Genomic DNA, 56,997 nt, shown 5'->3' on the forward strand with positions numbered 1-56,997 from the left:
GGGCCGCGCGCGCCCTCCGCGCGGCCCGGGCACGGGCCGCGGCACGCTCGGAACGGGCCGCCGCCTCCGCGCGCTCGGCCTTCGCGCGCTCCGCCTCCGCCCGCGCGGCGTCCTCGTCGGTGGTCGTGCCCCGCTCGATCGCCGGCACCTGCTCGACCGGCGCGGGCGCTGCGGTCGGCGTGGCGTCGTCGCCGCCGCCGAGGCCGATCCCCAGGACGACGAGCACGACCGCGAGGAGCCCTCCGGCGGCGACCACGCGCCCCGGCCGCGCGATCGCGGCCCCGAGCACCGCGGCCAGCGGCGCGAGGGCGGCCCGGGGTGCGCGCTCCGTCGTGGCGGCGGGCGCCGGTGGGGCGACGGCCTCGGCCGCGACGAGCGGCGCGGCGGCGGCGCCGGTCTCGCCGGTGAACCACGAGGTCACCATCGCGACCTCCGGATCGAGCGGCTCCTCGCCGGGCGACGGCGCGGCCGCTGCCGGCTCGCCGACGCGGACCGGCAGCGGCGCGGCGACGAACCCGACGGCGTCGGGCGCGGCGACGACGGCGAGGTCGCGCAGGGGCGCCGGCGGCTCGTGCGCGGCGAGCGCCCGCAGGGCCGTGCCCCGCGCGTGGCAGCTCGCGCACTCCCGCAGATGCGCGGTGGCGAGCCGGTGGCGCTCGCTCAGCGGCTCGAGCAGCCCGAGGGCGAAGTCCCGCACCAGCGGCCGCCGTGCCGGGCACGACGGGTCGGCGAGCGCGGCGCGCAGCTCCGGAGCCGCGCGCCGCTCGGTCCGCTTGAGCGCGCGCTGCAGCTCCCGCGGCGAGCGCCCGAGGCCTCGCGCCCCGGCCACCGGCGAGCGATCGTGCAACCGCACGAGCAGCAGCGCGGCGAGCTCGTCCTCGTCCGAGCGCTCGACGAGGTCGGTCGCGGCCTCCTCGACGTCGCGCTCGACCGCGAGGGTCGCCGGGTCCACGGAGGAGTCGTCGGTCGTCGCGCCCGTCCGCACGCCGGCGGTGCGGCGCGCGTGACGGTCGGCGACGGCGACCAGCAGCTGGCTCGGGGTCTCGTCGTCCTCGCCGGCCGCCCGGCGCGCGAGCAGCGCGTGCCACGCGAGCGCCCACGCCGCGTCGAGGTCCGCGCGCTCGGGGTCGATGCCGTCGCGGCGCAGGCGCACGCGCACGGCGCCGAGGACCTCGGGCCGCAGGTCGGCGTAGCCCTCCCGCGCGGCCTCGTCGGTCATCGCGGGCTCACCCGCACGCGGAGTCGCTGGCCGGTGACCGTCGACCAGGGCCAGCCGGACCGCTTCGCCACGACGGCGCGGAACGAGAACACCGTCGGCCGCGTGACCTTCGTGAACCGGTGCCGCCAGCGGAAGCGCCCGGCCCGGTCGGCCGTGACGTTCGCGATCGTCCGCCAGCGCTTCCCGATCACCGTCTGGATCGCGACGCGGGCGCCGGAGGCACGGTCGCCGATCCCCGTGACCCGACCCGACAGCGTCGTGCGGCCGCCACGGCGCAGCCGGCTCGGCGACGCCTTCGCGCCGAGGGCGAGCGTGCTGCGCACCCGCAGGGACGCGGCGGTCGTCGAGCCGCGCACCGTCGCGGTGACGACGTAGGCCCCCGCCGGTACGACCCGGCTCGTGAAGCGGCCGTCGGCGGCGCTGCGCGCGGTGCCCAGGCCGATCGTCGGCTGGCTGCCCGACGCGTCGCGCTTGGCCGAGAGCTCGACCGTCGCGTCCGCCAGCGGCGTGCCGGCGGCGGTGCGCACGGTGCCCGTCAGCCGCTGCCGGCCGCCGGCGACCGCCTGGGCCTGGACGTCGATCACGGGCGCGCCCGCGGTCGTTCCGCCGTCGGTCGCACCGGGCTTCGTGACCGTCAGCGGCCCGTGGGTCGTGATGTTCCCAGCGGCGTCGGCGACCGAGACGGAGACCTGATGGGCGCCGGCGGCGAGCGTCGCGGGATCGAGCGTGAAGTCGAACCGCGCGGTTCGCGGGCACGGCTGCGGCGCGGTGAACGGCTGGGCGCAGCCCGGCGCGGTCTGCACGGCGACCGGCGAGCCGTCGACGTTCAGCCCGGCGAGCGCGACGCCGGCTCCGCCGTCGGCGACCTGCAGGGTCAGCGACGCCGGGGCGTTGAGGGTGACGCCGGACTGGAGGCTGCCGCCGGCGGCCGTGACGGCCGGCGCGACGTCCTCGCGGAGGATGAGCTTCGCGCGGTGCAGGCGGGCCTCGGCGGCGGCGGTGCCGGCGCTGGCGCACGCCGCGCGGGCGCAGGCGGCGGTGAGCTGCACGCGCGAGAGCGAGACGTTGCTCGCGGTGATCCGGTTCCCGCCGCCGAGCGGGTCGCCGGCCGAGCCGATACCGCACCCGAGCAGGCCGCCGTCGCAGGTCTCGACGGTGCCGGCCGAGGTGCTGATCGACGCCTGGTAGCCGCTGAGCCCGAGCAGGCCGCTCGCCGACAGCGAGCGCCACAGCTCGTAGCCGACGATCGTCGCGCCCTCCGGGGCCTGGAAGACCTGGCTCGCGGTCCCCTGGGTGTGGGTCAGCGCGGCCGTGAGGCCGGCGACGAGCGGGCCGCCCGTCGCGCAGCCGTCGGCGAGCCGGTCGATGTCGGCCCCGTTGCGTCCGGGCGCCCAGCCGGTCGTGGCCGCGGGCGTCCCCGTCGGCGTGCGACAGGACCAGACGTCGTACGTCCCGGCCTGCGCCGGGGTCGCGGCGAGGACCGCCGGGCCGCCGAGCGCCGCCAGCACGGCCAGCAGGCGACCTGAACGGCGCGCGAGGCGCGAGAGCGGGATGCGACGGGCGCCGGGACGGACCACGGAGGCATGGTAGGGCGCCCGGCCGACGCCGCGCGACGGCGGTCGTCGGCCCGGGTCGAGAAGCAGGGCGGGACCCGGCCCCCTCAGCGGAGCGTGCGGAAGACGCCGAGCACCGGGCGGTCGCGGCCGTCGCGGGTCCGCAGGCCCGACGGGAAGATCGCCGGGGGGTCGCGGACCTGGAACCAGATGAAGGTCCGCACCCGCTCGCGCAGCGCGATCCTCCACGCCCGTCGCAGGTAGGTCGCCGCGCGCTGCTCGCTGATCTTCTGCTTGCCCTCGGCGAGGTAGGCGAACTCCGTGATGTAGAGCCGCTTGGCGGCGACCCGCGGCAGCCGCCCCGTCTTCGCGGCCCGGGCGAGCAGCCGGCGGGTCGTGCCGAGGTTGCGGATCGTCCACCGCGTGGTGCTGCGGCTCGTCGAGCTCGGGTTCTCGAGGTAGTCGTAGGAGTGCAGCGTCACCGCGTCGGCGCGCACCGCGTACTCGGCGTCCGAGGTCCCGGCGCGGCGCTTCCAGTCGCTCGTCAGCCCGAGCGCCTGGCGCCAGAACTGCCCCGGGTGGGTCGAGTTGCGGGTGTTGCGCGCGTAGGGCGCGAGCTCGCCGGCGACCACGAGCGCGGAGGGGTCGAGCGCCTTGACCTCGTCGTAGGCGAGGTTCTGCATCCGGCGCCAGGTCTCCGCGCCGTTGCGCTTCGGCATCTGGCTGGCGAAGTTCGCCTCGTTCAGGGGCGACCAGACGAGCCGCACCGGCAGCCCGCGGAGGGCCTCGACCGAGCGGCGGACCATCCGGCGGTACGCCTCGAGGTCGATCTGGCGGGCGTCGGCGTAGCGGCGGCCGAGCTCGCCGTTGATGCCGACGAAGAGCGTCGTGATCCCGTGGGCGGCGCCCTCCTGGGCCATCCGCCGGATCGAGTCGATCTCGTGCGGGAACGGGAAGTCGGTCGTCCCGTCCCAGTGCAGGTAGGTCCGGGCGACGGAGACGCCCGCCTGCCGGGCGACGCCGAAGAACTCCGCCCGCTGCGCGGGATCGTCGGAGCGCGGCAGCGTCTCGTCCATCAGGCCCTTGTCGAGCGCGACGGCGGACGAGGGCAGGGCGACCGCCGCGGCGGCGAGCGCGAGCAGGGCGAGCGCCAGGCGCGCGGCGCGGCGCGGCCCTGACCGGCGGATGAGGAGCGCGGACACGCCAGGCAGGGTACGCACGCGGCGCCGCTCGCACGCCGCTCCTCCCTCGTCCAGCCACCCGGACGGATGGTCGAGCGCTCCCGGTTCAGCGCCCGCCGGTCGCCGCGCGCAGGATCGGGTCCAGCCGTCGCGCGGCGCTGCCGTTGACGGTCAGGTGGATCGCCTCGGGCTCGCGGACCCAGGCGATGAGGTTCAGCGCCTGCATCCGCGTGAGCACCCACTGGAAGCGGCTCGCCTGCCCGTCGCTGCGGTAGCTCCGCCCGATGTCCATCGCCCACCCGGTCGTGTGCTGGGAGAGCGCGCGCGTCGCCTGCACGTTCTCGCGCCCGAGCAGCGCCTGGTAGCGCTCGTCGCGGACCGAGCTCGTGATCGTGAGCCGCTCGGTGCGAGCGGCGCGGCCCCCGAGCGCCTGGACCGCGGCGCCGATCGTGACGAGGCCCGCGAGCGCCGTCGGGCGCAGCGCGCGGTAGCGCGAGCGCGGCTCGGCGAAGCGGGACGCGAGCTCGCCCATCGCGCTGCTGATCTGGATCCCGTTGGCGCGGAGCGTCGGCGCCGGCAGCGCGCGGAGCTGACCGTCCCGCTCGGCCTGCTGCAGCGCGTCGGCGTCGGCGAACGTCGCCGTGCGTCCCGGCGGGTGCATGAGGTCCTCCGGCGAGGCCTTGCGCTGCTGCAGCTCGGCCTCGCGACGCAGCGCCGCCGGATCGCGCCGGAACTGGCGCATGAGCCGCTCGGCGGCGCCCACGCGCCAGAGGTAGGACGACGAGTCGTCGGCGAGCCGCGCGAGGATCGTCGTCGCGCGCGGCGAGCGCAGGGGGTCGGTGCCGAAGTAGAGCTCGACGTAGGGGACGTTGCCCCTGCCGTAGGCCGACAGGGCGTTCTGCAGGTTGCCGATGCCCATGTGGTAGCTCGCCACCGCGAGGTCGTCGCGACCGCCGAGGCGGTCGCGGGCGATGTCGAGGTAGCGGCAGGTCGCCTCGAGCGCCTGGCGCGGATCGAACCGGGGGTCGACCCGGATGCGCGCCGCCTTCAGGCGCGCGACCTCGCGCGCGTCGCGTCGCCGCTCCTCGCGCGCGATCCGGCGCGTGAGGCGGCCGGAGCGCTCGACGTCGATCTTCATGCCGAGGAGGTTCCGCCCCGTCTCGGCGACGATCTGCGTGAACCCGGCGGCGGCCTCCACGCTGTCGCCGGCCATCGCGTCGGGGCGTCCCGCGCTCTCCAGGTAGACGATCGCCTCGAGCAGGTTCGGGTCCTCGTCGTTGCGCTTCGCGACGTCCTCGACGAGCTTGCGGTAGGTGGCGACGCGCGAGGCGGTGAGCACGGGCCCGCCCGGCACGAGCCGGTAGAGCGGGTTCGCGAACCCGGCCTGCGCGCTGCGGGTGAGCGCCACCGCGTCGCGGACGGGATCGGGGCGCAGGGCGGCCAGCGCGTCCCGGCCGACCGCCGTCGTGCCGCGGGGCACGGTCGAGCGCGCCCCGGTCGCGGGGTCGTCGCGGTCGTCGCCCCCGCAGCCGCGCACGAGCAGGACGAGCAGGAGCAGGACGAGCACGCCGCCGCCGAGCAGCAGCAGGCGCCGGCGCTGCTCGGGCGTCAGCGGTCCCTCGGGTCGCAGGCGGGGACCGCGGGGCTCCCGCGGGCGGCGGGGCTCCCGCGGCGCCCGGCCGCCGGGACGGGGTCCGCCGGCCCCTGACGGGCGGCGGCGCGGCAGCGCGAACGGGCGGAGGGGCAGGTCGGCCACGGGGGCATCGTCCCATCCCGGCCGGGCGCCCGTGCCGGACCGTGGCGCTGGGCCGCGTCCCGGCGGCCCACGCCGCTCGGGGCCGGTCCTCAGCCGGCCGCCGGGTCGTCCCGTCGAGGCCCGCGGCGCCCGTGCCGGCACCAGTCCGCGTGCGCGGCGGCGTCCAGCAGCGACAGCAGGCGGTGCAGCTCGTCGCGGTCGGCCTCGTCGAGCACGGCGACGAGGTCGTCGGCCGCCTCGTGGCGGGCGCGCAGCATCGCGGCGCCGCGCTCGCGGCCCGCATCGGTCAGGTGCACGCGCGTGGAGCGCCGGTCGTCGGGGTCGGGGCGCCGCTCGACGAGGCCCTCGCGCTCGAGGTCGTCGACGAGCGTCGTCACCGACCGCGGCACGATCCGCAGGCGCTCGGCGAGGTCGCCCATCCGCTGCGACTCGCCGGTCCGCAGCAGCACGACGAGCGCCCGGGCGGCCGCCGGCGTCGTCCCGAACGGCGCCAGCCGGTCGCGGGAGCGCCCGTGGATCCAGCGCGAGATCCGCGCGATGAGCTCGCCGGTGCTCGGCGGTGCACCGTCGTCGCTTCGCGGGTAGGGGGGGCCGGCGTCCCGCGCGCCGCCGCTCGCGGCCGTCGGCGGTTCGGGGGCGGCGGGCTCCACCCGGACGACGATACCGGATGCGCCACATTATGAGGAATCCTCAGCATGTGCTACATTGCTGAGCATGACTCAGGATCCCGGGCGGCACGCCGGGCACGAGCCGGCCGGCTGACGCGACGTCGCCCCGGGTCGCGCCCGGCGTCCCGCGGGCCGGGACGCACCACGACCCGGAGGTCCGCCCATGGCGACGCCCTTCCCCCTCGAACGACCTCCCGGCTCCGGCCGGCCCGACGGCGCCCGCCCCGGGCGCGCCGAGGCCCGGCAGCGCGGCGACGAGCCCGTCGACCTGCGCCGGATCGCCGGCCTCTTCCGTCCCTACCGCGGCCGCGTCGCCGCGGTCGCGGGGCTCATCGTCCTCACCGCCGTCCTCGGACTGGCGCAGCCGTTCCTCATCCGCGAGGCGGTCGACGTCGCCCTGCCGCAGCAGGACACGTCGCTGCTGGCGCTGCTCGTCCTCGGCATGGTCGGCGCGGCGATCGTCGGCGCCGGGCTCGACGTCGGCCAGACGTGGCTCTCCAACGTCGTCGGCCAACGGGTCATGCACGACCTGCGGGCCGGGGTCTACGGCCACCTCCAGCGCCTGTCGCTCGCGTTCTTCACGCGCACCCGCAGCGGCGAGGTCCAGTCCCGGATCGCGAACGACATCGGCGGCATGCAGGGCGTCGTGACGTCGACGGTGACGAGCCTCGTCAGTTCGTTCACGACCGTCATCGCGACGCTCACCGCGATGATCGTGCTGGATTGGCGGCTGGCGCTGGCGACGCTCGTCGTCGTCCCGTTCTTCGTCTGGCTCGCCCGGACGGTCGGGCGCGCGCGGCGACGGATCGTGAGCGTCCGCCAGCGCAAGCTCGCCGACATGTCCGCCGTCGTCGAGGAGTCGCTGTCGATCTCGGGGATCGTGCTCACGCGCACGATGGGGCGCTCGGCCGACCTCGTGGGGCGCTTCGACGGCGCCTCGCGCGACGTCGCCGACCTCGAGGTCCGCTCCGCGATGGCGGGTCGGTGGCGGATGGCGAGCGTCCAGATCGCCTTCGCCGCGATGCCGGCCCTGGCGTACTGGATCGCCGGCTGGTCGGCGGCCAACGGCGAGGGGATCGTCACGATCGGCACCCTCGTCGCCTTCACCGCCCTGCAGACGCGGCTGCTCATGCCGATGGTCACGCTGCTGCGGCTGGCGGTCGAGGTCCAGTCCTCGCTGGCCCTGTTCACCCGCGTGTTCGAGTACCTCGACACGCCGGTCGACGTCGTGGAGCCGGCCGCACCGGTGCGGCCGCCCTCCCTGGCGGGCGGCACCCCGCCCCCGGGGGCCGACGACGGGCCCGCCCCCGCCGCGGCGGTGGGGGTCCCGGTCCGGTTCGAGGGGGTCTCGTTCGCCTACGACCCGCGCGCGGACCGGACGCTGGAGGACATCGACCTCGAGGTCCCGGCCGGGGCGACGGTCGCGATCGTCGGCGCGACGGGCTCGGGCAAGACGACGCTCGGCTACCTCGCCGCGCGGATGTACGACGTCGACGCGGGCCGCGTGACGATCGACGGGGTCGACGTGCGGGAGCTCTCCGCCGACGACCGCGCCGCGCTCGTCGGGGTCGTCGCGCAGGAGACGTACCTCCTGCACAGCTCGGTCGCCGAGAACCTCCGCTTCGCACGGCCCGACGCGACCGACGAGGAGCTCGTCGCCGCCGCGCGGGCGGCGCAGGTCCACGAGCTGATCGCCGGGCTGCCCGACGGCTACGACACGATCGTCGGCGAGCGCGGCTACCGGTTCTCCGGCGGCGAGAAGCAGCGCCTCGCGATCGCGCGGGCGATGCTGCGCAACCCGCCCGTGCTGATCCTCGACGAGGCGACGAGCGCGCTGGACACGCGCACGGAGCGGGCGGTGCAGGAGGCGCTGGAGCGGCTCGCGGAGGGCCGCACGACGATCGCGATCGCCCACCGGCTCTCGACCGTCCGCGACGCCGACCGGATCGTCGTCCTCGACCGCGGGCGGATCGTCGAGTCCGGCACGCACGCGGAGCTGCTGGCGCTCGGCGGCCACTACGCGGCGCTCGTGGCCCGCGACGACGCGGACGCGGTCCTGCCGCTCGCCGCCTGACCCCGTCGCTCGGTGCCGCGGTCGCGCGTGGCGGAGACGGGTTCCGGAGCGGGCCCTCGGCCGGGTGCCGGGACGGCGTCGTTCGCGGCGCCGGCGCGTCGTCCGCTCCGGTCCCGTGACGTTCGATCCGTCCCCGCTCCGGTGCCTCGACGGGCGGGGTGCCCCGTGGGAGGATCGGCCCGTGCCCGAGCAGCTGTTCTTCACCGACTCCGACGAGTCCAACCACCTCATCGCGGCGGACCCCTTCGCGCTGCTCGTCGGCTTCCTCCTCGATCAGCGGATCACGGTCCAGAAGGCGTTCGACGGACCGCGCGTCCTGCGGGAGCGCCTCGGCGCCTTCGACCCGCGGACCCTCGCGGAGGCCGACCTCGAGCCGGCGTTCCGGGAGGTCCCCGCGGTGCACCGCTTCCCCGGCTCGATGGCCCAGCGGGTCCACGAGCTCGCCGTGCACGTCCTCGAGCGCTACGACGGCGACGCCGCCCGCGTGTGGACCGACGCGCCGGACGCCGCCACGCTGAAGGCGAACATCCTCGCCCTGCCCGGGTTCGGCGAGATGAAGGTCAAGTCGCTCGCGGCCGTCCTGCACAAGCGCTTCGGCGTCGCCGTGGCCGAGGAGCTCGTGCCGTGGCACCCGACCCTCGGCGACGTCGCCTCCCCGCAGGACCTCCTCGACTACCAGGCGGCGAAGAAGGTCCACAAGCAGGAGTGGATGAAGGCCCAGCCACCGACCTCCGCCGCCGGCGCCTGAGCCGCCGGCCGGCGCGGACGACCGACGCGGCGGGGCCGGCGCCGGCCGGGGCCGCCGCCTCCGACGGTTCTCGCCGCCGACCGTGGGGTAGCGGCACCTCACGGGCCGCGCGCGGCACGGCGCGGCCGTTCCCGAGCGAGAGCGAGGCACGCATGAGCCAGGCCACCTCCCACCGCGGCATCCTCGAGGGCACGCCCCTGTACGTCGAGGACACCGGCGGCGATGGGCGACCCGTCGTCCTGATCCACGGCTGGCCGCTCTCGGGCGCGTCGTGGCAGGAGCAGTTCCGCCCGCTCGAGGAGGCCGGGCACCGGGTCGTCGTCTACGACCGGCGCGGGTTCGGCCGCAGCGACAAGCCGCAGGACGGCTACGACTACGACCGGCTCGCCGACGACCTCCACGACGTGCTCGAGCGGCTCGACGTCCGCGACGCGACGCTCGTCGGGTTCTCGATGGGCGGCGGCGAGGTCGCGCGCTACGTCGCCCGCCACGGCGAGGACCGGATCCGCGGCGTCGTCTTCGCCGCGGCGGTCCCGCCGTACCTCATGAAGACCGACGACAACCCCGACGGCCCGCTCACCGAGGAGGCGGCGGCCGAGCTCGAGCAGCACCTCCGCGCCGACCGCGACGCGTTCTTCGACGAGTTCCTCACCGGCTTCTTCTCCGCGGGCGAGGAGCTGCAGGTCACCGAGGCCCAGCGCCAGGACGCGCTCGCGCTCACCGCCCAGGCCGGCGACACCGCGGCGCTGCAGTGCATGCGGGCGTGGGCGACCACCGACTTCCGTCGGGACCTCGAGGCGATCACCGTCCCCGCCCTCGTGCTCCACGGCGACGGCGACGGTACCGTCCCGCTCGAGGGCTCCGGCCAGCGGACCCACGACGCCCTCCCCGACAGCCGCCTGCACGTCATCGCCGGCGGCCCGCACGGGATCAACACGAGCCACGCCGCGGAGTTCAACACGGCGCTGCTGGAGTTCCTCGCGGAGGCCTGAGGCGCCCGCCGGATCCCCGCCGCCGGCCCGGCGGGGACGGGCGCGGGTCCCCGACCGCTCGAGCGGGTCGGCGTCGCGCGCGCGGCTCCGCACGGACGCCGCCGAGCCCCGGGGATCCCTGTCACGCACGCCGTTTCGCGCGCTCGCTACGCTGTGGTCCTGCCGTCCATACCGACGGTAGGAAATTCTCCCCGGAGTCGGACCCATGACCACTGCACGCCGCGTCGCCATCCTCGGCGGCAACCGGATCCCGTTCGCGCGCTCCAACGCCCAGTACGCGAGCGCCAGCAACAGCGACATGCTCGCCGCCGCCCTCGACGGGCTCGTCGAGCGCTACGACCTCCAGGGCGAGCACCTCGGCGAGGTCGCCGCGGGCGCCGTGGTGAAGCTCGCCCGGGACATCAACCTCACGCGCGAGGTCGTCCTCGGCTCGAAGCTCGCCAACTCGACCCCGGCGGTCGACATCGGCCAGGCCTGCGGCACCGGCCTGCAGGCGGTCACCTACATCGCCAACAAGATCGCGCTGGGGCAGATCGACGCCGGCATCGCCGGCGGCACCGACACGACCTCCGACCCGCCGATCGCGCTCGGCGACAAGCTCCGCCACAAGCTCGTGAAGGTGAACAACGCCCGCACGACGCAGGACCGCATCAAGGCGCTGCTCGCCATCCGCCCCGGCGACATCACGCTCGACTTCCCGGCCAACCGCGAGCCGCGGACCGGCAAGTCGATGGGCGACCACCAGGCGATCACGGCCAAGGAGTGGGGCATCACCCGCGAGGCGCAGGACGAGCTGACGGTCGCCTCGCACAAGAACCTCGCCGCCGCCTACGAGCGCGGGTTCCTCGACGACCTCATCACGCCGTACCTCGGCCTCGAGCGCGACGGCAACCTGCGCCCGGACTCGAGCATGGAGAAGCTCGCGAAGCTCAAGCCGGTCTTCGGCGGTCCGCAGGGCACGATGACCGCCGGCAACTCGACGCCGCTCTCCGACGGCGCCTCGACCGTCCTGCTCGCCAGCGAGGACTGGGCGCAGGAGCACGGCATCGAGCCGCTCGCCTACCTCGTCGACGTCCAGACCTCCGCCGTCGGCTACGTCGAGGGCGAGGAGGGCCTGCTCATGGCTCCCGCCTACGCCGTGCCGACGCTCCTGGACCGCAACGGCCTGACCCTCCAGGACTTCGACTACTACGAGATCCACGAGGCGTTCGCCGCGCAGGTCCTCTCGACGCTCAAGGCGTGGGAGGACCCGACGTTCTGCAAGACGAAGCTCGGCCGCGAGAAGCCGCTCGGCTCGATCGACCGCAGCAAGCTCAACGTCAACGGCGGCTCGCTCGCCGCGGCGCACCCGTTCGCCGCCACCGGCGGCCGGATCGTGCCGGCGCTCGCCAAGCAGCTGAAGGAGAAGGGCTCGGGCCGCGGCCTCATCTCGATCTGCGCCGCCGGCGGCCAGGGCGTCGTCGCGATCGTGGAGCGGTGATCGAGATGCCGCGTCCCGACGCCCCGACCGCCCCGATGTCGCCCGCCCGCCCGATCGTCGTCGCGATCGTCGAGCGCTGAGCGCGGCTCGCCCGCACCGACAGGACAGGAATCCCATGGCTGATCGCTACCAGCAGTTCGTCAACAGCTTCGTCGGCAAGCAGATCGCCCCGAAGGTCGGGCTGCCGCAGCCGCCGTTCCTCAAGCGCCACCGTCCCGGCGCGCCGGTCGTCGCCGGCCCGGTCGTCTTCGGCCAGGCGCCGGGCGGCCTGCTCGCCGGCGACGTCGGCCGGGTGCTCGCGCTGATCGGCGCCGAGACCTGGACGACGGAGGAGGGCGACCTGCGGGCCGCCGTCACCGACGCGGGTCTCGCCCCGAAGATCTGGGCGCCGGGCGCCGGCGGGGACCAGCGGTTCCACGGCCTCGTCTTCGACGCGACCGGCATCTCCTCGCCGGCCGAGCTCGCCGCGCTGCACGCGTTCTTCCAGCCGCTCGCCCGCCGGATCACCGGCTCGGGCCGCGTGATCGTCCTCGGCACGACGCCGGAGCTCCTCGAGGGCTCCTCGCGGATCGCCCAGCGCGCGCTCGAGGGCTTCACCCGGTCGTTCGCCAAGGAGATCGGCGCCAAGGGCGCCACGGCGCAGCTCGTGTACGTCGCGCCGGGTGCGGGCGACCGGATCGAGTCGACGCTGCGGTTCCTCCTCTCCGCGAAGTCGGCGTTCGTCGACGGCCAGGCGATCCGGATCAGCGCGGGCGAGAAGGCCGAGCTGAACTGGACGGAGCCGCTGAAGGGCAAGGTCGCCCTCGTGACCGGCGCCTCGCGCGGGATCGGCGAGGCGATCGCCGAGACCCTCGCCCGCGACGGCGCGCACGTCGTCGGCCTCGACATCGAGCCGCTCGCGGAGGACCTGCAGAAGGTCACCGAGCGCATCGGCGGCTCGGCGATCACGTTCGACGTCACCGCCGAGGACGCGCCGAAGCAGCTCGCCGCGTACCTGAAGAAGGAGCACGGCGGCGTCGACATCGTCGTGCACAACGCCGGCATCACGCGCGACAAGCTGCTGGCGAACATGAAGCCCGAGGTCTGGGCGCAGGTCATCTCGGTCAACCTCGAGGCGCCCGAGCGGATCACCCGCGAGCTCCTCGACGCGAAGGCGATCAACCAGGGCGGCCGCGTCATCGGCGTCGCCTCGATCGCCGGCATCGCCGGCAACCGGGGCCAGACGAACTACGGCGCGTCGAAGGCCGGCGTCATCGGGTTCGTCGACGCGCTCGCCGACGAGGTCGCCGCGCAGGGCATCACGATCAACGCCGTCGCGCCGGGCTTCATCGAGACGAAGATGACCGCCGCGATCCCGCTCGGGATCCGCGAGGCCGGCCGGCGGATGTCCTCGCTCGGCCAGGGCGGCCTGCCGGTCGACGTCGCCGAGACGATCGCCTGGTACGCGAGCCCCGGCTCCGGCGGCGTGAACGGCAACACCGTCCGCGTCTGCGGCCAGAGCCTCATCGGCGCATGACCGAGAAGACCCTCGTCACCGCGTCCGTGCGCAAGCTCGCGGCGCCCCCCGGCACCCTCGGCCTCTACGGCCGGGCGGCGCTGCCGCTGATCCCCGGCGCGACGAAGCTGCCGTTCGTCGCCGGGGCGGCGCGCGAGCTGCCCGACCTCACCCTGACGCTCGAGGGCGTGCGGGTGAACGTCGAGAAGCTGCGCGCCTACGCCGACGTCTGCGGCTTCACGCTGCGCAACGACCTGCCGCCGACGTACCCGTTCATCCTCGGGTTCCCGCTGCACATGGCGCTCATGACCGACGGTCGCTTCCCGTTCCCCGCGATCGGGCTCGTGCACATGCACAACCGGATCGTCCAGCACCGGCCGATCTCGATCGCCGAGACGCTCGACGTGGCGGTCACGACGCGCAACCTGCAGCCGCACCCGAAGGGCCGCACCTTCGAGCTCGTCACCGAGGTCCGCTCCGGCGACGAGCTCGTCTGGGAGGACATCGCGACGATCTTCCGCCGTGGCGGAGGCTCCAAGGACGCCACGCCGGCCGAGGACCCCACCGCGGGCGTCGGCGACCTCGGCATCGCGACCCCGACGACCTGGAAGCTCCCGGCCAACCAGGGCCGCAAGTACGCCGCCGTCTCCGGCGACGTCAACCCGATCCACCTGCATCCGCTGAGCGCGAGGCTCCTCGGCTTCCCGCGCGCGATCGCGCACGGCATGTGGACGAAGGCCCGCTCGCTGGCGGCGATCGCCGACGAGCTCCCGGCGTCCTACGCGGTCGACGTCCGCTTCCAGCGGCCGGTCCTGCTGCCCGCGACGGTCGCCTTCGGCTCGGCCGGCGTCGGCGAGCAGCTCGCGTTCGTCCTGCAGGACGACCGCAAGGGCACCCCGCACCTGCGGGGCGCCGTCCAGGCGCGGTAGCTCGGGCCCGGTCGAGGACCGGCGAGCCCCGCTTGACCGGTGGCGAGCGGCGCGCGACGCTCCGCTCGTGCCGCCCGCCGGATGCGACGACGAGGACGACCTCGACGGGTCGCCGGACCCCGCCGCAGGCGGCGCCGGGGACGGTGGGAGGGGACTTGGGCGCCGCAGGTCGACGACGCCGGGTGACCCACGGCGGCGGATCGAAGGACGCCCGCTCGCCGGACCGCTCCCGCCGTCCTCCACGGTCGACGCCCAGGCGGGGTGGGCCCCGCGCTCCGACGGCACTGCGGGTCATCCGCGTCGGAGCGCGGACCGCGGATCGTTCGCGGTACGCCATCGCTGTGCGTACCATCGTTCGCATGCGTGACGCGCAAGCCACCGTGGTACGAGCGGATGGCCGTGGTCGGATCCTGCTGCCGCAGGAGCTGCGGGACCGCCTCGGCATCCAGCCGCACAGCGTCGTCGCCGTCGAGCTGCAGGACGACGGGTCGGTGGTCCTGCGCGATCGCGACGCGGACCGCCGCCGCCGCGTGCGCGCCGTTCGAGGGAGCTTTCGCGGGGCGGGCGAGTCGGTGGACGACCTGCTCGCCGCGCGGCGCGCCGACGCGCGCGCCGAGGCCGACGACGCGTGAGCTACGTCGTCGACGCCAGCGCCCTCATCGCGCTGCTGCGCGATGAGCCGGGGGCGGACCAGGTCGAGGCGGCCCTCGCCGACGCCGACGGGCCGGCGCACCTCTCGACCGTCAACCTCGCCGAGGTGCATCAGGCGCTCGGCCCGGACCTGCCGGTCGGCCTCGTCGGCGCGCCGGAGGGCGCGCCGCTGATCGTGGCGGTGTCCTTCTCCATCGAGCACGCGCGGATCGCCGCCGCTCTGCGGCCGGCCACGCGCGAGCTCGGACTCTCCCTCGCTGATCGGGCCTGCCTCGCGCTCGCACGCGCGGCCGCGCTCCCGGCGCTGACGGCCGACCGTGCGTGGGCTCGCGCCGACGTGGGGGTCGACGTGCGCGTCATCCGCTGATCGGGTCGACGTGCGCGTCGCCGGTCGCGGTCCGTTCCCGCGCGGAGCGACAGCCGGTCGCCGACGCGGCACGAGCCCGGGGCGGTCCGGACCCCGGATCGGTGGCGCCGCGCTCGGGGGTCAGCGGGCCGCGGGGCTCGGCAGCCCGTCGGCCTCGAGCCCCGCGGCGCCGAGCAGGCCCTCCTCGCGCTCGCGGAGCTCGAGGTCGCGGGGTCGCGGGCGGGCCTCGCCGGTCGGGCGGCCCGGCAGGATCCAGGCGAGGGCGGCGGCGACGAGGCCGAGCAGCGCGGCGACGAGGAACGTCCGGTGGTACGCCGTCGGGTCGCCGGGCCCGTCGCCGCCGAAGATCCGCAGGAACGTCACCGCCAGGCCGCTGCCGATCGAGAAGCCGACGTAGCGGACCACCTGGTAGAAGCTCAGCGCGCTCGAGGTCTCGCTCGCCGGGACCGCGGGGACGATGAGGCCCGGCATCGCGACGAACGTGCAGCCGAGGCCGAGGCCGACGAGGCCCATCGTCACCATCGCCTGCCACAGGTGGTCGCCGGTCAGGCCGAAGAACGTCGCCCCGATCGCGATCACCACCGACCCGATCGGGATCGTCGCCCGCGCGCCGAAGCGCCGCTCGAGCGCCGGGGCCACGCGGCTGGCCACCGCGCTCATGACCGACACGGGCACGAGCGTCAGGCCCGCGACGAACGCCGTCTCCGCGAGCCCGCGGTCGAGCTGCACGTACTGCGTCATGAGGCTCAGCAGCAGGTACATCGCCATCCCGAGCACGAGCGACGTGCCGTTCGCCGTCAGCACCGCGCGGTGGCGCAGCAGCCGCAGCTCGACGAGCGGTGCCGCGGTCCGCAGGGCCTGCTGCGACCACGCGGCCAGCAGCGCGGCGGCCGCGGCGAGCAGGCCGAGCGTGCGACCGTCCGCCCAGCCCCAGTCCGGCCCGCGCTCCACCCCGACGAGCAGCGCGAGCAGGCCGAGGGACACGAGCGCCGTGCCGACCGGGTCCAGCGACGTCGGGGCGCGGTCGGCGGGCGCCGCCGGGACCGTCCAGATCGCCAGCGCCAGCGCGATGCCCGACGCGCCCGCGCCGAACCAGTACGCCGTGGAGATCGTCCCGAACTCGGCGATCAGGCCCGTGATCGGATACCCGAGGCCGATGCCGATCGCGGCCGAGAGCGACAGCGCCGCGATCGTGCGGGCCCGCAGGCGCTCCTCGACGTGGTCGCGCGCGACCGCCATCGCCAGCGGCAGCAGCGCGAGGCCGAAGCCCTGCAGCGCGCGGCCGGCGATGAGGACCCCGAGGCTGGACGCGAGCGCCGCGAGCACGCCGCCCGCCACGACGACGCCGAGCGCGCCGAGCAGGACCGGCCGGCGGTGCGGCCCGTCGCCGAGCCGCCCGAGGATCGGGGCGGCGACGGCGCCGACGAGCATCGTCACCGTCAACGACCACTGCGCCGTGCTGAGCTCGGCGCCGTAGCGCTCGGCGATCACGGGGATCAGCGGCGCGCCCAGGCTGCTGACGACGGCGGCCATCAGGCCGACGATCACGAGCGCGGGGGCGAGGGCGGCGCGGCGGAGCGGCATGCGCCACGGGAACTCTAACACTTAGGAAGCAAACTAAGCCGCTCGGCTCGGCCCGCGCGGACGCGGCGGCGGCCGGCGCTCGCGCGGGCACCGGCTCGGGCGCTCCCGGGATCCCGACGGGGCGGGGCGCCGGCCGCGACGCGCTACCGTCGGGTGATGGCCGTCGACGCGACGATCCCCCTCCGCTTCGAGGGAACGCTCGTGCGGGACCTCGAGGGCCTCTACGCGCCCGCCGAGGCGCTCGAGCTCGCCGAGCCCCGCGTCGCGCTGCTCGACGCGTCGCTCGCGCGCGACCTCGGCTGGGACGCCGCGTGGCTCGCCGGACCCGCGGGCGCTCGCGTCCTCGCCGGCCAGGACGTCGCGCCCGGGTCGACGCCGGTCGCGCTGGCCTACGCCGGGCACCAGTTCGGCAACCCCGTGCCCCGCCTCGGCGACGGGCGCGCCCTGCTGCTCGGCGAGGTCGTCGACGGCGACGGGCACCGCCGCGACGTCCACCTGAAGGGCTCCGGGCGGACCGTCTTCTCCCGCGGTGGCGACGGACGCGCGGCGCTGGGGCCGATGCTCCGCGAGCACGTCGTCAGCACCGCGATGCACGCCCTCGGCATCCCGACGACCCGGTCGCTCGCCGTCGTCGCCACCGGCGACCAGGTCCTCCGGCAGGACGGCCCGCACCCCGGCGGGATCCTCGTCCGCGTCGCCGCCAGCCACCTGCGCGTCGGCACCTTCGAGTACGCCGCCCGGCTGCGCGACCCCGACGTCCTGCCGCGGCTGGCGGACTACGCGATCGCGCGCCACCACGCGCACGCCGCCGACGCCGAGCGCCCCGCGCTCGCGCTCTTCGAGGCGGTCCGCGACGCGCAGGCCCGGCTCGTCGCGCAGTGGCTGCACGTCGGCTTCGTCCACGGCGTGATGAACACCGACAACGTCGCGATCAGCGGCGAGACGATCGACTACGGGCCCTGCGCGTTCCTCGACGTCTTCGACCCCCGCACGGTGTTCAGCTCGATCGACGAGCAGGGTCGCTACGCCTACCAGCACCAGGCGCCGGCGATGCAGTGGAACCTCGCGCGGTTCGCCGAGACGCTGGTGCCGCTCGTCGACGACGACCAGGCGACCGCCGTCGGGCTCCTGACCGAGGCGCTCGGCGGGTTCTCCGACGTCTTCGACCGCGCGTGGCGCGACGGCCTGCGCGCGAAGCTCGCCCTCGACGGCGACCCCGCCGCCGACGTCGCGATCGGCGAGGAGCTGCTGCAGCTCCTCCACGAGCAGGGCGCCGACTACACCGGCACCTTCCGCGGCCTCGCCGGCGTCCTGCGCGGCGAGCCGCAGGCCGCGCGCGAGCAGGTCCTCGACCGCGACGCGCTCGACGCCTGGGCCGCCCGCTGGCTCGCCCTGCTCGACGAGCGCGGCGTGGATCGCGCCACGGCCGCCGACCGGCTGGACCGGATCAACCCGCGGTTCATCCCGCGCAACCACCGCGTCGAGGCGGCCCTGCAGGCCGCCGAGGCCGGCGACCTGGAGCCCGTCCGCGAGCTCGTCGACGTGGTGTCCCGCCCGTTCGACGAGCAGCCGGGCCGCGAGTCCTACGCCGGCCCGGGTCCGAACGAGCGCTACGTCACCTACTGCGGGACCTGAGGGCGGGCCCCAGGCCGCACGTCGGCGGTCACGACGCTGGGGCACGGCTCGGCCGGGTGCGGCCGTCTCGCCGTGACCGCTGTCGCTCCCGCGGGGGCGGGCACTTGCTCTCGAGGGACCTGGTGCCGTCGCCGCCCCCGCAGCGGGAGCGCGCGGGGCGGACGCCGGGACGTCGGGCCGCCGTCGCGGGCTGCCCGGCTCGGGACCTCGGCCCGAGGAGGAGGAGCCGGGCGGCGCGTCCCCCGACGCTCCGCCCGGCTCTCCCGATGCCACCGGTCCCTTCGGACCGTGCTCACGTCACCGCGCGGTCACGACGCGTGGGAGCGTCGCCGACCAGGAGCCGGCCCGAAGTCGCTAGATCAGCCCGCGACCGGCGGTCGGCGGACGCATGACGACCCGAAAGCGACCCCCGGGCGTCGCTGCGCGACCAGTACGCGAGATGACGCGTGTTGCCGATCCCGTCCCGGCTGGCGGAGACGTCGAAGAGCTTCCGGCCGGGCGTGGCGGTGTCGATCGGCTCCCCGGACGGCCGCGTGCCGCCGCAGGACGTGCCGTCGGCGCAGAAGTAGTCCGCCAGGACGACGTCGCCCTGGAAGTACGGGGTGTAGTCCGCCGGCGTGGTGACCACCGGGGTCGGTGCCGCGAGCGCCGAGCGCGCCCCGACGAGCGCCCCGCCGATCGCGACGAGGACGGCCACCGCGAGCAGGACGGCCCGCCGCCGACGGCGCCGACGGACGGCACGCGAGGAGTCCCGTCGATCGGCGATCGACAGGAAGACGGGGACCGCTGAGCGCTGCACCGGCGGCAGGCTCGCCCCGTGCGAGCGGTTCCTCATCGGGGGCTTCCCTCACGTCGTCCCTCACCGCGTCCCTCAGCTTCACCCTCACCCGGGTGGAGACGGCCGATAGGGTCGCGACGTGCTCGACGACGTCCCCCTCGTCGCACGCGAGCGGCAGCTCGCACGTGCCACCGGCGTCCTCGCCGACGAGGGACCCTGGGCCGTGCAGGTCGCCGGCCCGGCCGGGATGGGCAAGAGCCGCCTGCTGCGCGAGCTGCGCACGATCGCCGAGAGCCGGGGCCACCTCGTCCTGCCGGGGCGCGCGGCCGACTTCGACGCCGAGCCGGCGTTCGGGATCGTCCGCCACGCGCTGGAGGACTGGCTCCGTGCTCTGCCGGTCGCCGAGCGCGAGCGGCTCGTCGCCGACGACGCGCACGAGCTCGCCGCGGTGCTGCCGACCGCCGGCGGCCCCGGCTCCGACGATCCGCTCACCGCCCAGGAGCGCCACCGGGGCTACGACGCGCTGCGACGCCTCCTGCACCGCGCGGCGGAGCAGCGGCCGGTACTGCTCGTGCTCGACGACGTGCACTGGGCCGACGCCGCGTCGATCGAGCTGCTGGCCCACCTCCACGCGCGTCCGCCGCGCGGGGCCGTGGGCGTCGTGCTCGGGTTCCGGCCCGCGCAGCTGCCGGCCCAGCTCGGGCGGGCCGCGGCGGCGGCCGTCCGCGAGGAGGAGGCGGTGCGGATCGACCTCGAGCCGCTGGACCTGCCGGCGGCGCTGCGCCTGCTCGGCGACGGGGTCCCCGAGCCGGTCGCGCGCCAGCTGCACCAGGAGAGCGGCGGCACGCCGTTCTTCCTCCTCGCCCTGGCACGGGCGTACCTGCAGGGCGAGCGGCGCGCCGGCCCGGCGCCGGACGGGGGTCACGTCCCCGACGCCGTCCGCGTCGCGCTCGCCGGGGAGCTCGAGTCCCTGCCCCCCGACGCGCTGCGCCTGCTCCGCGGCGCCGCGGTCGCCGGCGACCCGTGGGACGTGCTGACGGCGGCGCGCGCCGCGGAGCTCGACCCCGAGGCGGTCCCGTGGGCCCTCGAGGCCCTGCTGGCGTCCGGTCTCGCGCTGGCGAGCGAGACGCCGCGCGCGCTCGTCTTCCGTCACCCGATCGTCCGCGACGCGGTGCTCGCCGATGCCGGCGTCGCGTGGGCGGCGCGCGCGCACGGTCAGGTCGCGCGGCACCTCGAGGCGCACGGCGCGCCGCCGACCGCGCGCGCTCCGCACCTCGAGCGGTCGGCCCTGCCCGGCGACGCGGCGGCGATCGCCACGCTGCGCGCCGCCGGGGACGCCCTCGTGCGCCGCGCCCCGTCGCTGGCCGCCCGGTGGTTCGCCGCGGCCGCGACGCTCGTGCCCGAGGACCCCGCGTCGGCGCCGGAGCGCATCGCGCTGCGACTCCAGGAGGCGGAGGCGGCGACGAGCGCCGGCGAGCTGGAGCGCGGCAGCGCGGCGCTCGGGGCCGTCCTCGAGCTCCTGCCCGCCGACGACCCGCAGCGACCGGTCGTCGTGGCCCAGCGCGCCGGGGTCGAGCACCTGCTCGGCCGCCACCGCGATGCGCACGCCCGCCTGTCGACCGCGCGTGCCGGTGCGGGCCCGGGCACCGCGGCGGCGGTGCTGCTCGACCTCGAGCTCGCGGCCTGTGCCGGCTTCGAGACCCGGCCGCCGGAGATGCTCGAGCGGGCCCGTGCCGCGCGCGACGCCGCCGACGCGCTCGGTCGGCCGGAGCTCGCCGCTGCCGCCGCCGGGCAGATGGGGATGGCGAGCTACTTCCTCGGCGTCCCCCTGGACGAGGTGCTCGACGACGGTGCCCGGCGCTTCGCGGCGCTCGACGACGCCGAGCTCGCCGATCGCCTCGACCTCGGCCTCTGGCTCGGCTGGACCGAGGCGGTGTGCGAGCGCCACGAGGCGTCGCTGGCGACGACCGATCGCGTCCTGCGCGTCGTGCGCGAGACCGGCCGGGGCTCGTCGCTGCTGCTCACCCGGACCGCGGCCGCGTGGTCGCTGCTGCGCCTCGGGCGGCTCGCCGAGGCCGAGCGGATGATCGACGCGGCGATCGAGACCGGGCGCGTGACGCGCAACCTCTTCCTCTCGGTCTCCCTCGGGCAGCGCGCGATCCTGCGCCTCGCCCAGGGGCGCGTCGTGGACGCGGTCGCCGACGGCGAGGAGTCGGTCCGGCTCGTCGCGCACGCCGATCCCGGGCTCATCCCGGGGATGAGCGGCTTCTACCTCGCCGCCCCGCTCCTCGCCGCCGGGCGCCACGGCGAGGCGCGCGCGGCGCTCCTGGCCCAGCTCGACGGCGATCACCTGCGGACCTCGCGGTCCGGCGAGGTGCCGGCGTGCGAGGTGCTCGTCCGCGCCGCGCTCGCCGACGGCGACCTCGCCGAGGCGCGGCGCTGGGCCGACCGGGCGGTGGCCGCGACCCACGGCGGCCACCTGCCGGCCGAGGACGCCCACGCTCAGCGCGCGGTGGCGGAGGTCGCGATCGTGGCCGGCGAGCCGGACGTCGCGGCGGAGCGCGCCATGGCCGCCGCCGCGCGCAGCGCCGCGGCGACCCTGCCGATCGAGGCGGGCCGGTGCGAGACCGTCGCCGGCCGCGCGCTCGCCGCTGCCGGCCGGCGCGACGAGGCGGCGGAGCTCCTGCGGCGCGCGGCGGATCGGCTCGGCGCGATCGGCGCCCTCGGGTGGAGCGACGCCGCGGACCTCGAGCTGCGCCGGCTGGGCCGCCGGCGTCGCACCGCCCCGCGCGGGACCAGCGCCGGCCTCGGCGCGCTGACCGAGCGCGAGCACCAGATCGCCCAGCTCGTCCGGGCCGGTCTGCGCAACCGCCAGATCGCGGACCGCCTGTACATCAGCGAGAAGACCGTCGAGCGGACGCTCTCGGCCGCGTTCGCGAAGCTCGGCGTCGGCAACCGCGCCGCGCTCGCCGCGGCGCTCGCCGACGCGCGCGTGCCGGCGGGCGACCACCGCGCGACCCGCTGACCGTCACGCGTGAGCGTTCCGCGCGCGCAGGATCGCCGCGGCGTCCTCGAGCCGGTCGTCGCCCCACAGGCGGAACGGCCCGACGCTCACGGTCGGGACGCCGTAGACGCCCTCGGCGAGCGCGCGGTCGGTCGCCGCGCGGAGCGCGTCCTTCACCGCCGGCTCGGCCGCCCCGGCGAGACCCGCCCGCGCGTCGAGGCCCGCCGCGCGCAGCGCCTCGCCGACGTCGCCGGGGTCGCTCAGCGGGCGCCCTGCGGCGAACTGCAGCTCCATCGCGGCCCGGGCGTAGGCGATGCCCTCGGCCGGCGATCGGCGCATCGCCCAGGTCGCCACCCGCATGGCGAGCAGGCCGTCGTTCGGCCACGGCTCCGGCCAGCGCACCGGCGGCAGGCCGAGCGCGGCGGCGCGCCGCTCGACCTCGGCGACGCCGCCGGCACGGTCGCCGGCCTGGGCCCACGACGCGCGACCGGTCGCCCGGAAGATCCCGCCGAGGAGCACCGGGACCCAGGTCACGGGGCCCAGCAGCGCCTCGACGCGGTGGGCGGCGAGGTACGCGTAGGGCGAGCCGACGTCGAAGTGGAAGCGGGGCACGGGCGGTCTCCGGTCGAACTTGTCGAGCAACAAGTTAGCGGACGCGCCGCGCCGTCAGCCGGAGGCGGGCAGGAGCCCGAGGACCGCGGAGGTGATGCGCGCGGCGTGCCGGTCCAGCGCCGCAGGATCGTCCGCGCGCACCCCGCGCGGCGCGAGGAACGTCTCCGCGTGGGCGAACCAGAACATCCCGAGCGCGAGGACCGTCAGCAGCACGTCGTCGACCGGGACCGGACGGCGCGCGGCCAGCCCGGCCAGCCCGTCCTCCATCGCCGTCGAGCGGTGCGGCGCGCGCCGCAGGCGCGCCGCACCGCCGACCGCCTCGCGCTCGACGATCGCCACGAACGCCGGACGGTCGCGCAGGAAGCCGAGGTAGGCGTCGACCGCCGACCGGATCGCGGCGGGCAGCGCCTCGTCGTCGACCGCGGCCAGCGCCGTCCACGTCGGGCGCAGCGCTGCCTCCCGGGCGTCGAAGAGGCGCTCGATCACCGCCGCGTACAGCGCGTCCTTGCCGCCGAAGAAGTACGCGGGCGCCTGTCGCGAGAGCCCCGCGGCGGCGCCGATCCGCGCGAGGCTCGCGGCGTCGTGCCCCTCCGCGGCGAAGAGCCGCTCCGCGGCCTCGAGGATCGCCGCGCGACTGCGGTCCGCGTCCCGCCCTCGCGCGGCGTGGTCCGCCATCGTCAGCCGCCGAGGATGTTGCGGACGAGATCCCCGAACCCGCCCTGCCCGCCCGTGATGGCGCCCTCCAGCAGCGAGATCGGGTCGCGCGGGTCGTGCCCGTAGCGTCGCTCGTAGGCGCGAGCGCGGTCCGGGTCCCCGATCGCGAGCGCCAGCTCCTCGCGGGAGGAGCCCCAGCGGCAGGCGGCGTTGTCCAGCCCGGAGAGCGCGGTGTCCTGCACGAAGCCCGACACTCCGCCGCTGCTCGGCAGCTGGCGGTCGGGGCACGGATCGGCGATGACGACCTCGGGCGGACGGGCCGACCGCGACATGAGCGCCTGGCCGCCGGCCACGGTGAGCCCGAGCACGACGACGAGCACGGCGAGCGTCGGGTGGCGCGCCGGCGCGGGCAGCACGAGCAGCGCGGCGAGCAGCGCGAGCGCGCCGGTGATGAGGAACGCCGGGACGAACGCCTCGTTGATCGCGCGCACGAGTGTCTCGTCGGCGCGCGTGGTGAGCGCCGCGTACGTGGCGGCCTGCTCGGGATCGGACGCGAACCGCGCCGCCTGCCCGTCGAGCGCGCCGCGCAGCGCGCCGCGCGGATCCTCGATCGACACCTCGCCGAGCGCGGGGGAGACGGCCTCGAGCTTCGGCTGCGGGGGGAGCTTCGCATCGAGGACGAGCGCGACGACCTGCAGCTCGGTCCGGTCGATCGTGCGGTCGAGCTGGGCCGCGGTCACGGGCGCCAGGATGAGCAGCGCGACGGTGATCCCGACGTGGCGCAGCGCGAGCAGCCGTCCCGCCTCGCGCGGCGTCCGCTCCGGGAGCAGCTCGCCGGCCATCGCGGGCAGCGCCATGCCCATCCCGACGCCGGCGAGGAGCTGCGGCAGGACGACCCACGCCGCGCCGACGGTCGGGAGGGTCGCGAGGGCGAGCACGCCGGCGCCGACGAGCCCCGATCCGGCGCACGCCCGCAGCCACGGGTCGCCGGGGATCCGCACGCCCGCGAGCGCGGCGAGCGGCAGGAGCGAGACGCCGACCGCCGCCTTCAGCGGCGACACCGCCCAGCCCGTGACGAGCAGGAGGACGAGGAGGAAGAGGACCGCGGTGAGCGCCGCCGCCAGCAGCGCGAGCGCGACGCCGACCCGCCACCGGTCCATGGTCGAGGCGACGGCCGCGGGCGCCTCGTCGCCGACCGTGACCGGCTCGCCGTCCCGCGTCGGGGCGGCCGGCACCCGCACGCGCGTCGCCGCGGTCGGGTCCTCGCCCGGGACGACGCGGGTCGGCGCGTCGTGACGCGCCGGGCGCGCGGTGGAGGCCCCGGGCCGCTCGGGCGGCAGGGGCCACGCGCGGTCGCGGGGTCCGGCGGGGCGCGTCGTCGGGGCCGGGTCGTCCGATCGACGCTCGCCCCGGCTCCCGACCGGCGTCGACGGGTCCAGCCGGGCCAGGCAGGCGAGCGCCGCCAGTGCCGCCACCGGCGCCTGGGCCAGGAAGATCGCCCGCCAGTCGAAGAGCTCGGTCAGCGCGCCGCCCAGCGGCGGGCCGATCGCGGTGCCGAAGACGGCGGCGGCGACCCACAGCGGATCCGGTCGCGTCGCGGGCCGCTCGCGGTGCAGCAGCCCGAACGCGCCGACGAGCGCCACGCCCGCGCCGATCGCCTGCGCCGCGCGCGCGGCGAGCAGGCCCGGCAGGGTGTCGGCGACCCCGCAGGCGAGGCACGCGAGCGCGAAGACCGTCATGCCGGCGGCCGCGAGCGGCCCCGACCCGAGCCGGCGCCGCAGCGGCACGGCGCCGAGCACGGCCGCGGCGAGGACGATCGTGTAGACGCCGATCACCGCGGCGACGCCGCTGACGTCGGTGTCCAGCCGCACGAGGATCTCGGGCAGCGCGAGCGTCACGATCGACGCGTCGGCGAGGGTCAGCGCGACGCCTGCGGCGATCACGAGCCGCGCGATCGATGCGAGGACGGAGCCGGCCCCGGGCCGGTTCGTGGTGCCGCCGAGGGCTGCCATCGTCCGTCAGTCTGACGGGACGCGGCGCGACCCGAACGGGGCCCACCAGTTCGCCCGGCCCAGCAGCACGACGAGCGCCGGCACGATGAGCGCCCGCACGACGGTCGCGTCGAGGATGATCCCCGCCGCGAGGCCGGTCGCGAGGATCCGCAGCTCCGTGCTCGGGGCAGCGCCGAGCGCGACGAACGCGAGGAAGAGGATGAGCGCGGCGACGGTCACGAGCCGCCCGGTCCGCCCCAGGCCGCCGATCACCGCCTGCTCCGTGGAGCCGGTCCGGTCGTGCTCCTCGCGCATCCGCGTGAGGATGAAGACCTCGTAGTCCATCGACAGGCCGTAGAGGAACGCGAAGATCGCCAGCGGGACCCAGGTCGTGATCGCGCCGGTGGCGGGCACGCCGCCGAGGAGCTCCGAGCCCACGCCCTCCTGCCAGACGAGGACCACGACGCCGAACGCCGCCGCGATCGAGAGGACGTTCAGGAGCACCGCCTTCAGCGGCAGCAGGATCGAGCGCAGCGCCCGCGCGAGCAGCGCGAACGTCAGCACCCCGATGAGCGCCACCATCCAGGGGAACGCCCCGTAGATGGCGTCGGTGAGGTCGCGGTCCTGGGCCGCGACGCCGCCGATCCGCACCGATCGCCCGTCGTCGAGCTCGCGCAGCGCGTCGAGCGTCGTCCGCCCGTCGTCCGACGCGCTGTCGGCCGCCGGCAGCACGAGGGCCAGCCGCTGCGGCCCGGAGCGCCACGGCGCGCCCGCGGGAGCGCGCACCGCGCGCACGCCGTCGACGGCGCGGGCCTGCCGAGCGAAGGCCGCGGCGCGGTCGTCGCCGACCACCGCCTCGACCGGCGTCAGCACGCCGTTGCCGATCCCCGCGCGCTCGAGCTGCACCAGCGCGGTGCGCGCCGATCCGGACGACGAGAGCGCGTCGACCGACGGCTGCCCGGGCCGCAGCCCGGTGGCCGTCCACGCGAGCGCCCCGACGAGCAGCAGGCCGGCGACGGCCGCCGGCCAGCGTCGCCGCACGACCCACGTGGACCATCGCGTCCACCCCCGACCGGCCTCGCGCTCGTGCCCGACGCGCCGGCGGTCCAGGCGCTGCCCGCTCCCGGCCAGGACACCCGGGAGCAGCGTCAGCACGACGAGGACGCTGACGAGCGGGATGAGGAGCCCGCCGTAGCCGATCGAGCGGATGAAGGGCACCGGGACGGCGAGGAGCGCCAGCAGCCCGATGGCGACCGTCGTCCCGCTCACGACGATCGCCCCACCGGCCGAGCGCATGGCGCGACGCACGGCCTCCTCGCCGTCGGCGCCCCGATCGCGCTCCTCCCGCCAGCGGACCACGAGCAGCAGCGAGTAGTCGATCGCCACCCCGAGGCCGATGAGGCCGACGAGGAACTGCACCACGAACGAGACCTCGGTCACGAGCACGAGCAGCCGCAGCAGCAGGAACGTCGTGAGGATGGAGGCCGCGGCCACGACGAGCGGCACGATCGCCAGCGGCGAGCCGAACACGAGGGCGAGCACGACGAGCGCCCCGAGGCCGCCGAGCAGCACCTCGACGAGCAGCCCGACGCCCTCTCCGCCGCCGTCGTCGTCGACCAGGGCCTCGAGGCCGGTGACGCGAACGGTCGTCCCGTCCCCGCTCGCGGCCGCCGCTGCGGCGCGCGCCTGCGCGAGCGCCCGCGGGTTCTCGTCGGGCGACGCGGATCCCGGAGGCGGCAGGACCACGGCGGCCGCGACGCGCCGGTCGGCGTCGCTCAGGCCGGGACCGCCGACGACCGACCGCCCTCCGTCGACCGCCGCGGCGACCCGTCCGAGCGCGCGCTCGGCGTCGGCCGCGGTCGCGTCGCCGGTGCGCTCGGCGACCAGGACGAGCGGCGGGACGAGGCCCCCGGAGCCGGCCTGCGCCACGATGGCGCGGTTGGCGTCGAACGCCGGGCGATCAGCGTCGAAGCTCGTCGAGAGGCGGTCGCCGAGGCTCGACGCCGCCCAGGCGCCCACGAGGGTCAGCACGACCCAGAGGGCGGCGATCGGCCGTCGGTGCGTCAGCACGAACGCGGTCCATCGGTCGCTCATCGAGTCCGCTCCTGCCCGCCGGGGCGCGTTGCCAACCACCTCGCGGGCTCGAACCGCGGGAACGGCGGCGAGGCCCCGGGAGACGCGCCCCGGCCGCGGTAGCGTGGACGGCGTGACGTCCTGGTCCCCCCGCCCGGCCGCCGCGGACGAGCTCGACGCGATGCTCGACGTCTGCGACGTCGCCTTCCATCGCGCGCAGACCCCGGCCGCGCGCGAGCGCAGCCGCTCGCGGGTCGAGCTGGACCGCACGCGGATCGTCGTCGAGGACGGCGCCGTCGTGGCGTCCTCCGGCGCGTGGACGCGGACGGTCTCGCTGCCCGGCGGCGGCACGCTGCCGATGGCGGGCATCACCCTCGTCTCGGTCCTGCCGACCCACCGTCGCCGGGGGCTCCTCAGCGCGATGATGGCCGCGCAGATCGAGGACGCGCGCGATCGCGGCGAGCCGCTCGCCGGGCTCTGGGCGTCGGAGGGCACGATCTACGGCCGGTTCGGGTTCGGCCCGGCGACGGCGACCCGGCGTACGGCGATCGCGCGCGGCGCCCCGCTGCGAACGCCGCCGACGGCGGCCGACGGCCCGATCCGGCTCGTCGCGACGGCCGACGCGCACCCGCTCCTCGCGCCGCTGCACGAGCGAGCGCGGGCCGACCGCGCGGGGATCGTCTCGCGCACCGCCGCCTGGTGGCGGCAGCGGATCCTGCTCGACGAGCCGCCCGGCGGCGAGCACAGCGCGCTGCACGTGGCCCTCCACGCGGACGGCTACGCGATCTACCGGGTCGTCGCGGCCGGCGATACCGGACCCGCCGCCGAGCCGACGGAGGTCGTCGTCCAGGCCGCCGAGCTCGTCGCGCTGACCCCGGGGGCCCGGCGGGCCCTGCTCGGCTTCCTCACGAGCATCGACCTCGCCACGCGCGTCGAGCTGCACGAGCGGCCCGTCGACGACGAGCTCGCCCTGCTCGTCGCGGCGCCGCAGGACCTGCGGGTCCTGCACGAGTCCGACGCCCTGTGGCTGCGGATCCTCGACCTGCCGGCGCTCGTGGCCGCCCGTGGCTGGGCCGCGGACGCCGCGCTCGTGGTCGAGATCAGGTCGGAGGACGCCGCCCTGGCCGGTCGCTGGCGGCTCGAGGTCGGACCGGACGGAGGAGCCGCGACCCGCACCGCCGGCGCCGCGGACGTCGTGCTGCGGGACCGCGATCTGGCCTCGATCGCGCTCGGGGGGACCTCGCCGATCGGCCTCCTCGCCGCCGGTCTCGCCGAGGAGCGTCGCGTCGGCGCGACGGCCGCGCTCGACCCCGCTGCGCGGACGCCGCGCGCGCCCTGGACGATCGACGTCTTCTGATCGGGGCGCGTGCGGTGGGCCCCCGCCCCTCGTCGAAGGACGCCGACGCCGGTATCATGCGCGCCCGACGCGTGGTGTCGCGAGGAAGCCGGTGCGAGTCCGGCGCGGTCGCGCCACTGTGAGGGCCCTCGGGCCCGGAGCCAGAGACTCCAGGCACCACGTGAATCCGAGGCCCGGGACGCGAGATCCCGAAGGAGACGACGACGTGAGCACCCCCACCGCCATCGAGCCAGCCGCCGAGCGCGCACCGATCCCGGTCGCCTCCCCGCGCGAGCTGCTCCCCTACTGGATCTTCGCCGGCATCGTCCTGATGTTCGCGATCTACTTCGTCGGGGCGGAGGAGGGCGCGACCGCCGTGTTCTCCGGCAGCGGCGTCCACGAGCTCGTGCACGACGCGCGACACCTGCTCGGCTTCCCCTGCCACTGAGCCCCCGCTGACATGGTCCGCACCCTGCTGGTGCGCGGGATGCTGGTCGGCCTCGTGGCCGGCCTGCTCGCGTTCGTCTGGGCGTATCTCGTCGGCGAGCCGCCGGTGAAGGCCGCGATCGCGGTCGAGGAGGCCGCCGCCGCGGCCGCCGGAGAGGTCGACAGCGCCCCGCCCGAGGTCAGCCGCGACGTGCAGAGCACGCTCGGCCTGCTGCTCGGCATCCTCATCTTCGCCACCGCCGTCGGGGGCTTCCTCGGCCTCGTCTTCGCGATGGTCTACGGCCGGATCGGCCAGCTGCGCGCCCGCGCCACCGCGCTCGTGCTCTGCTCGGCCGCGTTCGTCTGCATCGCGATCGTGCCGCTGACGAAGTACCCGGCCAACCCGCCGGCCGTCGGCAGCGGGGACACCATCGGCGAGCGGACGGGCTGGTTCTTCGTCCTCATCGTCATCGCGATCGTCGCCGCCGTCGCCGCGGGGCGCACGATCCGCGACCTGTCGCCCCGCTGGGGCGTCGGCAACGCCGTGGCCGCCGGCCTGACGCTCTTCGTCGGGCTGATCATCGTCGCCCACCTCGCGCTGCCGAACGAGAACGAGGTCGCCGCCCCGTTTCCGCCGCAGATCCTCTGGGACTTCCGGCTGGCGAACCTCGGGACCCAGGCGATCATCTGGGCCGCCCTGGCCTTCGGCTTCGGCCACGCCGCCGAGCGCGCGATCGCCGGTCAGCCGCTGCTCGGCCGTCGCGACCGAGCAGCCGCGACCTCCGCGGTCTGATCGCGCCCGTCGCCCGGCCAGTGGCCGGTCGACGGGACGCCGGGCGCGGCCGTCCTGGTCGCGCCGGGCTCGTCAGCTCCCGAACCGGCGCGAGCCGGCCACGCGCCACTGCCCGCCCTGACGCGCGAGCCGCACCGCGTAGCGGCGCCCGCCGGCCCGCACGAGCACGACCGCGCGGCGGTCGCGGTTCGTCAAGAGCGTCGTGAATCGCAGCCCGTGGCTGGACCGCGGCACGCCCGTCGCCGCGCTGCTGCGGACGTACCGCCCGTTCTTGCAGTTGGCCCGTCCGCCGAAGCGCTGCACGGTCCCGGTCGTCAGGAGCGAGCAGACGGCGGAGACGTCGCGCGAGCGCAGGGCGGCGTAGAAGTTCCGGACCGTCTTCTCGGCCGATGCCTCGAGCCGGCGCTGCGTCGCGGTGCGCGTCGGGCGCGTCGGCGCGGTCGCGACGGTCGGGACCGTGGGGCTCGGCACCTCGGCGGTGGCGACGGTCGGCGTCGTCGGGACCGTGGCGGTCGACGTCGGGGTGCTGGGGGTCGTCGCGGGTGGCGGCGTCGTCTGGACGACGACGACGGTCGTGGTCGTGCTGCCGCCGCACGCGGAGAGCGCGAGCGCCGCGCCTCCGGCGGCGAGCACCGCGCCGAGCGGGCGCAGGTGGCAGGGCAGCGACGATGGCCGGGGGGAGCCTGGGGTCTGCATCGGTCCTGACAGGCTCCCAGACGTCGCGGTCGCCCCACGAAACCTGCGGGTGCCCCTCCCGACGTGACGGCCGCGGCCGGTCGCGAGGCTGCCGGGGATGCCGGATCCGACGGTCACCGCCGCCTGGGGCTACGACGCGCGGCGCCGGCGGTGCCGCGTCGCCGGCGAGGTGACGCCGCGCGGGACCGGCGGGGTCGCGCTGCAGCGGCGCGCCGGCTCGCGGTGGCGCACGGTCACGACGTTCCCGATTCGCGGCACGACGTACGCCGGCTGGTTCTTGGGCCGCAAGCGGCAGCGCTACCGCGTCTCCTCCGCCGGCAGCGCGTCGCCCTGCCCGCCACGTCGCTCGAGCACCGCCTGACGCGTCGCTCCACGTGCGAGTGCTGATCAGCGCCGCGCCGCGAGCGCGGCGGCGGTGGCGACCGCGATGCCCGTGCCGGGGCGCCGGGGGATGGTGCGCGACAGGACGGCCGGTCGCAGTCCGGTCCCGTCGACGAGCCGCTCGACGACGGTCGCGAACGCGTCCATCCCCCGCCGGTTCGGGTGCAGGCTGCTGCCCAGGAACCCGAGGCCCTGGGCGACCGGCGCGCTGACCCACGCGTCCGGTCCGGCGCAGAGGTCGTGCCCGCGGCTGGGGCCGCGCAGGTCGACGTAGCGGACGGGGGCACCGGGGCGGTCGAGGTCGGCCACCGCGGCGCGCAGCGCTCCGTCGAGGGCGTCGAGCAGCGCGTTGACGTAGCGGACCTCGCCGGCCTCGAGGCTCCAGCCCAGGCCGAGCGGCCCGGCGCACCCCGCGCGGCCGCTCGTCGGCACGACCTGCGGGTACCCGACGAGCGCGATCGTCGCGTGCGGCGCGGCCTCGCGGATGGACGCCACCGCGGGGGCGAGCCGCGCGGTGGCACGGGCGGCGGTCACCTGCGCCGGGGTCGTCCAGCGGTCGTCCTCGCGCGCCCCGGCCAGCGGGGCGGCGAGCAGCTCCGCGACTCCGGTGGGCAGCAGCGCGGTCAGGCCCTCCGGCAGCAGCTGCGCGAGCGGTCCCACGCGGCGGCCGGGGCCGCAGGGCGGGCCCGACGCGACGCAGGCCGCGAGGATCGCCGAGAGCGCGTCGTGCGGGCGGCCGCTCCAGCTGTCGTTGCCGCCGGCGGTGAGGCTCACGGCCCGCGTCGCCGGCCCGAGGGCGCGCTCCTGCGTCGCCCAGCGAACCTGGTCCGGGATGCTGATCCCGGGCGCCTTCCCGCGGCGGACCGTCGCGCCCGCGCAGCTGTAGTCCGCCCAGTCTCCGCGACGCTCGGGGCCGAGCCCGAGGGCCGCCGCCAGGCGCGAGGCGTAGTTCACCGCCGAGCGTCCGCAGCCGGGCTCCCGGCTCGGCGCGAGACCGGGGCCCGAGGAGTACGAGTCGCCGAGCGCGACGTACCGCTTGCCGACCGGCGCGCCGGGGCCGGCCGCGCCGGCGGATCCGACGGCCGCCAGCACCGCGAGCAGCGCGGCGACGAGCACGAGCGCGGAACGGCCGGGAGCAGGGGCGACGCGGGACATCGGGGGACGCGGCCGGCGTGCGGGGGCCGCCGGACAGGTGCAGCCTAGGGCACGCGGGGCGACCCGTCCCCCGCGAAATACGAAAAGCGGATCAGGACCCCAACTTTGCGCGGGGTCCTCTAGAGTGCGCGGCGTCGATGGGCGCGCCACGCCACATCACCCGGGCCCTCGCCCTCCTCGCGCTCGTGACGCTAATAGTCGCGGTGGCCGCGGCGTCGCCCTCGGTGGCGCTCGTCCTCGCCCCGGCGCTCCTGCTCTTCGGCGCGCTCGTCGTCGGGGTCTTCCCCGGTGAGGAGGCGCTCGCCCGCGCCCGCTCGCGGCGCCGGCACCGCCGGGTGCGCGCGCCGCGACGGATCGCGCGTCCCGTCCTCGCGCGCCTCGTCCGGCCCGCCGGCCGGACCTTCGCGTTCGCGCTCGCGATGCGCCCGCCACCGGCGGCGCTCGCGCACCGCTGAGCCTGGATCGCCGTCGTGGTCCGGCGTCGCCGTTCGTCGCCCTGGGGCGGCGTCCGCTGCGCGCCGGCTCCTCGGTGAGGGCCGCTCCCGCCGGGTCTCGCGACCCGCGGCGAGCGGACCCATGCGGTCCGCGCCGGCCGTCCTAGTGACGCCGGTCGGCGGTGCGCCCGTCCCGGGCCGAGCCCGGGTCCCGTGGTCGTCGGTCCGTCGCGCCTGCGCGCGCCGGATCGGGGTCGCTGCGTCGCGCCGCCGTGCGCGCCCGGCCGCCGTGACCCCGTGACCCGTGACTCGCCGGCCGTGCGCGGTCGGCGCTGCTCGGCACGCCGACCGTGCCCGCGCTCCCGGAGGAGCGCCGTGCGCCGCGCGGCACCGACCGCGGCCGGGGGAGGCCTCTCCCCGCCGGCCGACGGACCGGTCGTCGCCGTGCGACGCAGGCGCTCCTCCGGCGTGGCAGGCCGCGACGGCCGGCCCGGGAGGACGACGACCGCCCCACCGACGACCCGAGGAGGGCCCCGTGCCCCCAGCCACCACCGGTCCGCCCGGACCGGACGTCCACCCGCCGGACGGCGCCCGCGCGCGCTCGCTCCCGGCGACCACCACGATCCTCGCGACCGGCGTCCTCGCCGCCCTCGCGCTCGCCGTGCCCGCGCAGGCGGCGCCGCCCGCCCCGTGCGGCGGCACCCCGCAGATCACCGACGCCCGCGGCGACGGCCACCACGCGAACACCGACGTCACGGCCGCCTGGCTGTCGGAGGACGCCGGCCGGCTGCAGGCCGTCGTCCAGGTCGCGCAGGGCGTCTGGGCGCCCGCCCACGACGACTCCGACGCGGCGGGCTTCGCGCTGCTGTTCCGGATCGGCGGCGCGGACCCGATCCGCTACGTCCGGGCCGAGGCGCTGCGCGACGGCACCCTGCGCTACGACCACGGCACGTGGACGAGCGCCGGCGGGTTCGCCTCCCAGGGCGCGACGACCGGCTCCGCGACGAGCGGCCCGGACGGCGCCGTGACGATCGACGTCCCCGCGGCCACCGGGGCGGTCGCCGGCGCACGCGTCACCGGGCCGTTCGCGCTGACCTACGACGGGATCACCGGTGCCGCCGCGCACTGGGTCGATCGCGCCCCCGGCGGCACGAGCCCGGACACGACCGAGACGGGAGCCGACGTCCTCGTCGGCTCCTGCACGCCCGGGGCGCCCGGACCCGGAGGCGATCCCGGCACGCCGGGCGGGACCGCCGGGCCGCCGGCGACCGCGGCGGTGGCCCTGACGGCGCCCTCCCGGATCACCGGGGAGCGCACGGTGAAGCTCACCGGCAAGGCGACGCCCGGCCGCGCCGGGGTCCCCGTCGCCGTGACGGTCACGCCGACGCGCGGCCGTGCGCGCACGGTCACCACGACGACGCGCGCCACCGGCGCCTGGGCGCTGCGCGTCCGGCTCGCCGAGACGAGCACCGTCCGGGCCGACGTCGAGGGCGTCGGGTCGCAGACGCGGACGGTCACCGTCCGCGCCCGCGTCCGGATCACCACCGTGACCCGGCGCAGCGGTCGGCGCGTCGTCGTGCGCGGCACCGTCTCGCCGCGGCTGCCCGGCCGCGTGCTCCTGCTCCCGGCCGACGACGTGCGTCCCGTGGCCACCGCCCGCCCTGCGACGGGCCGCTTCACCCTCCGCCTGCGGCGTCCCCCGCAGGGCCGCTACCAGGCCGTCTTCCTCCCGTCCGGCGAGCGCGCCGAGCGGGCCACCTCGAACACCCGAACGATCCGATGACCGCCATGACGCACCGCCGCACCCTGCTCGCCACCGCCGGCCTCCTCGGCCTCGGCGCCCTCGCCCTCCCGGCGGCGGCCGCCGCCCACCCGTCGGTCTACGAGACGAGCGCCCGCGTCGCCGTCACGCCGGCGACCGATCCGCCGACCTTCACCGACCAGGTCCGCTACGTCGTGGCGAACCACGGCTACACGTACGTGCTGCGCGAGAGCAACGGCACGACGACCGGGGGCGTCGTCAACTACGCGAAGGCCCCGAGCGCGCTGCGCAGCACCCCCGGCTACGACGTCCTGACCTACAGCACGCCGAGCGCGGTCACCGGCGCCCAGGCGCACGCGACCTGCGACGTCCCCGCGCTGACCGACCCGGCCGCGATCCGGGCCTGGCAGGGCACCGACCCCTTCTACGCCTACGTGCCGTTCCAACGGGGCAGCGCGGGCCTCGAGGACCACCCCGCCGACTGGCTGGCGGTCGTGCAGGCCCGCACCGGGGTCGACCTGACCCAGGTCGCCGACACGGACGCGGCCCGCGAGGCGGCGTGCGAGGCGCTGCCGGGCGCCACGGCCGGCTCCTACGTCCCGGCCGACGCCACCCAGACGACGATCGCCGCCTTCAACTCGGGTCTCGTCGCCGACACGATCGCCGCGACGGAGGGCCCGCTGAAGGCCCAGATCGCGACCTTCGAGCAGCGGGTCGCGGAGCTCGACGCGGCGCGCCGCGCGGCCGAGGCACGCGCGGCCGCGGCCGCGGCCCGGGCGCCGATCGCGAAGCCGATCGCGGCGACGCTCGCCGCCGCGACGGTCACGCCGACGCGCATCGCGACGCGCGGCCTGCCGGTGACCGTCACCGGTCCGGCCGGCCAGCACGTCCGCGTCCGCGCGACCGTCACGCGGGCCGTCGCGCGGAAGCTCCGGCTGCCGTCGACCGTCCTCGGCTCGAAGGCCGCCGTCCTCGGCGGCGCCGGCACCGCGACGGTGACGGTGAAGCCCGGCAGGGCCGCCGGCACGCGGCTGCGCAGGGCGACCACGAAGGTCCCCGTCCGCCTCGACGTCGTCACCGGCTCCGTCACCGCGACGGTCGCCCGCTGATCCCCCACCGACAGGAGCACCCCATGCGCACCACCACCCGCTGGTCGGCCGCCGCGCTGGCCACGATCGCGTCGCTCGCCCTCGCGACCGCCGCCCAGGCGCACACCGAGGTCGCGTCGACGAGCCCCCGGAGCGGCAGGACCGCCTCGACCGCGACCCGCTCGGTGACCGTGACGTTCACCGGGCAGATCCGGCGCGGCACGCTCTCCGTCACCCGCGCGGGCCGCAAGGTCTCGCGCGGGTCCGGCGGGGTCGACCCCCGCTCGGTGAAGCGCCTGCGCGTCGCGCTGGGCTCGCGGCTGAAGGCCGGGCGCTACGTCGCGCGCTGGTCGATCGTCGCCGCCGACGGCCACCGCCAGAGCGGCACGTTCCGCTTCCGGCTGGCGCGGCGATGAGCGGACGGACCCTCCGCCGGCTGCTGGTCGGGACGGCGAGCCTCGCGCTCGCCGTCCCGGCGGTCGCCGACGCCCACATCCAGGTCCGGCCGGCGACGGCCGCGCCCGACGACCCGGCCGAGTTCACCGTCCTCGTCCCGAGCGAGCGCGACGCGCACACGACGACGGTCGACCTGAAGCTCCCGCCGGGGCTGCTGCCGTTCGCCTACGGCGACGCGCCGGGCTGGAAGCGGCGCCTCGTCACCGCCCCGAACGGCGCCGTCGAGCGGATCGTCTGGACCGGCCGGCTCGCGACGGACGGGTACGCGACGCTCCGCTTCCTCGCGAGCACGCCCGAGCGGCCGACGACCCTCACCTGGAAGGCGCTCCAGCGCTACGACGACGGCACCGTCGCCCGCTGGATCGGCTCGCCCGACAGCGAGAGCCCCGCCCCGGTGACGCGCGTCCTGGCCGGCGCGGCACGGCAGAACGCGGGCGGTGAGGGGGAGGACGCGGACGCCGCGACGCCGACCGCGGCGCCCGCTGCCGCGCCCACCGCCGCCGCGGACGACGACGGCGGGGACGATCTCGCGCTGGTCCTCGCGATCGTCGCGCTCGTCGTCGCCCTCGGCGGGACCGCCCTCGCCCTCCGTCGTCGGAGCGCCTGAGCCGCCGTGCCCCGCCCCGTCCCGCCGTCGCCGCGCCGCCTCCTGCGGGCGCTGCTCCCGCTGCTCGTCGTCGCCCTGGCGCTCCCCGCGTCGGCATCGGCGCACGCCCAGCTCGAGGGCAGCGTCCCGGTCGGCGGCACCGTCGTCGCGCAGCCACCCGCGACGGTCGAGTTCCGCTTCAGCGAGCCGGTGCAGAGCACCGACGACGCGGTCCAGGTGCTCGCCCCGGACGGCGACCGGGTCGGCGCGGGCGCGCCGTTCCATCCCGATGGCGACCGGAAGCGCCTCGCCGTCCGGCTCGCCGGCGACCTGCCGCAGGGCAGCTACACCGCCACCTACCGCGTGACCTCGGCCGACGGGCACCCGATCGCCAACGGGATCGTCTTCTCGATCGGCCGGGCGTCGGCGACCGGCACGTCGGTCGCCGACGCGCTGAAGGGCGCCGAGTCGGGGCCGGTCACCCGCACGGCGTTCGCCGTCGTGCGCGCGCTGCAGTACCTCGCGATCGCGCTCGGCGTCGGGGCCCTGCTCGTCGTGCTGCTCGTGCTGCGACCGGTCGGCCTCGGCGGGGGCGGGCGCCGCGGCCGGCAGGTCGTCGTCGCGGGCGCGGTCGTCGGTGCCCTGAGCGCCGCCGCGGGAACGATCCTCCAGGGCGCGGAGATCGCCGGAACGTCGTTCTGGGGGGCGCTGTCACCCGGCACGATCGGCGACGCGCTCGGCACGCGGTTCGGCCTCGTGTGGGCGATCGCCGCGGGCGCCTGGGTGCTCGTCGGCGTCCTGTCGGGGCGCGTTCCCGCGCTGCGCGGGCCGGTCGTCGACCCGCCGGCCGTCGCGGACGAGGCGGCGTTCGCGACGTCGGCGTCGGGCGTGGCCGCCGCGGCGGTGCCCGCGTCCGCGGTGGTCCGGGCTCCGGCGGACTTCGTCGTCGACGCGCGCGCCGGGGGGCCCGGCGGTCGTCCTGCGGCGGTGGTCGTCGCGCTGGCCGGCGCCTGGATCCTGCTGCTGCCGAGCCTCGCCGGTCACGCCGCGACGATCTCGCCGCGCGGCGTCCTCTTCGCCTCCCTCCTGCTGCACGTCGTCGCGATGGCCGTCTGGGTCGGCGGCCTCGTGCTGCTGGCCGCCGCGGTGCCCGCGACGCTGCGCGACCTGCCGTCGGCGGCCCGCGCCGACCGGCTCGCGTCCGCGGCCGAGCGGTTCTCGCGGATCGCGATCTGGGCCGTGCTCGCCGTCGCGGTCAGCGGCGCCGTCCAGGGCTACGTGCTCGTCCGCGAGCCGTCGGCGCTGCTGGACACCGCGCACGGGCGGGCCGTGCTCATCAAGACGCTGCTGATCTGCGCGATCGCGGCCCTCGCCACGCGCAACCACCGCCGGACCGTTCCGGCCCTGCGCGCCGCGGCGCCCAGGCAGGCGTCCGTACCCGCGGCCGACGCCCCCGCGCTCGCCGACGCGCCGGCCGCGGCAACCGGCGGCACCACGACGGCCGGCGGCCGCGACGTGGCCGCCGGCGACGACGATCCGGCCGCGCCGGTCGTGGCCGGGCGCCTGCGCCGCCTCGTCCGCGCGGAGCTCGCGCTGCTGCTCGCGGTCTTCGCCGCGACCGGCGCGCTCTCCACCGAGCAGCCGGCGGTCGCGATCCCGCCCGGGCCCGTCACCGTCGAGCGCGACCTCGGCCCGCTGCGCGCCCGAGTCGAGATCGCGCCCGCGCGCGTCGGCACGAACCGCGTCCGGATCACGCTGCGCGACGCCGCCGGGCGCCCCTTCCCCGACGCGCGCAGCGTCGACCTGGCCGAGCGCCCGCCGGAGCGCGGCGCCGCCGCGCTGCAGCAGACCGCCAGCCCGACCGGCGCGCCGGGCGAGCTGGCCGTCGACGCGCTGCCCTTCCCGAGCCCCGGGCGCTGGAGCGTCGTGCTGACGGTCCGCGTGTCCGAGTTCGACCAGTACGACGCCCGCTTCGACCTCGAGGTCCGCCGATGAGCGACGCGACCTCCTCGCACCCGACCCGAAGGACCACGATGCCCTCCTCCGCCACCGCCCGCCGCGTCTCGACCACCGCCGCGTTCCTCGTCCTCGCCGCCGGCCTCGGCGCATGCGGCGACGACGCCGGCACGAGCGTCGAGGGCTCCGGCTCCGCGACGACGACCGCCGCGACCGGCGGCCACGACGGCCACGCGGGGTCGGGGCACGGGGGATCCGACACGACGGCGACGGGGGGCGACGCGCACGCGATGACGCGTTTGGGCGAGACCACCGCCGGCGACCGGAAGGTCGAGCTCGACGTCAGCGCCCCGGTGACGTTCGCCGTCTCCGAGGGCGAGCGGTTCGTCCGCCATGCGCCGCGCAAGGGCGAGAACGCGCACGTCATGCTCGTGCTGACCGACGCCCAGAGCGGGGACCGGCTGCCGGACGCGTCGATCACCCTGCGGATCGTCGACGCCGCCGGCAAGGTCGTCGCGTCCGGACCGCAGTACCCGATGACCGGGCTGGGGATGGGCATCCACTACGGCGACAACGTCGCGATCCCGAAGGCCGGGAAGTACGTGGCGCAGCTCGTGATCGGCCCGCCGCGGATCGGGCGCCACAGCGACGTCGTCGACCGCTGGAACGAGACGGTGCGGGCGAGCATCCCGTTCACGTGGAAGGGCAGCGCGCGTTGACCCGCGGACCCGACGCCGCGCGGCGCCCCCGGACTGGCCTGACGCGCCGCCGGCTCCTGCTCGGCGGCGGCGCGGCCGGCGTCGCGGGCGCGGGGGCGGCCGCGGCCGCGCTGACCGGCGGCGACGACGCCTCGCCGGTCGCGCTGCCGCCGCTGTCCGCCGGCGAGCCGCGCCAGCACGCGTGGGACGCGACGCTGCGGCGCGACGCGCACGACAACGTCCTGGCGCCCCGGTTCCACCGGCTCCTGCTCTGCGACCTCGTCGCCGACCCGACGCCCGCGCGGGCCCGGGCCGCCGAGGCGGGGCTGCGCCGGCTCGAGCGCGCGCTGCCGCGGAGCGCCGCGGGCGTGCTCGTCGTCGTCGGCTGGGGCCCGGCGTGGTTCCGCCGGATCGGCGTCGCGTCGCCGGTGCCGAGGGCGCGGGCGCTGAGCCCGACGGAGGCCCCGGCGATCGACGACCCCGTCGCGATCGTCCACCTGGCCGCCGATGACGAGGCGCGGCTGGACCGCGTCGAGCGCGCGCTGCTGCACGGCGGGACGCTGCGCGGGGCGCGCGGGTCGGTGTCCCTCACGGACCTGCTGCGGGTCCGCGCCCGCCGCACCGGCTTCGTCGGCGCGGGGCTGCCGCGGGCCCGCCAGCGCGACGTCGTCGGCCTCCCGGGCGACCGCGCCATCGACCGGGACGCGCCGCTGTACATGGGCTTCCAGTCCGGCCTGCGCCGCAACCAGGCGACGGAGGACGACGTGACGATCGCCGAGGGCCCGTGGCGCGGCGGCACGACGATGCACGTCTCCACGATCGAGCTGACGCTCGACACCTGGTACCACGGGGTCGACCAGGCCGGGCGGGTGCGGCGGATGTTCGCCGCCGACGCCACGCCGCAGGACCTGGAGCGGCGCCCGGACGGGATCGCGAACCCCGTCCGCGACCTGCGGGACGTCGCCCGCCGCCGGGGCGTCGTCGGGCACGCGGAGTCGATGGCGTCGGTCCGCCGCGACGACCGGCCGATCATCCTGCGGCGCGACTTCGACAGCCGGGACGGCGACGCGGCGCAGGTGCACTTCGTCGCCCTGCAGCGGTCGATCGAGGACTTCGAGCGCACGCGCCGGGCGATGAACGCCGCCCGCGCGATCGACGCCTCGGCCGGCGTGGGCGCCCAGGTCAACAACGGGATCAACGAGTGGCTCAACGTGACCGCCCGCGGCAACTACCTCGTCCCGCCGCGCGCGCGACGCACGTGCCCGGGCCTGCCGGGGTGGTCGGCGTGACCGCCCCGCGTGTCCCGCGAGCGACGCCCCTCCAAGGGCCTCCCCGGGCGGTCCCCCCGAGCGGGTGCCCCGCCCGCAGCGCCGCCCCCTTCGGGGAGACCCGTGCGCGCGGGGGGTCCCCCGTCGCTGCCGCCGGGGTCCGTCGCCACCGGACGGGGAGCGCGGCGGCGGTCCTGGCGGCGCTCTGCCTGCTGCTCGCGTGGCCCGCGGGCGTGGTCGCCCACGGCGGGACGTTGCTGGGCAGCGCCGTGACGGGCCCGTACCGGACCCAGCTCACCGGCCAGCTGCTCCCGGACGGGGCCCCGGGCGGCGGTCGGGCCTTCGACCTCACCGCCTACGTCACCGACGCGGCGTCGGGCGCCGACGCGACCGTCGACGTCCGCACGACGATCTGGCTCGACGGCCGCCCCGTCCGCGGCACGGTCCACCGGATCGCCGGCGGCTACGAGGCGGTCGTCCCCGTCCCCGACGGCGCGACGATCGGCCGCCAGCGGATCGTCGTCGACGTCTCCGGCGCCCGCGGCAGCGGCCGGCTGGAGATCGCCCCGATCGAGGACGGCGGCCCGCCGGCGGCGCTCCTCGCGATCACCGCCGTCGCGCTCGCCGCCCTCGTGGCGCTGGCGGTCGTCGCGCGTCGCCGGCGGCTCCCGGCCGACGAGGACCCGGACGACCGCGCGTAGGCCCCGGGCCGCCGAGGTCGGCCGCGCGTCGTCCCCCGACCCGTCGCTTCCGGTGGCCGACGGGTCGCGGTGCTGCCGCGCCGCGCCGGGGCTCGCGATCGGCCTCGTCGGGGCCGGGCGCAGGGAGCTTCCACCGGTGCGGCCTCGGTCTCCGGGGTCCGGCGCCCACCGCTCCTGAGAGACAGGCGGTGGCGTCATGCCGCACCCGGGTTCCGGGGCTCGCCGCACAGGGTTCCCGACCCTTCCGGCGGCGCTTGCGGACGGCGTCGGCCTCCGGACCCCGACGCACACGGCTTCCGTGCCCCAGGGGGTGCGTGCGTCCCGCCCCGACTCGTGGGGCTGGACGCACGTCGCTCCCGTGACGTCGGGTGGTCCGTGCGGCCGTCCCCGGTCCGACCGGCACGCCGGACCGACCCGGCGACGGTCCGCGACGCCGCGCCCGGAGGAGCGGATCAGGCTGGCGCGGGCAACGGCTCGCGCCGGTCGCGCCGGCTGCGCAGCAGCCCGCGCGGGCCGAGCAGGTACGCCAGGACGAACTGCAGGGTCAGGACGACGACGATCGCCCCGCCGGTCGACGCGTCGGCGTAGTAGCTCGCGTAGACGCCGACGACGCAGGCGGCGGCGCTGCCCGCCGCGGCGATGAGCAGCATCCGGTCGAACCGGTCCGTCAGCAGGTAGGCCGTGGCGCCCGGGGTGATGAGCATCGCCACGACGAGGACGATGCCCACGGCTTGGAGGGCGACGATCACCGTCAGCGCGAGCGCGCCGAGCAGCAGCGCCTCGAGCCGGCGCGGCGACAGGCCGATCGCGTGGGCGTGCGTCGGGTCGAAGGCGTAGAGGACGAGGTCCTTGCGGCGGTGGAGCAGCGCGCCGAGCGCCACGATCCCGATCCCGACCGCCTGCGCGATGTCGCCGTCGCTGACGCCGAGGACGTTGCCGAAGAGGATGTGGAAGAGGTCGATCTCCGACGGGATGACGCTCACGAGCACGAGCCCGAGCGCGAACAGGCCGGTGAAGACGATGCCGATCGCGGCGTCCTCCTTCACCCGGCTCGTCCGGTTCAGCCCGCCGATCAGCGCGACCGCGCCGGCGCCGAAGACGAACGCGCCGATCGCGAACGGCGCACCGGCGACGTAGCTCAGCACCACCCCGGGCAGCACGGCGTGGGAGACGGCGTCGCCCATGAGCGACCAGCCCAGCAGGGTGAGCCAGCACGAGAGGACCGCGCAGACGAGGCCGCAGGCGAGCGCGACGACCAACGCCCGCTGCATGAAGGCGTACTCGAGCGGGTCGATCAGCCAGTTGATGACGTCGCTCATCGGGCGCCTCCGGGCGTGTTCGGGGTCGGTGCGGGACCGGCGAGGCGGCTCATGCCGCGAGCTCCTCGGGACGCAGGGCCTCGGCCGGCACGAAGCCGCCGAAGGCCTCCGCCAGCGGGCCGGGGCGCAGGGTGTCGGCCGGCGCGCCCTGGGCGACGATCCGGCGGTTCAGCAGGGCGACGCGGTCGCACAGCGCGGGCACGGCGACGAGGTCGTGGGTCGACACGAGGACCGTGCGCCCCTCGGCGGCGAGGGCGCGCAGCAGCGCGGTGATCGTCGCCTCGCTGCGCTTGTCGACGCCGCCGAACGGCTCGTCGAGCAGCAGCAGCTCGGCGCCTTGCGCCAGGCCGCGGGCGACGAACGCGCGCTTGCGCTGACCTCCCGAGAGCGCCCCGATCTGCCGGTCGGCGAGGTCGGTCAGCTCGACGCGCTCGAGCGCCTGCTCGACGACGTCGCGATCCTCGGGGCGCAGCCGCCGCTGCATCCCCAGGCGTCCGTAGCGGCCCATCGCGACGACCTCGCGCACCGACACGGGGAACTGCCAGTCGACGTCCTCGCTCTGCGGGGCGTAGGCGACGCGGGCGCGCCGGCGCGCGTCGGCCGAGGTGCCGCCGAACAGCGCGACGGTCCCCGAGGTCGGCTTCACGAGCCCCATCAGCGCCTTGAAGAGCGTCGACTTGCCGGACCCGTTCATGCCGATGAGGCCGTGGACGAGACCCGGCTCGATCTCGAGGTCGACGCCCTCCAGCGCCGACGTGCGGCCGTAGCGGACGTGCAGCCCCTCGACGCGGACGGCGGGGACGATGGTGCTCATCGGAGCCTCCTGGTGGGTGCGGGACGGGGCGCCTGCGGCGTCGGGTCGGGATCGATCGGCCTCGCCCGAGGGACCGCGCGAGCGCCCTGGTGCAGCTCGGCCGCGCTCATCGGCGTGCGTCGCGGTCGGGGGCGAGGCCGGCGGCGATCGTCTCGGCGTCGTGGCGCAGCAGGTCGAGGTACGTCGGGACCGGGCCGTCGGGACCGGTGAGCGAGTCGACGTAGAGCGTCCCGGCGAGCCGCGATCCGCCCTCGCGGGCGACCTGCTCCATGCCCTCGGGGCTCTGGGTCGACTCGCAGAAGACGCCCGGGACCTTCGAGCGGCGGACGGTGCGGATCGTGCGCGCGATCTGCTGGGGCGTCGACTGGCGCTCCGCGTTCACCGGCCAGATGTACGCCTCGCGCAGGCCGAGGTCGCGGGCCATGTACGAGAACGCGCCCTCGCAGGTGACGAGCAGGCGCTGATCCGCGGGCACGCGCGCGAGCGCGGTCTTCACGCGGTCGCCGACCGCGCGGATCCGGGCGACGTAGCGCGCGGCGTTGCGGCGGTAGGCGGTCGCCCCGGCGGGGTCGAGCTCGGTCAGCGCGCGGCGGATGTTGTCGACGTAGATCGCGGCGTTGTCGATCGACGTCCACGCGTGCGGGTTCGGCTTGCCCGCGTACTCGTCGCTGGCGATGTTGATCGGCTCGATGCCCTCGCTGACGGTGACGCTCCGGGTCCGGGCGGGGCCGATGAACTGCTCGAACCAGCGCTCGAGGTTCAGCCCGTTCTCGAGCACGAGGTCGGCACCGGCGGCCTTGCGCAGGTCGCGCGGCGTCGGCTCGTAGCCGTGGATCTCGGCGCCGGGGCGCGTCAGCGACTCGACCTGGACGCGGTCGCCCGCGACCTCGCGGGTCATGTCGGCGATGACGGTGAAGGTCGTGAGGACCTTCAGCTCGCCGTCGTCGCGCGGGTCGCCGCAGCCGCTGACGACCAGCCCGGCCGCGAGCAGCCCGGCGAGCGCCACGGCCCGTGAACGAGCCCCTCGCGTCCGAAGTTGAAGCACGCCAAAAAATCTATCAGGCCGCCAAACTCTGAGTCTCACCGTGCGTCAACGCGTGCCGCGCACCGCCGCGCCGGCGGCCCGACGCTGCCCACCCGGCCCCGCGGACCGCAGCTGCGCGTCGCGCGGGGCGGGTGTGCGCCCGGCGTCGCGCGGCCGCGCACGACGCAGGGCGGCGCGGGTCGAGCCGGGCGCGGCGGAGGCCGTCGCGCGCCGCCTCAGCGGGCGTCGAGCGTCGCGCGCAGCGCGTCGTCGAGCACGCGGTAGGCGCGGTCGACGTCGATGATCCCGGCGAGCAGCGAGGGCGCCAGGCCGTCGATCACGGTGGTGAGGAAGAGGGACGCACGCCCGGGCTGCACCCGGCCGTCGATCGACCCGTCCGCCCGACCGGCGTCGACGAGTCGCGCGGCATGCTCGATCCAGGCCTGCTGCCGCGCGCGGACCGCCGCGTGCACGCCCGGCGAGAACGTCGCGTGGGTCCAGAGCTGGTGCCAGAGCTCGAGCCCGTCGCCGGGGCGCTCGTCGGCGGCGATACAGCCGCGGAGGAAGGCCTCGAGTCGCTGACGCCCGCTGCCGGCGCCGTCCGCGGCGGCGTCCAGCGCCTCGAGGGATCGCTCGTCGGCGCGCACGAACGCCTCGAGGATCAGCTCCTCGCGCGAGCGGAAGTGGGTGGAGACGAGCGGCTGCGAGACCCCCGCCTCGTCGGCGACGTCGCGTATGCGGAACGCGTGCAGGCCGCGCGCGACGATCACCCGGGCGGCGGCGTCCAGGATCTCGGCGCGCCGCTCCGCGTGGCTCAGGCGTTGTCGACCGGACTCTGGCACCGGCGGAGTATGGACCGGCGCGCGGCCCTTGACGACCCCTGCAGGAGATCTCACCCCCCGCTCACCCGATCGGCCTCCGCCGACCGGGGGAGCCGCCGGGCGATCGTGGGTACCGTGAGCCGAGGATGGCCGACGCGAAGGACCCCTCGAACGCCGCGATCGCCGACCTGCTCGACGAGCTCGGCGACCTCTACGAGCTCGACGGGGCGGTCGTGCACCGCGTGCTCGCCTACCGCAACGGGGCGAAGGCGGTCCGCGAGGCGCCGCGCGCCGTCGCCGCGATGGTCCGCGCCGGCACGGTGACCGAGCTGCCCGGGATCGGCGCGACCCTCGAGGAGAAGCTCCAGGCGCTGCTGACGACCGGCAGCATCCCGGCGCTCGAGAAGCTCCGCGGCAAGCTCCCGGCCGGGCTGCTGCAGATCACGCGCCTGCCGGGCCTGGGGCCGAAGCGCGCCCGCAAGCTCCACGACGCGCTCGGCGTCGACGGCCCGGTGGCGCTGCGCGACGCGATCGCCGCGCACCGGGTCCGCGAGCTGCCCGGCTTCGGCGCGAAGAGCGAGGAGCGGCTGCTCGCCGCCCTCGACGCCGCCGGCGACGACCTCGCGGGACCGGAGCGACACCGACTGGACCGCGCGCTGCAGGTCGGCGAGGCGCTCGTCGCCGCGCTGCGCGAGGTGCCGGGCGTGGACCGGGTCGAGCTGGCCGGCTCGGCGCGCCGCCGCGCGGACACGGTGAAGGACCTCGACGTCATCGCCACCGCGGAGGACCCGGCGGCGCTGCTGGCGGCGTTCCGCTCCTCCGACCTCATCGCGGACGTCGAGCGCGGGGGCGAGGCCGGCGCCCACGGCACGACCCAGACCGGCATCGGCGTCGACCTGCGCGTCGTGGCGCCCGACCAGTTCGGCAACCTCCTGCAGCACTTCACCGGCTCGAAGGCCCACAACGTGGCGATCCGCGAGGCGGCGGTGAAGCGCGGGCTGCACGTCTCGGAGTACGGAATCCTCGACGACGCGACCGGGGAGAGCGAGCGGTTCGCGCGCGAGGAGGACGTCTACGCGCGGCTCGGGCTGCCGTGGATCCCGCCCGAGCTGCGGGAGGATCGCGGCGAGCTGCGGCTCACGGAGGTGCCGCGGCTCGTCGAGCCCGGTGATCTGCGCGGCGACCTCCACATGCACACCACCGCCAGCGACGGCACGGCGAGCGTGCGCGAGATGGCGCTCGCCGCGCGCGACCGCGGCCTGGAGTACGTCGCGATCACCGACCACTCGGCGAGCCACGGCTTCGGCAACGCCGTCTCGGCCGACCGCCTGCGCGAGCTCATCGCCGAGGTCCGCGCGGTCGACGACGAGCTCGACGGCATCACCGTGCTCGCCGGCAGCGAGGTGAACATCGGGACCGACGGCGCGCTCGACTACCCCGACGAGCTGCTCGTCGAGCTCGACTGGGTCGTCGCATCCGTGCACACCGCCTTCACGAGCGACCCGACCCGCCGGATCGTCGCGGCGTGCGAGCACCCGCTCGTCGACGTCATCGGCCACCCGACGGGACGCAAGCTCGGCCAGCGCACCGGGTACGAGCTCGATCTCGACCGCGTCGTCGAGGCGGCGCGCGGCTCCGGCACGTTCCTCGAGATCAACGGCTCGCCGGCCCGGCGCGATCTGCACGACGTCCACGCGCGCGCGGCGCGCGACGCCGGCGTCCTGCTCTGCATCGACTCCGACGCGCACCGCACCGAGACGCTGGAGAACACGCTCTGGGGGGTGATGACCGCCCGGCGCGCGTGGCTCACGGCGCAGGACGTCGCGAACACCCGCCCGTGGCCGGAGCTCCGCGCGCTGCGCAAGGGCGGCCGCTGAGTCTGATCAGCCGGCCGACGACGACGGGTCGGCGGGCGGGAGGTGCCCCTGGGCCCGGGCGACCGCGACGGCCTCGGCCCGCGTGCGCACCCCGAGCCGGCGGTACAGGCGCCAGACGTGCGTCTTCACGGTGTTGCGGCTGAGGAACAGCTCGCCGCCGATCTCGCTCAGCGTCAGGTCGGTCCCGAGCAGGACGAGCACCCGCCGCTCGGCGTCGGTCGGCGCGGAGCCGCGGAGCTCGTCGAGGACCTCGTGCGTCCCGGCGGCGCGCGCCGCCGCGCGGGTGACCTCGGAGAGCAGCGCCTGAGCGCGCACGAGCAGGGCGGTCGCGCGCGCCGGCTCGCCCGTCCGCAGCGCGTCGCGCGCGTCCTCGAGGAGCGCCGTCGCCCGGTCGTAGCCCGGCGCGATCGGCCCGGGGGCCGCCGGCGCGGTCGGCCGGTCGAGCACCGTGCCCGAGGGGCTCGACGCCGACGGCCGCGCGTCCCGTCGGCGTCCGCTGGCCGGCGCGACGCGCGACCGGGGCGGTCCCGGTGCGCGGCGGTGGTGGACGACGGGTGGGACGCTGGGCATCGGGGAGACGGCTCGGGACTCGCCGTCGACGCAGCCTCCCGCCGCGACCGCGCCCGGTCGGGGTAACGAGCAGCGCCCGCGCACGAAACCGCGTTCCACGGGTCCCCGCCCACCGGGGCACTCTGGGAGACTCGGGACGACCCGCGTGCGCGTGCCGCCCGACCCACTCCCGGGGGAGCCGCTGCTCCCCGAGCCGGACGACGCGGCGCGCGAGACGCTCGGCCGGGTCGTCGCCGGCCTGCGCGAGCAGGCGCACGAGCACGGGAACCGCCTGCATGGGGTGGCGGGGCTGCTCGCGCTGGACGACGTCGCGGCGGCGCGCCGGGCGCTGGAGGAGCAGGCGCGCGAGCAGCACGAGCGCTTCGAGGCGATCACGTCCCGCGTGGCCGTGCCCGAGCTCGTGGGCGTCCTCGTGGCGACGAGCGTCGTGGCGGCGCGCCGCGGGATCCGCGTGACGCTCGAGGACGCCGTGGCGCTCGACGCGCTGCCCGACGGGCTCGACGCGCTGGCCGTCGCCACGGTCCTCGGCCGGCTCGTCGACGACGCGTGCGCGGCGGTCGCGTCCCTGGCCGAGGACCGGCGGTGGGTGCGGGTCGGCGTCGCGGTCGCCGACGACGCCGTCCGGCTCGTGGTCGTCGACGGGCGCCTGCCCGACCCCGCGCTCCGGCGCCGCTGGACGACCGACCGCCGGCGCCGCGGCCGTGGCGCGACCGTCCGCGTGCAGCACGACGTCGAGCCCAGCGCCACGACGACGACGGCCCTGGTGCGCCGATGACGGAGCCGTGGCGGACGCTCATCGTCGAGGACGACCCCGTCGTGGCCGACGTCCAGCGGCGGCTCGTGGACCGCAGCGCCGGCTTCGCGACGGTCGGCATCGCCCCGACGACGGCGGACGCCCGCAGGCTGCTCGCGCTGAAGCGGCCGCAGCTCGTCCTCCTGGACCTCGGCCTGCCCGACGGCGACGGCCTCGAGCTCCTGCGCGCGATGCGGCGCGCCGATCGGCCGGTCGAGGTCGTCGCGATCACCGCTGCCCGCGACCGCGCGACCGTGCGCGACTGCATGCACCTCGGCGTCGTCGACTACCTCGTGAAGCCCTTCGCGCCCGAGCGGCTGCAGGAGGCGCTCGTGCGGTTCCGCGACCGGATGGTCACGCTCCGCGCGACGGAGCTCGACCAGGACGGGATCGATGCGGTCGCCGGCACTCGGGGCATACCCGACCTCCTGCCGCGGGACCTCTCCGGGGACACGCTCGACGAGGTCCGCGGCCTGCTGCGGGGCCTGGCCCCGGAGGAGGCGCTCACCGCCGGTGACGTGGCCGCGGCGCTCGGACTGCACCGCGTCACGGCGCGGCGGTACCTCGAGTACCTCGTGACGCTCCAGGAGGTCGACGCGGAGGCGCTCGCCGTCGGCCCGGGGCGCCCGCGCAAGACGTACCGCCTGCGGGACCTCCCGGGCGCGGGCGGCGCCCCCGCCTGAGTCCGGCTGCGGTCCGGAGCACCTCGCGAGCAGGCCCGGGGTTCGACCTTCACGGCGCGGCCGTCCTTCGGGGAGGCGTTCCGCGTTGCGCGATCCGGAGCCGATGGCTCGGGATGCGGCCCGCCGTCGCTGTGGAGGCCTCGCCGGGCGCCCATGGCCCGGGAGGCCCGGCCCGTCTCCGGCGCCGTACCGCGCGCGGCTCCGGAGTACGGTTCGGGCATGAGCGATCCCGTCACCCTCGCCGTCGACGCGGGGGTCGCCCGCCTGACCCTCGCCCGCCCGGAGACCGGCAACGCGATCGACCCGCCGCTCGCCGCGTCGCTGCGCGCGCACGCCGAGGCCCTCGGTGACCGCGACGACGTCCGCGCCGTCCTGCTCACCGGCGAGGGCAAGCGCTTCTGCGTCGGCGGCGACCTCGGGTACTTCGTCGGAGCCGAGGACGTCGGCGCCGCGCTCCACGCGCTGGCGACCGAGCTGCACCAGGCGATCCTCGCGCTCCAGGCGCTCGACGCGCCGCTCGTCGTCGCGGTCCAGGGCGCGGCGGCCGGCGCGGGCCTGAGCCTCGTCGCGGGCGCCGACCTCGCGGTCGCCGGCCAGGGCGCGAAGCTCGCGATGGCCTACACCGCCGCCGGCCTCTCGCCGGACGGCGGCGCGACGTGGTTCCTGCCGCGGATCATCGGGACCCGTCGCACCGCCGAGCTCGCGCTGACGAACCGGCCGCTGAGCGCCGCGGAGGCGCTCGAGATCGGCCTGCTGACCCGCGTCGTCCCCGACGACGAGGTCGGCGCCGCCGGCGAGGAGCTGGCGACGCGGATCGCCGCCGGCCCGACCGCCGCGCTGGGCACCGTCAAGCGCCTGCTCGCGCGCTCGAGCGCGAACGACCTGGCGACGCACCTCGCCGCGGAGGCCGACGGCATCGCGGCCGCGGCCGCCGGCCCCGACGGGCGCGAGGGCGTCGCGGCGTTCCTCGAGAAGCGCCGCCCGGCCTTCACCGGCCGCCGCGACTGACCCGGGCGCATCCCGTCGCGGCGCGGGATGGTCGCGGTGCGGTTCGGGCACCTTCCCGGTCCGGCCGGGTGGTCGCCGCCGGGGCGCCCGTGACGCCCTGTCGGAGCGTCGCTACGCTTCGCGCCCTGGCCGCCTGGCCAGGATCGCGACCGGCGCCGCGCGACCGCGACGACGGGCCCCACGGACCGAGGATCAGACGTGAGCACCGACGCCCCCACGAACGCCCCGCTGGCCGGGGTCCGGATCATCGAGCTGGCCGGCATCGGCCCCGGCCCCTTCGCGGGCATGATGCTCGCCGACATGGGCGCGGAGGTCATCCGCATCGACCGTCCGGGTGGCAACCCGCTGGGCGAGTTCGGGCACAGCGCCATGTTCCGCAGCCGCCGGTCGATCGCCGTCGACCTGAAGAAGCCCGAGGGCGTCGAGACGATCCTCCGCCTCTGCGAGGGTGCCGACGCGATCTACGAGGGCTACCGCCCCGGCGTCGCGGAGCGCCTCGGCGTCGGCCCGGAGCAGTGCCAGGGCCGCAACCCGAAGCTCGTCTACGGCCGCATGACCGGCTGGGGCCAGGACGGCCCGTGGGCGCAGCGCGCCGGCCACGACATCAACTACATCGCGCTGACCGGCGCGCTGCACGCGATCGGCCGTCGCGGCGAGGGGCCCGTCGTCCCGCTGAACCTCGTCGGCGACTTCGGCGGGGGCGGCATGCTCCTGGCCTACGGCCTCGTGTGCGGGATCCTGCAGGCGCGCGTCAGCGGCAAGGGCCAGGTCGTCGACGCGGCGATGGTCGACGGTGCGGGTGCGCTCATGGCGATGTTCCACTCGCTTCGCGCGATCGGCGCCTTCTCGCCCGAGCGCGGGACCGGCATGCTCGACGGCGGCGCGCACTTCTACGACGTGTTCCGCACGAAGGACGACCGCTGGGTCTCGATCGGGGCGATCGAGCCCCAGTTCTACGCCGAGCTCTGCGACCGCCTCGAGCTCGACGACGACCTGCGCCAGAACGAGATGACCGCCGACCGCTGGCCGGAGCTCAAGGAGAAGGTCGCGGCCGTCGTGGCGACCCACACCCGCGACGAGCTCGACGCGATCTTCGCGGGGTCCGACGCCTGCTACGCCCCGGTGCTGGAGCTCGGCGAGGTCCACGAGCACGAGCACATGGCCGCGCGCGGGGCGCTCGTCGAGGTGAACGGCGAGCGCCAGCCCGCGCCCGCCCCGCGCTTCGACGGCGCGCCTCCGACGGTGCCCACGCCGATCGCCAAGCCCGGGACGCACACCCGCGACACGCTGCTCGACGCCGGGTTCAGCGCCGCGGAGGTCGACGCGCTGCGCGACGCCGGCGCGGTGACGCAGCTGGAGCCGGCGACGGCCTGACCCGTGGCACGGGCGTTCGATCGCTGGGCGTCGCTGGACCCGCTGGGCGTCATGCCGCGCGTCGTGCGCGCCGCGCGCGTGGTGCCGGGCGTCGAGCTCGCCGAGCGCGGGCTCGACGAGCTCGAGCGCCGCGCGCTGCTCGGCCTGCGCCGCCGGCTCGACCAGATCGCGCTGCCGGCCCCGACCGCCACCGCGCCGGAGCGCCGCGCCGAGGCTCCGCCCGCCCCGGACCCGGCGCCCGCTCGCGCGTCCGTCGTCCCGCCGCCGACGGGCGACGAGCTCGTCCGCTCCCGCCTGGACGAGCTGCTCGAGCACGCCGTCAACGACTCGACCGCGCAGAGCCGCGACCAGCTGCACGCCGCGATCGTGCGGGCGCTCGTGCCCGACGAGGCGCGGATCCTCTCGGCGCTCGCGGGCGGTCGCCGGTTCGCGCTGCTCCACGTCGCCGAGCCGAGCGGCCGGATCGTGCTCGAGAACGCGTCGTCGGTCGGGCGCGCCGCCGGCGTCGCGCTCGTCGACCGCGTGCCGCTCTACGTGACGCGGTTGCGGAACATGGACCTCGTCGTCGAGGGCCCCGAGGACCTCGCGCTGAAGGACGACTACCCGGTGATCCTCACCGAGGCGCCCGTCCAGGAGGCGCGGCGACGGGCGGCCGGTCGTCGCCCGGCGAAGATCCTCCGGCGCACGCTCGCGATCTCGCCGCTCGGGCGCGAGATCTGGCAGGCCGGGCGATGAGCGCCCTGCCGCTGGCCGTCTTCGATCACCCCTTCTGGGTCTACGTGGCCCTCCCGCTGATGGGCGCGCTCGTCGGCTGGGGGACGAAGATCGTCGCGCGGGAGATGATGTTCCGGCCGCTCGAGTTCCGCGGCCTGCGGGACCCGTGGCTCGGCTGGCAGGGGCAGGTCCCGCGGCGCGCGTCGAAGATGGCGGCGATCGCGACCGAGACGCTCGTCGGGAAGATCTTCACCGCGCGCGACCTCATCGACCAGGTCGACGCCGACGACCTGGCCCGGCAGCTCGAGGGCCCGCTGAACGAGGCCGTCGACGAGATCGTCCGCGAGGTCGTCGAGTCCTACCGCCCGGGCGCGTGGGACGCGCTGCCCCCCGCCGTGCGCCAGGCGACGCTGACCCGCGCCCACGGCCAGGCGAAGAGGCCCAGGTAGCGCTTGGGCTTCTGCGGCGAGAAGATCATACACGAAGGAGCGCAATGCCTTCGGGCAGTCCGTCGCGTCCTTTCAGGCGTCAAGGTTCGCCCTTGCGGAGATGGCCACGGAGGTGGAGATCGCGACCCATTACTGCGACCAGGCGGTCCTTGCCCTCAACCACGGGACGCTCACGCCGGTCGACGCCGCGATGGCGAAGTGGTGGACAACAGAACTTCAAGGTCGCGTCGTCGACCGTTGCCTGCAGCTGCACGGAGGGTACGGCTACATGTTGGAGTACCCGATCGCGCGGTTCTACACCGATTCGCGCATCTCGCGGATCTACGGCGGTACGACCGAGATCATGAAGGAGATCGTCGGTCGAGACATCGTCGGCCGCGAGCTTCGGGCGCTCTGAGGCCAGCGAGCGGATCTCGAACCACCGAACCGCATGGTGCGCAGAACGCAAGGGACGCGCGCGAGCAGTCCGACCAGTCCTGCTCGTTCGGACGTTCACGACCTGGGGAGCCAAGAGAGATACAACGAACGGTGGCGTCCGCCCGTGGATGACCGGCCTGCCAGGGCCCGCGCGATGCGCGAGTGCCTGCGTCCGGCCACCTACGCCGAGATCGCCGCAGCGATCGGTGTGTCGGAGACCACCGCGCACCGATGGGCCGTCGCGCCGGTCACGCCATCGACGCGTCAACCGCGCCGCGTACTGATGTGCGCCCGGTGCGCCGGTCCCGGATCGAGGGTCTATGTCCGTTGTCGCCTCTGCCGGTCGGTCCTCCGGCACGCGGCGAGCGCGCGCAGGATTACGGCCCTGATCGCCGACGGTACCGAGCCGCGCGCTGCCGCGCTGCGTCGGGCCGACCGTGGGCTCGGCGAGATCAAGGTCGAGCTCCTTCTCCGGCAGATGCGCGCGACGGGCGTGCTGCCCGCTGGCCGCACCGGCCCACGAGACCTCGCGCACCCGACGATCGTCCGGGCACTCGTCGAGGGCCGCCGTCCGAACACCGACGGAACGACGGCGGCGCAGCGCGAGGCCGCCACCATGGCCGCCGGCTGCATCCTCGCCGCGCGGGACTGATTTCGAGCGGCCCGACAGCACGGGCACGGACCGCCTTTCAGGCATAACACGGACCGAACCGTGACAGACCGTTGACAGTGCGTAGAATCGCGCCTCGTCGTGCGGAGGTTCGTCACACGAATCGTCCACAGTGCGCCCGGTGCCGGGTGCCGCGAGTAGGAGAATCATGGTCGTCCAACCCCCTAGCGCGGCACCTAAGCCGCCGTCGAGCCCGTCCGCGCCACCCTTCGGCAGCCTGCGGCGCCCGGTCCCGAGCTCGTGACGAGTGCAGGTGCGGTACTCCGCGCTCCGATCGCGCGGCTGGGCCTCGCGGTGCTCGTGATCGCGGTCGTCGTCGTGGTGCTGGTGACGTCCAAGGGGTCGGGGGAGTATCGGGTGGTGATGGTGGTGCCTGATGCGGGGCAGATGGTGTCGGGCAACCTCGTCAAGGTCGGTGGTGCGTCGATCGGGACGGTGTCGAAGGTGCAGTTGGCCGATGACGGTCAGGCGGAGATCGTGCTGAAGATCACCGACGATGCGTACAAGCCGTTGCATCAGGGGACGCAGGCGATCATTCGCAACAGCTCGTTGTCGAGCATCGCCAACCGCTTTGTGTCGTTGGAGGTCGGGCCGCAGAGCGCGGCGACGATCGCCGACGGTGGCCGGATCGAGGCGCAGGACACGCGCGCGGCGACGGACATCGATCAGGTCCTGACGCTGTTTGCGGCGCAGGGGCAGCGGGGTCTGCAGACGTTGATCCGTGGGGGCGCGAAGGCGTTCTCGGGGCTCGGTCCGCAGACGCGCGAGTTGATCTCGACGCTCAGTCCGGCGTTGGCGCAGACGGCCAAGACCGTCGAGCAGGTCAGCTCCGACGATGCGGATCTCGAGCGGTTCGTCGTCAAGGGGTCCGCGCTGGCGTCGGTGTTCGCGGCACAGCGTGGTGATCTCGAGCAGGGGCTCGTCGCGACGGCCGGCACCGTCCGGGCGGCGTCGGCGGAGCGCCGCGCGCTGAGCGACGCGCTGCGGCGGACCCCGGAAACCTTGCGGCAGGCAAGGACCACGCTGGCGGACGCGCGAGGGCTATTGCAGGACACAGGCCCGGTCGTGCGTGACGCGCGGCCCGTCGCTTCGCGGCTGGCCAGGACGCTGCGGCTGGTGCGGCCGTTCGCCGCGGAGACCCGTCCGTTGCTGAGCGACGTCAAGGGCACGTTGCCGGTCCTGAACGAGAGCCTGCGGCGCCTGCCGCCGTTGGAGCGCTCCGCCGATCCGGCGTTGCGCGACACGGCCCGGGCGTTGCGCTCCGCGGACGGAATCGTCGATGAGGCGCTGCCGTACGTGCCCGATGTGGTGTCCGGCCTGTTGACGTCGTTCGGTGGCAGGGCTTCCGGTCTCTACGACGCCAACGGCCACTCCACCCGCGTAGCGCTGCAGTTCAGCAGCCAGACGCTGCCGCCGATCCTGCGTGGGCTGAGCGGCCCGCTGGACGCACTGGCACCACTTCTGGGTTCGGGATTCTCGACGTTTGCGACCAAGCACTCCAACCGCTGCCCCGGCGGGACCGGCGGCATCGCCCAAGACGGCTCCGCGCCATGGGCGATCGGGTTTGCCGGGACCTGTAACCCCACCCACACCGCCCCCGGAGCACACCCATGAAAGCGCCCATGCGGTTCGCCCCGATCCTCACAACTCTCGTCGTCGCGGGCACGCTCGCCGGCTGCGGCGGAGGGTCGGAGGGCGCGGCCGGCCAGGTGCGCATCGACGCGCTGTTCGACAACGCCTCATTCGTCAACAGCGGCCAAGAGGTCCGCATCGCCGGTGCCCGCGTCGGCACCGTTCAAGGGGTCAAGTTGACGAGCGACCGCAGGGCCCGGGTCAAGATGTCGATCGACTCGAAGTTCGCGCCGTTTCGCACCGATGCGGAGTGCTCGATCCTGCCGCAGTCGCTGATCGGCGAGAAGTTCGTCGAATGCGACGGCGGCACGAACACCGCGCCGGTGCTCGCCGCCGACGGTGACGACGTTCCGACGGTGCCGCTGAAGAACAACCACAGCCCCGTCGACCTCGACCTGGTCGTCGCGATGCTCGGCGAGCCTACCAACGTGCGTCTTCAGCTGCTGTTCAACGAGCTCGGGATTACGACGGCGACGCGTGGTGCGGACATCTCCGCGGCCATCCGCCGAGCGAACCCGGCGCTCCGCGCGATCCGGGACACCCTCGACGTCGTCTCCACCGACCGGGCTAGCCTCGGTCGCGTGGTCGACGCGGCCGACACCGTCTCCGCCGAACTGGACCGTCGCAAGAACGACCTGGCAGGAGTCTTTGACTCCGGTTCGCAGGTCCTGACGGCCACCTCCGACGAGCGGCAGGCCCTGGACCGTGCGCTAGCGACGCTCCCGTCGTCGCTCGCCGCTCTGCGCCCGGCGCTGACGGAGCTGCGATCGCTGGCCCGCGACGGCACCCCGACCGTCCGCGCCCTGCGAGTGGCGGCACCGCCGCTCCGCGCGCTGGCCGTCAACGTCAAGCCGCTGTCGAGCAGCGCACGTCCCACGCTCAGGACGCTTGCCTCCGCCGCACGGACCGGCATTCCGGTGATCAAGAGGACGGCGCCGCAGATGGCCCGACTGCGCCGCACGACCGCTGCGCTGGTCCCGAATGTGCCGCTGGCCGCGGACCTCGGCACGAGCCTGGTCGACAACGCGTTCCCGGAGAACTTCTTCGGCGGCTTCTTCTACAACGCCGCGCTGGCCACGTCCCGCTTCGACGACCTCTCCCACATCCTGCCCGCACACGTGAACCTCGGACCGTGCATGACGCCCGCCACCGCCGTGCAGAGCGGGTGCTCGGCCCGGTTCGCTGACGACGGCACGGGCAAAGACATCACCTCCCAGCAGCCCAACGCCGAACAGCTCGCCGACCTCAACGGCGAGCTGACCAGAATGCTCGGCCGGCCGGCCGGCGCGAAGACCAGCCCCGCCGACCGAAAGGCCGGGCGATGAACCGCCGTCGCTCCTCGATCGCCGCAAACCCGGTTCTCTTGGGCGCGGCGGCGATCCTCATCGGCGTCGTCGCGGTCGTGCTCTCGTACAACGCGAACAAGGGTCTGCCATTCATCACGACCTACGACCTCGAGATGAACGTCAAGAACGCGAAGAAGCTGACGACCGGCGTCGACGTCCGGATCGGCGGCAAGCGGGTCGGACAGGTCAACGGCATCGAAGCGGTCAAGGCCCGCGACGGACACGTCTTCGCTCGCCTGGCACTCAAGCTCGACCAGAACATCGCGGAGCTGCCGGTCGACACCACCGCGCGAATCCGCCCGCGAA

General features: G+C 76.3%; 51 protein-coding genes, 2 pseudogenes and 1 riboswitch (1 of these 54 only partly in view). Of the genes and pseudogenes, 35 read left to right on the forward strand and 18 right to left on the reverse strand.

Features of this window, described 5'->3' with window-relative positions:
* The 5 genes and pseudogenes from SK069_RS18570 to SK069_RS18590 all read right to left on the reverse strand — a co-directional run.
* Positions 1-1,219, reverse strand: a pseudogene (locus tag SK069_RS18570) (hypothetical protein); the annotation flags it as partial.
* Positions 1,216-2,796, reverse strand: a complete 1,581-nt coding sequence (locus SK069_RS18575) for a carboxypeptidase regulatory-like domain-containing protein (protein WP_319955757.1) — start codon at positions 2,794-2,796, stop codon at positions 1,216-1,218. The gene SK069_RS18575 and the pseudogene SK069_RS18570, both read right to left, overlap by 4 nt.
* 83 nt (positions 2,797-2,879) lie before the next feature.
* Positions 2,880-3,974 carry a hypothetical protein gene (locus tag SK069_RS18580; protein WP_319955758.1) on the reverse strand — a complete coding sequence of 365 codons (1,095 nt, stop codon included), beginning with the start codon at positions 3,972-3,974 and terminating at the stop codon, positions 2,880-2,882.
* Positions 3,975-4,059: 85 nt separating this feature from the next.
* Positions 4,060-5,709, reverse strand: a complete 1,650-nt coding sequence (locus SK069_RS18585) for a transglycosylase SLT domain-containing protein (RefSeq protein WP_319955759.1) — start codon at positions 5,707-5,709, stop codon at positions 4,060-4,062.
* Between the two features lie 89 nt (positions 5,710-5,798).
* Positions 5,799-6,359: a MarR family winged helix-turn-helix transcriptional regulator gene (locus SK069_RS18590; RefSeq protein ID WP_319955760.1), complete on the reverse strand. Its 561-nt coding sequence runs from the start codon at positions 6,357-6,359 to the stop codon at positions 5,799-5,801.
* A gap of 181 nt (positions 6,360-6,540) precedes the next feature.
* Here SK069_RS18590 and SK069_RS18595 point away from each other — a divergent pair, with 181 nt between their 5' ends.
* The 8 genes from SK069_RS18595 to SK069_RS18630 all read left to right on the forward strand — a co-directional run bounded on the left by SK069_RS18595 (position 6,541) and on the right by SK069_RS18630 (position 15,113).
* Positions 6,541-8,451, forward strand: a complete 1,911-nt coding sequence (locus tag SK069_RS18595; RefSeq protein ID WP_319955761.1) for an ABC transporter ATP-binding protein — start codon at positions 6,541-6,543, stop codon at positions 8,449-8,451.
* A 181-nt stretch (positions 8,452-8,632) separates the two neighbouring features.
* Positions 8,633-9,199 (forward strand): HhH-GPD-type base excision DNA repair protein, encoded by a 567-nt coding sequence (locus SK069_RS18600; protein ID WP_319955762.1) that lies wholly within the window; start codon positions 8,633-8,635, stop codon positions 9,197-9,199.
* 152 nt (positions 9,200-9,351) lie between these two features.
* Positions 9,352-10,191 carry an alpha/beta fold hydrolase gene (locus tag SK069_RS18605; protein WP_319955763.1) on the forward strand — a complete coding sequence of 280 codons (840 nt, stop codon included), beginning with the start codon at positions 9,352-9,354 and terminating at the stop codon, positions 10,189-10,191.
* 205 nt (positions 10,192-10,396) lie between these two features.
* The gene (locus SK069_RS18610) at positions 10,397-11,671 is read left to right on the forward strand and encodes an acetyl-CoA C-acetyltransferase (protein WP_319955764.1); all 1,275 of its coding nucleotides are present in this window, start codon (positions 10,397-10,399) and stop codon (positions 11,669-11,671) included.
* A 115-nt stretch (positions 11,672-11,786) separates the two neighbouring features.
* A complete protein-coding gene (locus tag SK069_RS18615) occupies positions 11,787-13,187 on the forward strand; it encodes a 3-oxoacyl-ACP reductase (protein ID WP_319955765.1) in 1,401 nt (466 codons plus the stop codon).
* On the forward strand, positions 13,184-14,095 hold the full coding sequence (locus SK069_RS18620; RefSeq protein WP_319955766.1) for a MaoC family dehydratase: 912 nt from the start codon (positions 13,184-13,186) through the stop codon (positions 14,093-14,095). Before SK069_RS18615 ends, SK069_RS18620 begins: the two co-directional genes overlap by 4 nt.
* 359 nt (positions 14,096-14,454) lie before the next feature.
* Entirely contained in the window at positions 14,455-14,727 is a 273-nt protein-coding gene (locus SK069_RS18625) for an AbrB/MazE/SpoVT family DNA-binding domain-containing protein (protein WP_319955767.1), read from the forward strand.
* Positions 14,724-15,113 carry a PIN domain-containing protein gene (locus tag SK069_RS18630; protein WP_319955768.1) on the forward strand — a complete coding sequence of 130 codons (390 nt, stop codon included), beginning with the start codon at positions 14,724-14,726 and terminating at the stop codon, positions 15,111-15,113. The genes SK069_RS18625 and SK069_RS18630 overlap by 4 nt, the downstream gene beginning before the upstream one ends.
* A 120-nt stretch (positions 15,114-15,233) precedes the next feature.
* Here SK069_RS18630 and SK069_RS18635 read toward each other — a convergent pair whose 3' ends face one another.
* On the reverse strand, positions 15,234-16,697 hold the full coding sequence (locus tag SK069_RS18635) for an MFS transporter (protein WP_319955769.1): 1,464 nt from the start codon (positions 16,695-16,697) through the stop codon (positions 15,234-15,236).
* A 156-nt stretch (positions 16,698-16,853) separates the two neighbouring features.
* On the opposite strand from SK069_RS18635, the gene SK069_RS18640 reads away from it, so the two are divergent.
* Positions 16,854-18,332, forward strand: a complete 1,479-nt coding sequence (locus tag SK069_RS18640; RefSeq protein ID WP_319955770.1) for a protein adenylyltransferase SelO — start codon at positions 16,854-16,856, stop codon at positions 18,330-18,332.
* A gap of 292 nt (positions 18,333-18,624) precedes the next feature.
* Here the strand turns inward: SK069_RS18640 and SK069_RS18645 are convergent, their stop codons facing one another.
* Positions 18,625-19,167: a hypothetical protein gene (locus tag SK069_RS18645; RefSeq protein ID WP_319955771.1), complete on the reverse strand. Its 543-nt coding sequence runs from the start codon at positions 19,165-19,167 to the stop codon at positions 18,625-18,627.
* An 82-nt stretch (positions 19,168-19,249) separates the two neighbouring features.
* On the opposite strand from SK069_RS18645, the gene SK069_RS18650 reads away from it, so the two are divergent.
* Positions 19,250-22,135 (forward strand): ATP-binding protein, encoded by a 2,886-nt coding sequence (locus SK069_RS18650; protein WP_319955772.1) that lies wholly within the window; start codon positions 19,250-19,252, stop codon positions 22,133-22,135.
* A gap of 3 nt (positions 22,136-22,138) precedes the next feature.
* On the opposite strand, the gene SK069_RS18655 is transcribed toward SK069_RS18650, so the two are convergent.
* Genes SK069_RS18655 through SK069_RS18670 form a run of 4 tightly spaced genes read right to left on the reverse strand, consistent with a single transcriptional unit; the run spans position 22,139 to position 27,465 of the window.
* Positions 22,139-22,726, reverse strand: coding sequence for a 2-hydroxychromene-2-carboxylate isomerase (locus SK069_RS18655; RefSeq protein WP_319955773.1), 588 nt, complete (start codon positions 22,724-22,726; stop codon positions 22,139-22,141).
* 54 nt (positions 22,727-22,780) lie between these two features.
* Complete coding sequence (locus tag SK069_RS18660; protein ID WP_319955774.1) at positions 22,781-23,401, reverse strand: TetR/AcrR family transcriptional regulator; 621 nt, start codon at positions 23,399-23,401, stop codon at positions 22,781-22,783.
* Positions 23,402-23,403: 2 nt separating this feature from the next.
* On the reverse strand, positions 23,404-25,392 hold the full coding sequence (locus tag SK069_RS18665) for an MFS transporter (RefSeq protein WP_319955775.1): 1,989 nt from the start codon (positions 25,390-25,392) through the stop codon (positions 23,404-23,406).
* A 6-nt stretch (positions 25,393-25,398) separates the two neighbouring features.
* The gene (locus tag SK069_RS18670; protein WP_319955776.1) at positions 25,399-27,465 is read right to left on the reverse strand and encodes an MMPL family transporter; all 2,067 of its coding nucleotides are present in this window, start codon (positions 27,463-27,465) and stop codon (positions 25,399-25,401) included.
* A 112-nt stretch (positions 27,466-27,577) separates the two neighbouring features.
* Between SK069_RS18670 and SK069_RS18675 the strand changes: the two genes are divergently transcribed.
* The 3 genes from SK069_RS18675 to SK069_RS18685 all read left to right on the forward strand — a co-directional run bounded on the left by SK069_RS18675 (position 27,578) and on the right by SK069_RS18685 (position 29,999).
* Positions 27,578-28,801: a GNAT family N-acetyltransferase gene (locus tag SK069_RS18675; RefSeq protein WP_319955777.1), complete on the forward strand. Its 1,224-nt coding sequence runs from the start codon at positions 27,578-27,580 to the stop codon at positions 28,799-28,801.
* 81 nt (positions 28,802-28,882) lie between these two features.
* Positions 28,883-28,951: riboswitch (cobalamin riboswitch) on the forward strand.
* Between the two features lie 55 nt (positions 28,952-29,006).
* Positions 29,007-29,228: a CbtB domain-containing protein gene (locus SK069_RS18680; protein ID WP_319955778.1), complete on the forward strand. Its 222-nt coding sequence runs from the start codon at positions 29,007-29,009 to the stop codon at positions 29,226-29,228.
* Between the two features lie 12 nt (positions 29,229-29,240).
* The gene (locus SK069_RS18685; RefSeq protein ID WP_319955779.1) at positions 29,241-29,999 is read left to right on the forward strand and encodes a CbtA family protein; all 759 of its coding nucleotides are present in this window, start codon (positions 29,241-29,243) and stop codon (positions 29,997-29,999) included.
* A gap of 72 nt (positions 30,000-30,071) precedes the next feature.
* Here the strand turns inward: SK069_RS18685 and SK069_RS18690 are convergent, their stop codons facing one another.
* A complete protein-coding gene (locus SK069_RS18690) occupies positions 30,072-30,695 on the reverse strand; it encodes a hypothetical protein (RefSeq protein ID WP_319955780.1) in 624 nt (207 codons plus the stop codon).
* A 97-nt stretch (positions 30,696-30,792) separates the two neighbouring features.
* Between SK069_RS18690 and SK069_RS18695 the strand changes: the two genes are divergently transcribed.
* Entirely contained in the window at positions 30,793-31,056 is a 264-nt protein-coding gene (locus tag SK069_RS18695; protein WP_319955781.1) for a hypothetical protein, read from the forward strand.
* A gap of 26 nt (positions 31,057-31,082) precedes the next feature.
* Here the strand turns inward: SK069_RS18695 and SK069_RS18700 are convergent, their stop codons facing one another.
* Positions 31,083-32,231, reverse strand: a complete 1,149-nt coding sequence (locus SK069_RS18700) for an SGNH/GDSL hydrolase family protein (RefSeq protein ID WP_319955782.1) — start codon at positions 32,229-32,231, stop codon at positions 31,083-31,085.
* Between the two features lie 137 nt (positions 32,232-32,368).
* Between SK069_RS18700 and SK069_RS18705 the strand changes: the two genes are divergently transcribed.
* The 9 genes from SK069_RS18705 (at position 32,369) to SK069_RS18745 (ending at position 41,180) form a co-directional block, all read left to right on the forward strand.
* The gene (locus SK069_RS18705) at positions 32,369-32,686 is read left to right on the forward strand and encodes a hypothetical protein (RefSeq protein ID WP_319955783.1); all 318 of its coding nucleotides are present in this window, start codon (positions 32,369-32,371) and stop codon (positions 32,684-32,686) included.
* A gap of 514 nt (positions 32,687-33,200) precedes the next feature.
* Positions 33,201-34,448, forward strand: a complete 1,248-nt coding sequence (locus SK069_RS18710) for a hypothetical protein (protein WP_319955784.1) — start codon at positions 33,201-33,203, stop codon at positions 34,446-34,448.
* A gap of 5 nt (positions 34,449-34,453) precedes the next feature.
* Entirely contained in the window at positions 34,454-35,536 is a 1,083-nt protein-coding gene (locus SK069_RS18715; RefSeq protein ID WP_319955785.1) for a hypothetical protein, read from the forward strand.
* 23 nt (positions 35,537-35,559) lie between these two features.
* Positions 35,560-35,931 carry a copper resistance CopC family protein gene (locus tag SK069_RS18720; protein ID WP_319955786.1) on the forward strand — a complete coding sequence of 124 codons (372 nt, stop codon included), beginning with the start codon at positions 35,560-35,562 and terminating at the stop codon, positions 35,929-35,931.
* On the forward strand, positions 35,928-36,578 hold the full coding sequence (locus SK069_RS18725; RefSeq protein WP_319955787.1) for a DUF1775 domain-containing protein: 651 nt from the start codon (positions 35,928-35,930) through the stop codon (positions 36,576-36,578). The genes SK069_RS18720 and SK069_RS18725 overlap by 4 nt, the downstream gene beginning before the upstream one ends.
* Positions 36,579-36,584: 6 nt before the next feature.
* The gene (locus tag SK069_RS18730) at positions 36,585-38,552 is read left to right on the forward strand and encodes a copper resistance CopC/CopD family protein (protein ID WP_319955788.1); all 1,968 of its coding nucleotides are present in this window, start codon (positions 36,585-36,587) and stop codon (positions 38,550-38,552) included.
* A gap of 38 nt (positions 38,553-38,590) precedes the next feature.
* Positions 38,591-39,232 carry an iron transporter gene (locus SK069_RS18735; protein WP_319955789.1) on the forward strand — a complete coding sequence of 214 codons (642 nt, stop codon included), beginning with the start codon at positions 38,591-38,593 and terminating at the stop codon, positions 39,230-39,232.
* Positions 39,211-40,500, forward strand: a complete 1,290-nt coding sequence (locus SK069_RS18740) for a DUF7405 family protein (protein WP_319955790.1) — start codon at positions 39,211-39,213, stop codon at positions 40,498-40,500. Before SK069_RS18735 ends, SK069_RS18740 begins: the two co-directional genes overlap by 22 nt.
* 248 nt (positions 40,501-40,748) lie before the next feature.
* Positions 40,749-41,180: a hypothetical protein gene (locus SK069_RS18745; protein ID WP_319955791.1), complete on the forward strand. Its 432-nt coding sequence runs from the start codon at positions 40,749-40,751 to the stop codon at positions 41,178-41,180.
* A 452-nt stretch (positions 41,181-41,632) separates the two neighbouring features.
* Here SK069_RS18745 and SK069_RS18750 read toward each other — a convergent pair whose 3' ends face one another.
* The 4 genes from SK069_RS18750 to SK069_RS18765 all read right to left on the reverse strand — a co-directional run bounded on the left by SK069_RS18750 (position 41,633) and on the right by SK069_RS18765 (position 45,179).
* Positions 41,633-42,499: a metal ABC transporter permease gene (locus SK069_RS18750; protein WP_319955792.1), complete on the reverse strand. Its 867-nt coding sequence runs from the start codon at positions 42,497-42,499 to the stop codon at positions 41,633-41,635.
* Between the two features lie 49 nt (positions 42,500-42,548).
* On the reverse strand, positions 42,549-43,313 hold the full coding sequence (locus SK069_RS18755) for a metal ABC transporter ATP-binding protein (RefSeq protein ID WP_319955793.1): 765 nt from the start codon (positions 43,311-43,313) through the stop codon (positions 42,549-42,551).
* 106 nt (positions 43,314-43,419) lie between these two features.
* Complete coding sequence (locus SK069_RS18760) at positions 43,420-44,319, reverse strand: metal ABC transporter substrate-binding protein (RefSeq protein ID WP_319955794.1); 900 nt, start codon at positions 44,317-44,319, stop codon at positions 43,420-43,422.
* 254 nt (positions 44,320-44,573) lie between these two features.
* Positions 44,574-45,179 carry a TetR/AcrR family transcriptional regulator gene (locus SK069_RS18765; protein ID WP_319955795.1) on the reverse strand — a complete coding sequence of 202 codons (606 nt, stop codon included), beginning with the start codon at positions 45,177-45,179 and terminating at the stop codon, positions 44,574-44,576.
* Between the two features lie 125 nt (positions 45,180-45,304).
* On the opposite strand from SK069_RS18765, the gene polX reads away from it, so the two are divergent.
* Positions 45,305-47,035, forward strand: a complete 1,731-nt coding sequence (polX, locus tag SK069_RS18770; protein ID WP_319955796.1) for a DNA polymerase/3'-5' exonuclease PolX — start codon at positions 45,305-45,307, stop codon at positions 47,033-47,035.
* Between the two features lie 6 nt (positions 47,036-47,041).
* On the opposite strand, the gene SK069_RS18775 is transcribed toward polX, so the two are convergent.
* On the reverse strand, positions 47,042-47,482 hold the full coding sequence (locus SK069_RS18775) for a helix-turn-helix transcriptional regulator (RefSeq protein ID WP_319955797.1): 441 nt from the start codon (positions 47,480-47,482) through the stop codon (positions 47,042-47,044).
* 274 nt (positions 47,483-47,756) lie between these two features.
* On the opposite strand from SK069_RS18775, the gene SK069_RS18780 reads away from it, so the two are divergent.
* The 11 genes and pseudogenes from SK069_RS18780 to SK069_RS18830 form a co-directional block, all read left to right on the forward strand.
* The gene (locus SK069_RS18780; RefSeq protein ID WP_319955798.1) at positions 47,757-48,380 is read left to right on the forward strand and encodes a hypothetical protein; all 624 of its coding nucleotides are present in this window, start codon (positions 47,757-47,759) and stop codon (positions 48,378-48,380) included.
* A complete protein-coding gene (locus tag SK069_RS18785; RefSeq protein ID WP_319955799.1) occupies positions 48,377-49,081 on the forward strand; it encodes a response regulator in 705 nt (234 codons plus the stop codon). The genes SK069_RS18780 and SK069_RS18785 overlap by 4 nt, the downstream gene beginning before the upstream one ends.
* Before the next feature lie 219 nt (positions 49,082-49,300).
* Positions 49,301-50,089 (forward strand): enoyl-CoA hydratase/isomerase family protein, encoded by a 789-nt coding sequence (locus SK069_RS18790; RefSeq protein ID WP_319955800.1) that lies wholly within the window; start codon positions 49,301-49,303, stop codon positions 50,087-50,089.
* 198 nt (positions 50,090-50,287) lie between these two features.
* On the forward strand, positions 50,288-51,463 hold the full coding sequence (locus tag SK069_RS18795) for a CaiB/BaiF CoA transferase family protein (RefSeq protein ID WP_319955801.1): 1,176 nt from the start codon (positions 50,288-50,290) through the stop codon (positions 51,461-51,463).
* Positions 51,464-51,466: 3 nt separating this feature from the next.
* Complete coding sequence (locus tag SK069_RS18800) at positions 51,467-52,198, forward strand: Abi-alpha family protein (RefSeq protein ID WP_319955802.1); 732 nt, start codon at positions 51,467-51,469, stop codon at positions 52,196-52,198.
* Positions 52,195-52,626 (forward strand): hypothetical protein, encoded by a 432-nt coding sequence (locus SK069_RS18805; protein WP_319955803.1) that lies wholly within the window; start codon positions 52,195-52,197, stop codon positions 52,624-52,626. Before SK069_RS18800 ends, SK069_RS18805 begins: the two co-directional genes overlap by 4 nt.
* A 22-nt stretch (positions 52,627-52,648) precedes the next feature.
* A pseudogene (locus SK069_RS18810) lies at positions 52,649-53,023 on the forward strand (acyl-CoA dehydrogenase family protein); the annotation flags it as partial.
* A gap of 174 nt (positions 53,024-53,197) precedes the next feature.
* Positions 53,198-53,695 carry a hypothetical protein gene (locus SK069_RS18815; protein WP_319955804.1) on the forward strand — a complete coding sequence of 166 codons (498 nt, stop codon included), beginning with the start codon at positions 53,198-53,200 and terminating at the stop codon, positions 53,693-53,695.
* Between the two features lie 312 nt (positions 53,696-54,007).
* A complete protein-coding gene (locus tag SK069_RS18820; RefSeq protein WP_319955805.1) occupies positions 54,008-55,327 on the forward strand; it encodes an MlaD family protein in 1,320 nt (439 codons plus the stop codon).
* Entirely contained in the window at positions 55,324-56,670 is a 1,347-nt protein-coding gene (locus SK069_RS18825) for an MlaD family protein (protein WP_319955806.1), read from the forward strand. Before SK069_RS18820 ends, SK069_RS18825 begins: the two co-directional genes overlap by 4 nt.
* Positions 56,667-56,997 carry the beginning of an MlaD family protein gene (locus SK069_RS18830; protein ID WP_319955807.1) on the forward strand. 1,046 nt of this gene lie beyond the right edge of the window, so the window shows 331 of its 1,377 coding nt (coding positions 1-331); the start codon lies at positions 56,667-56,669; its stop codon lies beyond the right edge, outside the window. The genes SK069_RS18825 and SK069_RS18830 overlap by 4 nt, the downstream gene beginning before the upstream one ends.

This window comes from Patulibacter brassicae, assembly GCF_033949425.1.
Taxonomy (GTDB): Bacteria; Actinomycetota; Thermoleophilia; order Solirubrobacterales; family Solirubrobacteraceae; genus Patulibacter; species Patulibacter brassicae.

Excerpts from the sequence above, each read along its gene's own strand:
- SK069_RS18620 (WP_319955766.1), top strand. The coding sequence starts at position 13,184 with ATGACCGAGAAGACCCTCGTCACCGCGTCCGTGCGCAAGCTCGCGGCG.
- SK069_RS18695 (WP_319955781.1), top strand. The coding sequence starts at position 30,793 with ATGCCGGATCCGACGGTCACCGCCGCCTGGGGCTACGACGCGCGGCGC.
- SK069_RS18700 (WP_319955782.1), bottom strand. The coding sequence starts at position 32,231 with ATGTCCCGCGTCGCCCCTGCTCCCGGCCGTTCCGCGCTCGTGCTCGTC.
- SK069_RS18705 (WP_319955783.1), top strand. The coding sequence starts at position 32,369 with ATGGGCGCGCCACGCCACATCACCCGGGCCCTCGCCCTCCTCGCGCTC.
- SK069_RS18605 (WP_319955763.1), top strand. The coding sequence starts at position 9,352 with ATGAGCCAGGCCACCTCCCACCGCGGCATCCTCGAGGGCACGCCCCTG.
- polX (WP_319955796.1), top strand. The coding sequence starts at position 45,305 with ATGGCCGACGCGAAGGACCCCTCGAACGCCGCGATCGCCGACCTGCTC.
- SK069_RS18610 (WP_319955764.1), top strand. The coding sequence starts at position 10,397 with ATGACCACTGCACGCCGCGTCGCCATCCTCGGCGGCAACCGGATCCCG.
- SK069_RS18785 (WP_319955799.1), top strand. The coding sequence starts at position 48,377 with ATGACGGAGCCGTGGCGGACGCTCATCGTCGAGGACGACCCCGTCGTG.
- SK069_RS18615 (WP_319955765.1), top strand. The coding sequence starts at position 11,787 with ATGGCTGATCGCTACCAGCAGTTCGTCAACAGCTTCGTCGGCAAGCAG.
- SK069_RS18805 (WP_319955803.1), top strand. The coding sequence starts at position 52,195 with ATGAGCGCCCTGCCGCTGGCCGTCTTCGATCACCCCTTCTGGGTCTAC.
- SK069_RS18725 (WP_319955787.1), top strand. The coding sequence starts at position 35,928 with ATGAGCGGACGGACCCTCCGCCGGCTGCTGGTCGGGACGGCGAGCCTC.
- SK069_RS18665 (WP_319955775.1), bottom strand. The coding sequence starts at position 25,392 with ATGGCAGCCCTCGGCGGCACCACGAACCGGCCCGGGGCCGGCTCCGTC.
- SK069_RS18685 (WP_319955779.1), top strand. The coding sequence starts at position 29,241 with ATGGTCCGCACCCTGCTGGTGCGCGGGATGCTGGTCGGCCTCGTGGCC.
- SK069_RS18635 (WP_319955769.1), bottom strand. The coding sequence starts at position 16,697 with ATGCCGCTCCGCCGCGCCGCCCTCGCCCCCGCGCTCGTGATCGTCGGC.
- SK069_RS18715 (WP_319955785.1), top strand. The coding sequence starts at position 34,454 with ATGACGCACCGCCGCACCCTGCTCGCCACCGCCGGCCTCCTCGGCCTC.
- SK069_RS18690 (WP_319955780.1), bottom strand. The coding sequence starts at position 30,695 with ATGCAGACCCCAGGCTCCCCCCGGCCATCGTCGCTGCCCTGCCACCTG.
- SK069_RS18735 (WP_319955789.1), top strand. The coding sequence starts at position 38,591 with ATGCCCTCCTCCGCCACCGCCCGCCGCGTCTCGACCACCGCCGCGTTC.
- SK069_RS18670 (WP_319955776.1), bottom strand. The coding sequence starts at position 27,465 with ATGAGCGACCGATGGACCGCGTTCGTGCTGACGCACCGACGGCCGATC.
- SK069_RS18640 (WP_319955770.1), top strand. The coding sequence starts at position 16,854 with ATGGCCGTCGACGCGACGATCCCCCTCCGCTTCGAGGGAACGCTCGTG.
- SK069_RS18625 (WP_319955767.1), top strand. The coding sequence starts at position 14,455 with ATGCGTGACGCGCAAGCCACCGTGGTACGAGCGGATGGCCGTGGTCGG.
- SK069_RS18595 (WP_319955761.1), top strand. The coding sequence starts at position 6,541 with ATGGCGACGCCCTTCCCCCTCGAACGACCTCCCGGCTCCGGCCGGCCC.
- SK069_RS18815 (WP_319955804.1), top strand. The coding sequence starts at position 53,198 with ATGCGCGAGTGCCTGCGTCCGGCCACCTACGCCGAGATCGCCGCAGCG.
- SK069_RS18720 (WP_319955786.1), top strand. The coding sequence starts at position 35,560 with ATGCGCACCACCACCCGCTGGTCGGCCGCCGCGCTGGCCACGATCGCG.
- SK069_RS18755 (WP_319955793.1), bottom strand. The coding sequence starts at position 43,313 with ATGAGCACCATCGTCCCCGCCGTCCGCGTCGAGGGGCTGCACGTCCGC.
- SK069_RS18790 (WP_319955800.1), top strand. The coding sequence starts at position 49,301 with ATGAGCGATCCCGTCACCCTCGCCGTCGACGCGGGGGTCGCCCGCCTG.
- SK069_RS18825 (WP_319955806.1), top strand. The coding sequence starts at position 55,324 with ATGAAAGCGCCCATGCGGTTCGCCCCGATCCTCACAACTCTCGTCGTC.
- SK069_RS18660 (WP_319955774.1), bottom strand. The coding sequence starts at position 23,401 with ATGGCGGACCACGCCGCGCGAGGGCGGGACGCGGACCGCAGTCGCGCG.
- SK069_RS18750 (WP_319955792.1), bottom strand. The coding sequence starts at position 42,499 with ATGAGCGACGTCATCAACTGGCTGATCGACCCGCTCGAGTACGCCTTC.
- SK069_RS18645 (WP_319955771.1), bottom strand. The coding sequence starts at position 19,167 with ATGAGGAACCGCTCGCACGGGGCGAGCCTGCCGCCGGTGCAGCGCTCA.